The organism is Pseudomonas sp. B33.4, assembly GCF_034555375.1.
GTDB lineage: Bacteria > Pseudomonadota > Gammaproteobacteria > Pseudomonadales > Pseudomonadaceae > Aquipseudomonas.
In genome coordinates this window covers 459,288-516,958 of the sequence record NZ_CP140706.1, presented here as the reverse complement: position 1 = coordinate 516,958, position 57,671 = coordinate 459,288, and the positions used below count along the sequence as shown (strand labels likewise).

The window sequence follows — 57,671 nt, the reverse complement described above, 5'->3', positions numbered from 1 at the left end:
CTGGGCGGTTTCGTACCTCAGCGCCGCGCACAAAGCTTCAGCGTGCCGACGCCGGATCTGGACACTCTCAAGGCGATCCTTGACGGCTCCGGCGACCGTGAAATTTCCACCACCATGGCCTTCGTGCGGATCCTCGCGCAACTGGTCAAGGACAAGGAAATCGGCCCGCGCATCGTTCCGATCATCCCGGACGAAGCCCGTACCTTCGGTATGGAAGGCATGTTCCGTCAGCTCGGCATCTACTCGTCCGTCGGCCAGCTCTACGAGCCAGTCGATAAAGACCAGGTGATGTTCTACAAGGAAGACCAGAAAGGTCAGATCCTTGAAGAAGGCATCAACGAAGCAGGCGCCATGAGTTCCTTCATTGCCGCCGGTACTTCGTACTCCAGCCACAACCAGCCGATGCTGCCGTTCTACATCTTCTACTCGATGTTCGGCTTCCAGCGTATTGGCGACCTGGCCTGGGCTGCCGGCGACAGCCGTACCCGTGGCTTCCTGATCGGCGGCACCGCCGGCCGTACCACCCTGAACGGTGAAGGCCTGCAACACGAAGACGGTCACAGCCACCTGCTGGCCGCGACCATCCCGAACTGCCGCACCTACGATCCAACCTACGGCTACGAGCTGGCGGTGATCATTCAGGACGGCATGAAGAAGATGACCGAAGAGCAACAGGACATCTTCTACTACATCACCGTGATGAACGAGTCGTACCAGCAGCCAGCCATGCCGGCCGGTGCCGAAGAAGGCATCAAGAAAGGCATGTACCTGCTCGAAGAAGACACCCGCGATGCGGCGCACCACGTCCAGCTGATGGGCTCCGGCACCATCCTGCGTGAAGTCCGTGAAGCGGCGAAGATTCTGCGTGAAGAGTTCAACGTGGGCGCTGACGTCTGGAGCGTTACCAGCTTCAACGAACTGCGTCGCGACGGCCTCGCTGTAGAGCGCAGCAACCGTCTGAAGCCGGGCCAGAAGCCTAAGCTGAGCTACGTCGAAGAGTGCCTGAACGGCCGTAAGGGTCCGGTCATTGCCTCTACCGACTACATGAAACTGTTCGCCGAGCAGATCCGTCAGTGGGTACCGTCCAAGGAATTCAAAGTCCTCGGCACCGACGGTTTCGGCCGCAGCGACAGCCGCAAGAAACTGCGTCATTTCTTCGAAGTCGACCGTCATTTCGTGGTGTTGGCAGCCCTGGAAGCACTGGCTGACCGTGGTGATATCGAACCTAAGGTTGTGGCTGAGGCCATCGTCAAGTTCGGCATCGACCCGGAAAAACGCAACCCACTGGACTGCTGAGGAGACATTTTGTGAGCGAACTCATTCGCGTACCTGACATCGGCAGCGGTGAAGGTGAAGTAATTGAACTGTTTGTGAAGGTCGGCGACCGTATCGAAGCCGACCAGAGCATCCTGACTCTGGAATCGGACAAGGCCAGCATGGAAGTGCCGGCCCCGAAAGCCGGCGTCATCAAGAGCCTGAAAGTGAAGCTGGGCGATCGTCTGAAAGAAGGCGACGAACTGCTTGAGCTGGAAGTCGAGGGCGCCGCTGAAGCGGCCCCTGCTCCTGCTGCTGCACCGGCTGCAAAAGCTGAAGCCAAACCGGCTGCCGCTCCTGCTGCAGCCGCGCCTGCCGCTGCCCCTGCTGCCGCTTCGGTTCAGCAAGTGCACGTGCCGGATATCGGCTCATCGGGCAAGGCGCAGATCATCGAGATTCAGGTCAAGGTCGGCGACACCGTCGAAGCTGATCAATCGCTGATCACTCTGGAATCCGACAAGGCGAGCATGGAAATCCCGTCGCCTGCCGCTGGCGTGGTCAAGGCCATCAGCGTCAAGCTCAACGATGAAGTCGGCACTGGCGACCTGATTCTGGATCTGGAAGTGGCGGGTGCTGCGGCCCCTGCGGCTGCCGCACCAGCTCAGGCTGCCGCGCCAGCAGCACCGGTTGCCGACAGCGTTCAGGACATCCACGTTCCGGACATCGGTTCGGCTGGCAAAGCCAAGATCATCGAAGTGTTGGTCAAGGCTGGCGACAGCGTTGAAGCCGACCAGTCGCTGATCACTCTGGAATCCGACAAGGCGAGCATGGAAATCCCATCGCCTGCCGCTGGCGTGGTGGAAAGCGTTTCCATCAAGCTGGATGACGAAGTCGGTACCGGCGACCTGATCCTGAAGCTGAAAGTCAAAGGCGCAGCGCCTGCTGCCGCCCCGGCTCCAGCCGCCGCTGCTGCTCCAAGCGCTCCGGCACCTGCCGCTGCTGCTCCGGCTGCCGCTGCACCTGCTGCCGCTCCAGCCGCCGCACCGGCCAAGCCGGGCGCGAAAGTTCACGCCGGCCCAGCCGTGCGTCAACTGGCTCGTGAGTTCGGCGTCGAGCTGAACGCTGTCGGCGCCAGCGGCCCGCACGGTCGTATCCTCAAAGAAGACGTGCAGGTTTACGTCAAAGCGATGATGCAGAAGGCCAAGGAAGCACCGGCCGCTGCTGCTGGCGCAACCGGTGGTGCGGGTATCCCGCCGATTCCGGTCGTCGACTTCAGCCGTTTCGGCGAAATCGAAGAAGTGCCAATGACTCGCCTGATGCAGATCGGCGCGTCGAGCCTGCACCGCAGCTGGCTGAACATCCCGCACGTGACTCAGTTCGATTCGGCTGATATCACCGAGCTGGAAGCCTTCCGCGTCGCGCAGAAAGCCGTTGCAGAGAAGGCTGGCGTCAAGCTGACCATCCTGCCGCTGCTGCTCAAGTCGTGCGCGCACATGCTCAAGGAGCTGCCGGACTTCAACAGTTCGCTGGCACCAAGCGGCAAGGCGATCATTCGCAAGAAGTACGTCAACATCGGTTTCGCCGTCGACACCCCGGATGGCCTGCTGGTACCGGTCATCAAGAACGTCGACCAGAAGAGCCTGTTGCAACTGGCAGCCGAAGCCGCTGCGCTGGCCGCCAAAGCCCGCGACAAGAAGCTCACCGCTGACGACATGCAAGGCGCCTGCTTCACCATTTCCAGCCTCGGCCACATTGGCGGCACCGGCTTCACGCCGATCGTCAACGCGCCGGAAGTGGCGATCCTCGGTGTTTCCAAGGCAACCATCCAGCCAGTCTGGGACGGCAAAGCCTTCCAGCCGAAGCTGATGCTGCCGCTGTCGCTGTCCTACGATCACCGCGTGATCAACGGCGCTGCTGCCGCACGCTTCACCCAGCGTCTGGGCAGCCTGCTGGCGGACATTCGCACGATCCTGCTGTAACTCGATCGGCCCTCCGGCAACGGAGGGCCGATTGCTGCACCCTTTCGAGCGCCACACGCTCGTACCTCAACCCCGTCAGTTTGGCGGGGCTTTTTTTTGCCTGAAGAACGTCCCTTCTCGTCTTTTTCCCACAAGCCTTGCTGATTTCGGCCACAACCCTGGTCGACTTGGCCCCGATCTTTTTTATTCGATACGCAACTAACCTAGGCGCAACGAATTTAACTAAGCAAAGTTAAAAATCTTCAATATTTATTCAAATTCATTCGAATGGATTCGACATGTTAAAACCAACTATCGGCCCGATTGTCGGCCACATTACAACTAATCAAGTACGCATATTCATGCGCGGCGACCGACAGAACAATGCATTGGTATTTGCCGGCGTACGTTATCGCGCCGCCGGTGCACATCAGTGGTCAAAAGGTAACTTTGCACGCCTGAACGAACAGCGCGATATGTCGCATGTGTTCGCAATCAACAACTTTAGTAGCGACACCGAGTATGAATATCAAGCCGGCTGGTTCAGTCCGATGAGTCCCGTACATACCCCGGACAGCGTCGCCGAACTACCGCTGCAATGGCCGCGCGAGATTTATCGCCTGCGCACCCGCTCCAGCAAAGCCTTGCAACCCAGAGCCTATATTGTCGGTTCCTGCCGCTACCTGCGCATGACCGCCGGTGTCGCCTCTCTGCCACAACTGGGCGACCGCATCTTTGCATCCATCAACCAAGTGATCGAAGGCATACAACCGCCGATCAGCGCGGTAATGATGACCGGCGACCAGATTTATGTGGACGACTTGAATCTGATCGCACCGGATCGTGAATACAAAGATATCCTCAGCAAGTACCACGCGGCGTTTTCCCAGCCGAATATTCAACGCCTGATGTCTGGCATTTCGACTTACATGATTCTCGACGATCACGAAATCGAAGATAACTGGCCCGCCAATGCCAGCAAGTCCGACGGAGATTTATATCGCAACGCCATGGCCGCTTATGAGCTGTATCAGGCCAGTCACAGCCCGGTACATCCGCTGACAACTAACGGCGAAGTAGACCACTCGACACTGGAACATTACTGGTATCAATTCAGCGACGGCGATATCGAATGGTTTGTCACCGACAGTCGCACCCGCCGCAACTTGTCAGCCGATGATCGACGCATCCTCGACGAGGCGCAGGAGCAGGCTCTGCTCAAATGGCTGAGCAACAGCACCGCGCGGGTCAAGTTCGTGGTCACCAGTGTGATGTTCTATCCGGATCGCAAGCTCCATGGCGATGACGCCTGGAAAGCCTTTCCGGAGCAGCGTCTGCGCCTGCTGGAAACCATCCGCTCCCGCCGTATCAAGAATGTCGTGTTCATCTCCGGGGACGTGCATGGCTCGCTGACTGCTCGCCTGAGTCACAGCGAGGACCCGGACTTCGAAGTCCACACCGTGGTGTCCTCGCCGTTGTGCAACAGCAAACTGCTGCCGTATGCCAAAGCGTCGACGTTCATCCTGGATCAGCCGTTGGTGCGCACGGCGGCGGGCGATTATCGGCATGAACTGACCAGCACAGTGGTGAGTGAGGACAATTTCGCTCATCTGGTGGTCGAGGCCGGACAGATTCAGGTCAATTACCACGACCGCGATGGCAAACGCATGCAATCGATCAGCATTCCTCTGCGTTGAGTTTCCAGGCAAAGGACACCGTTGCGGGGCACGAACCGCTCTGGAACGGCATTCTTTCTATTCAACAGGATTACTTTTCAGCACACGCTGGAGAAATGTTCAGCGCAGCCGACACATTCTTATAGCACTTGGCCTTCATGTCTCTTGTCAGTCGGTGCCGCAATGATGCAACCTTGCCGCAGGCAACAGTAAAGAGGGCGAGAGCCCGGCGCGTTCAGCATATTTCCAAGCGAGTTCCCTTCATGAAGAGCCAACCCGATGCCGCCAGCCGTATGGCGGCCGAGGTAGTGACGCAGTTGCCTGTGCCCTCGCGGCTCGGCATGCTGCGTTTCGAGCGCTTGAATGAAGCCAGCTGGGCCATGCTGTTCCTCGATCCCAACTGTGAACGCCAGTTCGGCCAGCCGGCTGTCGAGCTTTGCGCGCTGGTCGGCTCCCCCTACGCCAGCCTGATGGAACCGGAAGCGCGTTATCAGTTGCACGACGCGATCCAGCAACAGCTGACCGCCAGCCCGCATTATCTGGTGCGTTACACCCTGCATACCGCGGCCGGTGCGCTGAGCATTCTGGAACTGGGCGAAGCCTACAAACAACACAACCGTCATCTGCTGCGCGGCTATCTGCTGGCGGTCGATCACGTCTTCGACGAAGCGCCGCCACTGCCCTCCGTTGACCTCGAAACCCAGAACTCCCGCCTGCAGATCGCCCTGGAACTCAACCAGCGCGCCCAGCAGGAACAACTGCAGCATCTGGAGCGCGTACGCGCCCAACAGGACCTGATTCTGCTGCTCGCGCGCCAGCGCTACAGCACGCACAACTCGCTGCAGGAAGCCGCCGAACTGATCACCCGCTGTGCCTGCGATATCTATGAGATCGACTGCGCCAGCCTGTGGAACCTCGAAGGCCAGCAACTGGTGCCGATCTCCGCGTATCACCGCGCGACCCAGGAATACATTCTCCCGGACGTGATCGATATCAGTAGCTTCCCCGATTACATGGAAGCTCTGCACGGCAGCCGCGCCATCGACGCGCACAATGCGATGCGCGACCCGCGCACCCGTGAAATGGCCGAAGCCCTGCGCCCGCGCGACGTTAACGCGATGCTCGACGCCAGTATTCGCGTCGATGGCCAGGTGGTCGGCGTGCTGTGCCTGGAGCAGACCGGCGTCACCCGCGCCTGGCAGTCCGACGAAATCGCCTTTGCCGGTGAGCTCGCCGACCAGTTCGCGCAAGTCATCAACAACCACAACCGCCGCACCGCCACCAGCGCCCTGCACCTGTTCCAGCGTGCGGTCGAGCAAAGCGCCAACGCCTTCTTGCTGGTCAACTGCGACGGCGTGGTCGAGTACGTCAACCCGAGTTTCACCGCGATCACCCAGTACACCACCGAGGAAGTCCACGGCCAGCGCCTGTCCGAGCTGCCGGCGCTGGAAAACCTCAGCGAACTGTTGTTCGACGCGCCCTCGGCGCTGGCCAAGAGCAACAGCTGGCAGGGCGAATTCAAGAGCCGGCGCAAGAACCTCGAACCGTACTGGGGCCAGTTGTCGATCTCCAAGGTCTACGGCGACAACCGTGAGCTGACGCACTACATCGGCATCTACGAAGACATCACCCAGACCAAACTGGCGCAGCAGCGCATCGAACGTCTGGCCTACACCGACAACCTGACCAACCTCGGCAATCGCCCGGCGTTTATCCGCAATCTGGACGAACGCTTCGCCCGCGATAGCGATACGCCGATCAGCCTCTTGCTGGTGGACATCGACAACTTCAAGCGGATCAACGACAGCCTCGGTCACCAGACTGGCGACAAACTGCTGATCAGCCTCGCTCGACGTTTGCGCAACAGCCTGAGCCCGAGCGGCAGCCTGGCGCGATTCGCCAGTAACGAGTTCGCGGTATTGCTCGACGACACCGACCTTGCCGCCGGCCAGCAGATCGCCAACCAATTGTTGGCGACGCTGGATAAACCGATGTTCGTCGACAACCAGTTGATCAGCGTCACCGGCTCGGTCGGCCTGGCCTGCGCGCCGCTGCACGGCCGCGACCCGCAAACGCTGATGCGTAACGCCGGTCTGGCGCTGCACAAGGCCAAGGCCAACGGCAAACATCAGGTGCAAGTCTTCACCGAGGCGCTGAACGCTGAGGCCAGTTACAAACTGTTCGTCGAGAACAACCTGCGCCGCGCCCTGACCCAAAACGAGCTGGACGTGTTCTACCAGCCCAAGCTGTGCCTGCGCAGCGGTCGTCTGCTGGGCATGGAAGCCCTGTTGCGCTGGAACCACCCGGAACGCGGCATGATCCGCCCGGACCAGTTCATCAGCGTCGCCGAAGAAACCGGCCTGATCATTCCGATCGGCAAGTGGATTGCGCGTCAGGCTTGCCGCATGAGCAAAGCGCTGACCGCTGCCGGCATGGGCAATCTGCAAGTGGCGATCAACCTCTCGCCGAAGCAGTTCTCCGACCCGGATCTGGTCGCCTCCATCGCCAACATCCTCAAGGAAGAAGCGCTGCCGGCCAATCTGCTCGAACTGGAGCTGACCGAAGGCCTGCTGCTGGAAGCCACCGAAGACACGCACTTGCAGCTCGACCAGCTCAAGCGCCTGGGCCTGACGCTGGCCATGGATGACTTCGGCACCGGTTATTCGTCGCTGAGTTATTTGAAGAAATTCCCGATCGACATCATCAAGATCGATCGCAGCTTCATCCATGAAATCCCCGACAACCAGGACGACATGGAAATCACCTCAGCGGTGATCGCCATGGCCCACAACCTGAAACTCAAGGTCGTGGCGGAAGGCATCGAGACTGCCGAACAACTGGCGTTTCTGCGTCGGCACCGTTGCGACGTCGGCCAGGGCTACCTGTTCGACCGGCCGATCCCGGGCAGCGAACTGATCCAGGCGCTCAAGCGCTACCCGCGTGGACCGCTCTGCCTCTGATCACCACAGGCTGTTGCTCTGGAAGACACTCCCCTGTGGGAGCGAGCCTGCTCGCGAAGACGGAGTGTCAGTCGACATCAACATTGCCTGACCCACCGCTTTCGCGAGCAAGCTCGCCCCCCACATTTGAATAGTGCGAATTCCGGCATCATTGGGCACACTGGCGGTCTGACTTTTTACATCCAACCTGACTGAGAGGAACGATCATGGTTCTGCGCTCGGAAATTCTGGTGAACAAAAACGTGCTCCCGACTAAAGAACAAGCTCTGCCCGGCCGCGAAACCGCGATGACCCTGCCTGAAAAGCACTTCGTTTTCGAAGAAACCCCGCTGCTTGGCCCGTTTTTCCAGGACGTCGACTTTGCGATTTTCGGTCTGGGTTGCTTCTGGGGCGCCGAGCGTCGTTTCTGGCAGCGTGAAGGCGTGGTCAGCACCGTCGTCGGTTATGCCGGCGGCTTCACACCGAACCCGACCTACGAAGAAGTCTGCTCGGGCCTGACCGGTCACGCCGAAGTGGTGCTGGTGGTGTATGACAAGGCCAAAGTCAGCTACGAAGAGCTGCTCGCGATGTTCTGGGAACTGCACAACCCGACGCAGGGCATGCGCCAAGGTAACGACATCGGCACGCAGTACCGCTCGGTGATCTACGCGACTTCGCCTGAGCATCTGAATGCGGCGCTGAAAAGCAAAGCGACCTATCAGGCCGAGCTGTCGAAAGCGGGTCTGGGGGAAATCAGCACCGAAATCGAACAGGCGCCGACCGTGTACTTCGCCGAGGCATATCACCAGCAGTATCTGGCGAAGAATCCTGAGGGTTACTGCGGGATTGGCGGCACCGGCGTGTGCATGCCACCGAGTCTGGCAGGCAATTAAATCCTGAAAGCAAAAGATCGCAGCCTGCGGCAGCTCCTACAGGAGATCAGTGATCGTCCGCACATTGGTGGACGCCGCCGAACCGTGTAGGAGCTGCCGCTGGCTGCGATCTTTTGATCTTGCCGTTGATCAGCTCTCGGCAATCAGCCAATCCATCTGCCACCCGCCCTGGGTCTGCCCAAGCTTCTTCGACAACCACGGCAGCAGCTCACGCAATTCTTCCTCCAGCCCCCACGGCGGATTGGCAATCGCCATGCCCGAACCGTTCAGGCTGTTCGGCGTATCCAGCGGATGCACCAGCAACTCAACCCGCAGCAACTTCGGCGCACCGGTCCCGGCCAGATCCTGATAGAACCGACGCAACGCGCGCTGATCCTTCACCGGATACCAGATCGCCGCCACGGTTTGGCGCATGCGGCCAATCGCCTCTTTCAACGACGCCGCGCAACGCTGCATCTCGTCGAGTTGCTCGAACGGCGGGTCAATCAACATCACCGCGCGTTTTTCCTGAACCGGCAACATCGCCCGCGCGACGTGCCAGCCTTCGCCGAGATGAACCTTGACCCGACGATCGCCGGCCATGTTGTCTTTCAACAGCACGCCGTCTTCCGGGTGCTTCTCATTGAGCATCACCCGATCCTGCGGCCGGGTCAGACGCCGCGCCAGCTCCGGCGAACCCGGGTAGTAGCGCAACTGACCGTCCGGGTTCATCTCGTGCAGCACCTTCATGTAGTCGGCGGTCAGCGCCGGCAGATCCGGCTGATCCCACAAGCGCGCGATGCCTTCCAGGTACTCACCGGTACGGTTGGCCTGATCGCCCTGCAAGTCATACAGACCGATGCCGGCGTGCGTGTCGAGATAGGCAAACGGCTGCTCCTTGCGCGACATCAGGGCGATGAGGCGGGTCAAGGTCAGGTGTTTGAACACATCGGCGTGATTGCCGGCATGGAAGGCGTGACGATAATTCATGGCTGCTCCTGCGAAGGGCGCAAAGTTTACCTTTTACCGCGCGGCAAGTCAGGGGTTGGCGGCTGAGCGGACAAATGCCTGCCCTCACCCTAGCCCTCTCCCCGAGGGAGAGGGGACTGACGGTGGTGATCTTGCGAGTGACATCGACCTGAAAGATCAGCGTGATCTCAGGCTTGGCCAAGCGAAGATCCCCACTGAAGTCGCAAGTCGGCGCACATCACCCAGACAGCTCGGTCAGTCCCCCGAAAGAACACCACCATCCAGGCTTGGCCAAGCCAAGTTCACCACTGAAGTCGCAAGTCGGCGTACATCACCCAGACAACTCGGTCAGGCTCCCGAGAGAACACCACCATCCAGGCTTAGCCAAGCCAAGCTCACCACTGAAGTCGCAAGTCGGCGTACATCACCCAGACAACTCGGTCAGTCCCCCAAAAGAACACCACCATCCAGGCTTGACCAAGCGAAGTTCACCGCTGAAGTCGCAGGTCGGCGTACATCACCCAGACAACTCGGTCAGTCTCCCAAAAGAACACCACCATCCAGGCTTGACCAAGCGAAGTTCACCGCTGAAGTCGCAGGTCGGCGTACATCACCCAGACAACTCGATCAGTCCCCCAAAAGAACACCACCATCCAGGCTTGACCAAGCGAAGTTCACCACTGAAGTCGCAGGTCGGCGTACATCACCCAGACAACTCGGTCGGTCCCCTCTCCCTCTGGGAGAGGGCTAGGGTGAGGGGCTTTGCTTTTATGGCATTACACTGGCAAAACACAAGCGACAGGAAGTCAAAAACTCATGCGATACCTGATCATCTGCTTACTCAGCCTGCTTGGCCCATGCCTCGCCCTTGCCGACGAAACCCACATTGCACAGGCACGCCAGTCACTAAAAAACTACGGTCTGAGCCACTGCATCCTAGAGCCATTCAAGGAACGCTCCGCGCTGGAAAAAGACATCGCACTGTCCGCCAATGCCTATTCGTTGATGGGTAAAGGCATGCATTCCATCCTGCAAAATGAAGACACACTGCAAGTGCTGCACGATCCTTATAAAGAAACCCGAAACTACGTATTAACGGCTTACGAGCAGACACCTTCAAACAGCAAATACTCGAATGAAAAAGTAGTGTTTATCGCGTGCCTGAAGGTCTACAACTCCGAGGCGTTCAACCGCTTTATAAACACTCAGGACGCGTACATTTCCGACTAACGTGCTGATATCCACCAACGTCAAAAGAGCGCAGCCTTCGGCAGCACCTACAGGATGAACGCCAGTTCCTTTGAGCTACCGCAGGCTGCGATCCTTTGATCTTTTTCAGGCAGGCATGCTGCGCAGGCGCTTGCCGATGACATCAAGCACATCACAGCCGTCGCGCAAGGGGATCACGCAGAGCTGGGCGAAGTCGCTGAGGATGACGGAGTCGCATTCGACCGAGCCGCGCATGCACATGTTTTCCAGCACCTGGATCACGGCGCGCAGGCGATGGTTGGCGGCATCCATAAGGATGTCGAGGGGCACGTGGGTGTCGATGAACAGGGTCGGCATGTCGCTGCAATTGCCGGTAAGTGCCATGAAGCGGTTGTCGGGATGGGGGACGATTTTTTCGTAGGGTGGATCGGGTTTAAGCATAGTCATATCAGTTTTACCTCAATAGGTTTAGAGAGGCTGCCAAGTGACCTTCCTACGGGTATAGGTGGCAGCCGTACGCGAGAGTAGGAAACTGAGAAACCCACCAAACTCAGTCACGCCGAAGCGTTCCCGCGCACAGCTGCCGCAAACGATGCTACGGACACGTATTAAGTGCCGCAATCAAACGACAGCGCTGGTGCGCGGTGAATTTCACAGGGGTCCTACGCCCTGCCACCGCTCTCGCAGTGACAACGAAAAGACTATCCCTGCAACCCACCGCCCACCAGTTCATGAAAACCGCCGCAACTCGAAGGAATCGTCCGAGACCTTCGCCCCGAAAACTCACCCTGACTCTGCCAGCAAAAACGCCAGCAACGCCGATTGCGACGATTCTTCCGACAGTGAAACCTGAAAAAACTGCCTCACCTTGCAACTCAAAACCAGTTCGGGAAAGGCCTCGAAAAGTGTCGGATGTTCTTCGCTCAACCACTGCAACGCATTGGCTGTTTGCACGTCCTGACCCTGCTGCGCCAGCACCGATTCCGGCACCTGCCACCACGGAAAGGACCGCCCTGATACCTGCGCCCTACCACCAATTCCCAACGACTGACCATTGATCAAACAACGCCCGATCAGCGGAAACAGTTGTGCCGCATCCACCTCATCGGCCTGAAGAATCGGCAACAGAAACCGCCCGTCCCAAAAACGAAAAAACACCGTTTTGCCGCCCGGCATCAGCACTTGGGTGAGGCTGCGAAAATGCGCCACCACCTCTTCAAGGCTCGCCGAAGACACCGCCAGCCAACCCCAATCCCGCGACTCGGTAGTGGCGACCCAATGCAGAAACTCACTGTCGGTGGCGACCATTCCCACGTAAGGCATCACTGCCTCCCACTCGGCATAGATCGTCTCGGCCCAGATCGGACTCGCCATGTCTGGCCAGGCCTCAAGCGGTTTCGCCGCACTGGCATTACTGAACACCGCGAACAATTGCTCGGACGCTTTCAACGGCGCCCCCGCCAACCAATCGGCAGGCAAAAGAAAATCAGGCTGCACAGAGACCGTCCTTGCAACGCTCGCACTCTTCGCAGAATGGCGCGTCACCCTTGAAGCTCATGATTTGTGCAGCCGTCAGCATGGCAGCCGGCGCGGCGGCGAGTTTCTCCGGCAATCCCGGTACAACCGGCGCGGCACTCATCGCCGCCATCGGCGCGCCGCCCACGACAATCGGCACGCTGCTGAAAATCCCGCCCGGGCCGATGTTGATCCACTGCCCGCCGGCCTGAATCGTCGCACTCGCGCCACCGTCGATGACCACTTGCTGACCGGCGCTGACGTGGAACTGCCCACTGGCGCTGATCGCCTGATTGCTCACGCGAATATGCCGGTCGCCGATCACGCTCAGATGGTCGTCCTGCTTCACTTCGGTCTGGCGCTGGCCGTGGGTGATGCGCTGTTCATCAGCCTTCAACTCATGCCGCGCGGTGCCGGTGACGACGATGCTGCGCTGGTTATCAACCTGCACCTGTTGATCGTGCAACACATGCTGCGTCCAGTTACGCTGGGCGCGCAGATAGATTTCCTCAGCGCCTTTCTTATCCTCGATGCGCAGTTCGTTGTAGCCGCCACCGCCGGGGCTACTCTGACTGCGGAAAATGCTGCGGGTCTTGTCCGCCGGCAAATCCAGCGGAATCGGCGTCGCGGCGTTGGGCAGGCAGCCCACGACCAAGGGTTTGTCGGCGTCGGCATCAATGAAGCCGACCAGCACTTCCATGCCGACTCGCGGAATCAGCACGCTGCCGTAACGGTCGTGAGCCCAATTAGTAGCAACGCGCAGCCAGCAACTGGAATGCTCATTCAATTCACCGTCGCGATCCCAGGCCAGTTGCACCTTGACCCGGCCATACTCGTCGCAATGGATTTCGGTGTCTTTCGGCCCGGTCACGACCGCCGGTTGATAGCCGAGCATGCGCGGTTTTTCCGGCCCCAGCGTCGGGCGGAAGAACACGTCCCACGGCGTGGCGAGAAAGGTATTACGGTAACCCTGGAATGCTTCCCCATCACTGGTCACCGATTCCTCCAGCACTTGCGGCTGACGACCATGATGCTCAACGGCGGTCAGCAGCCACAGGTCATTCCAGTCGTGGCGCGGATGCTCGATCAGTTGCAGGAAATGTCCGCAAACCAATGCAGATTCGTCGCTGATGCCCTCGGCCTGACGGTAATCGGCGACATGCCGCTCAAGTGCCCGCTGGGCGAGATGCTTGCCGGTTTCCCGATCATTGAATTGGCCAGGGAAGTGATAGTCCTCCAGCACCGGGCGTTGCTCGCCGTCGACACGACTTTGCAGGTGCAGGCGTGGTTTTTCAAAGTTGTAGTCGCGCCGGGTGACCACGCTGGTGCGGGTTTCCACGCGAACATTGAAACGCTGAATCGCCGGGGCGCCGGCAGACATGCCACTGCCCGGCAGATAAAGGGTCGGCGTGGCCAGTTTGGGAAACACCGTCTGGTCATCACCGAACACCAGTACGTGCGCGTCGGGGCTGTGTTGAAAGTGGTAATGAATACCGACTTCGGCACACAGGCGCTGGATGAACGCCAGATCGCTTTCGGCGTACTGCACGCAATACTCACGAATCGGGTATTCGCTGCCTAACCGAAACTCGAACGCATCACGAAGGATCGCGTGATCCTTAAGCACCTGCGCAATAATTTGCGGCACGCTCTGATGCTGGAAAATCCGCTGATTGATGCGGTGCCCCAGATACGTCAGACGCGGGACGAGGCTCAGGTGATAGCGCGTCAGACGTTTCCCGGAATCGCCCTGCCCGACCTGATAAATCTGACCGTGAACGCCGGAACCCTGAGCATCAAAACGCAGAAACGCCTGACAGTGCAGCAGGCTCTCGAGATCCAGATCCGCCCGTTCACTGACCAGTTCCAGCTCGAAACGAAAGGGTTGGCTGATGGCTTCCTTGCCCGTGAACTCAAGGACTTTGAGGTCATGCCGGGCGCCTTCGAGGGTCAACGTGAAACGCGGTTGATTGGCAGGCGCGAACATCCGATGTCTCTCTGCAGAATGAAGGGCGGGCGATTCTGCATGAGGGGCAAGGGGTGATGAATGGGTGACGGGAAAATCAGATTTGCCCTACTTTCATTGACGAAAAACCCTGCAAAAAGCGCCGCCTTCAACTACAGACAAATCCCTCAAAACCACCACCGAACCTTGTAGGAGTGAGCCTGCTCGCGATAGCGGTCTGACATTCAGCATTGATGTCGACTGACACACCGCTATCGCGAGCAGGCTCACTCCTACAGGGGAGCGCGGTGAATCAGAGAAATCACAGGCACAAAAAAACGGCCCGTCTCCTGTAGAAAACGGGCCGTTTTCGGATGAGCCTCAGCTCAGAACAATCACTTGTTCAGGTGGAAATCTTTTTCCGCCGCTTCGAAGCGCTGCACCATGCCAGTGGTCGGCGAACCGAGCTTGCTGACGATGAAAATGGCCAGGCTGGCGAAGATGAAGCCCGGGATGATTTCGTACAGACCCATCACCTCGAAATGCTTCCACACCACCACGGTGATCGCGCCGACCAGAATACCGGCCAGTGCGCCATCGCGGGTCATGTCTTTCCAGATGACCGAAATCAGCACAACCGGACCGAACGCAGCACCGAAACCGGCCCAGGCGTAGGACACCAGGCCCAGTACGCGGTTTTCCGGGTTGGCGGCCAGGCCGATCGCGATCAGTGCAACCAACAGCACCATGGCGCGGCCGACCCAGACCAGCTCAACCTGAGAAGCGGATTTACGCAGGAAGGTTTTGTAGAAGTCTTCGGTCAAGGCGCTCGAGCACACCAGCAACTGGCAGCTCAGGGTGCTCATCACAGCAGCCAGGATGGCCGACAGCAGTACACCGGCAATCCAAGGGTTGAAGAGGATTTTCGCCAGTTCGATGAACACGCGCTCGTGGTTCTCGGTCACGGGACCGGCAACTTCCGGGTGTGCCGAGAAATAAGCGATACCAAAGAAGCCCACGGCCACGGTGCCGCCCAGGCACAGGATCATCCAGGTCATGGAAATGCGACGCGCCTTGGCGATCGATTTCACCGAATCCGCCGCCATGAAACGCGCGAGGATGTGCGGCTGACCGAAGTAACCCAGACCCCAGCCCATCAGCGAGATGATGCCGATGAAGGTGGTGCCTTTGAGCATGTCAAAGTTGCTTGGATCATTGGCTTCGATGGCGAGGAACGTGGTGTCGACGCCACCGGTGGCCAGCAGAACGATGATCGGCGTCAGGATCAGCGCGAAAATCATCAGCGTGGCTTGTACGGTGTCAGTCCAGCTCACGGCGAGGAAACCGCCGACGAAGGTGTAGGCAATCGTCGCCGCAGCACCGGCCCACAGCGCTGTCTCGTAGGACATGCCGAAGGTGCTTTCAAACAGACGGGCGCCAGCGACGATGCCGGAAGCGCAATAAATGGTGAAGAACACCAGAATCACGATCGCCGAAATAATGCGCAGCAAGCCGCTTTTATCTTCGAAACGGCTGGAGAAGTAGTCCGGCAGGGTCAGGGCATCACCGTTGTGCTCGGTCTGCACACGCAGACGGCCGGCAACGAACAGCCAGTTCAGGTAGGCACCGATGACCAGACCGATGGCGATCCAGCTTTCGGACAGACCGGACATGTAAATGGCGCCCGGCAGGCCCATCAACAACCAGCCGCTCATGTCGGAAGCGCCGGCAGACAGCGCGGTGACGACGCTACCGAGGCTGCGACCACCGAGAATATAGTCAGAAAGGTTGTTGGTGGAGCGATAGGCCATGAAGCCGATCAGCACCATTGCTGCGATGTAGATCACGAACGTGATCAGTGTTGGATTGCTTACGCTCATTAAGTTACGCCCTGGCTTTGTTTTTATGTAGCAGCGGTGATGAACCGCGCGCAAACGATGACGTTTGGCAGACGATTCGGGATCCCGCGCATTTAGGACTGATGTTTCCCCAGGAAAGCCACCAGCCGATGCACCGGGTTATCCCAGTTGCACCTAGGGCGCGAATGCTATGCAACAAAGTAAAAAAGGTGCAACCAGTTTCGCGAGAATTAGTTGCACCTAGTCGGATATTCCGAGAAACAGGCTGTTTTTGCTCCCTTTTAGCGCAGTCAAGGCGCGTTGCTAGAAGCAAAAGCACCAAGCAAGTGCGGCACTTTCGTACCAGAAAATAATTCCTGACGAGCTGCCTATTATTCCGACAAAAAAAGGGTTGCACCCGGTTGCACCTCTTTCAGCGCACGGCTAATCTTGCCGCCAGCTGATGCCACGCAACTGTGGCAACCATGAGGATAAAAATATGGCTACCACCACCCTTGGGGTCAAACTCGATGACCCGACCCGCGAGCGCCTGAAGGCGGCCGCGACCTCGATTGATCGCACACCGCACTGGCTGATCAAGCAGGCAATTTTCAATTACCTGGAAAAACTCGAGGGTGGTGCAACCCTGACCGAGCTGAACGGTTTGACCGCCAAGGACGCCGATGAGGCGGGCGAAGTCCACACCGACCACGCGCACCAGTGCTTCCTCGAATTCGCCGAAAGCATCCTGCCGCAATCTGTCCTGCGCGCCTCGATCACCGCCGCTTACCGTCGCCCTGAGCCGGAAGTCGTGCCGATGCTGATCGAGCAGGCTCGCCTGCCGGTAGCCATGGCTGAAGCCACCAATAAGCTCGCCGCCTCCATCGCGGAAAAACTGCGTAACCAGAAAAGTGCCGGCGGCCGTGCAGGCATTGTTCAGGGTCTGCTGCAGGAATTTTCCCTGTCTTCCCAGGAAGGCGTAGCCCTGATGTGCCTGGCCGAAGCGCTGCTGCGTATCCCGGACAAGGGCACTCGCGATGCACTGATCCGCGACAAGATCAGCACCGGTAACTGGCACCCGCATTTGGGCAACAGCCCGTCGCTGTTCGTCAACGCGGCCACATGGGGCCTGCTGCTGACCGGCAAGCTTGTGTCCACCCACAACGAAGCTGGCCTGACTTCGTCCTTGAGCCGCATCATCGGCAAGAGCGGCGAGCCGATGATCCGCAAGGGCGTCGACATGGCCATGCGCCTGATGGGCGAACAGTTCGTTACCGGCGAAACCATCGCCGAAGCACTGGCCAACGCGAGCAAGTTCGAAGCCAAGGGCTTCCGTTATTCCTACGACATGCTCGGTGAAGCGGCACTGACCGAACACGACGCGCAGAAGTATCTGGCGTCGTACGAACAAGCCATTCACTCGATCGGCAAAGCGTCCCACGGTCGTGGGATTTACGAAGGTCCGGGCATTTCCATCAAGCTGTCGGCACTGCACCCGCGTTACAGCCGTGCGCAGTACGAGCGTGTGATGGACGAGCTGTACCCGCGCCTGCTGTCGCTGACCCTGCTGGCCAAGCAATACGACATCGGCCTGAACATCGACGCCGAAGAAGCCGACCGCCTCGAACTGTCGCTGGATCTGCTTGAACGCCTGTGCTTCGAGCCGCAACTGACCGGCTGGAACGGCATCGGTTTCGTCATCCAGGCTTACCAGAAGCGTTGCCCGTACGTGATCGACTACGTGATTGATCTGGCCCGTCGCAGCCGTCATCGCCTGATGATCCGTCTGGTGAAAGGCGCGTACTGGGACAGCGAAATCAAGCGCGCCCAAGTCGAAGGCCTGGAAGGCTATCCGGTCTATACCCGCAAGGTGTACACCGACGTTTCCTACATCGCTTGCGCACGCAAACTGCTGTCGGTGCCGGAAGTCATCTACCCGCAGTTCGCCACGCACAACGCCCACACCCTGTCGGCCATTTACCACATTGCCGGTCAGAACTATTACCCGGGCCAGTACGAATTCCAGTGCCTGCACGGCATGGGCGAACCGCTCTACGAGCAGGTTGTCGGTAAAGTTTCCGAAGGCAAGCTGAACCGACCGTGCCGCGTGTACGCACCGGTCGGTACTCACGAAACCCTGCTGGCGTATCTGGTTCGTCGTCTGCTGGAAAACGGTGCGAACACCTCGTTCGTCAACCGCATCGCCGACCAGTCGATTTCGATTCAGGAACTGGTAGCCGATCCGGTAGCGCAGATCGAGCAGATGGCGACCGTGGAAGGTGGTTTCGGCCTGCCGCACCCGCGCATTCCGCTGCCGCGTGATCTGTACGGTGCTGAGCGCGCCAACTCCAGCGGCATCGACATGGCCAACGAACATCGTCTGGCTTCGCTGTCCTGCGCCCTGCTCGCCACTGCGCACACCGACTGGAAAGCCGCGCCGATGCTCGGTTGCGCATCGAGCAACGAGACCCCTGCACCAGTGCTGAACCCGTCGGATCACCGCGATGTAGTCGGTCATGTTCAGGAAGCTACCGTCGAAGACGTCGACAACGCGATTCAATGCGCACTGAACGCTGCACCGATCTGGCAGGCCACCCCGCCGGCCGAACGTGCGGCGATTCTGGAACGTGCCGCTGACTTGATGGAAGGCGAGATCCAGCCGCTGATGGGCCTGTTGGCTCGCGAAGCCGGCAAGACCTTCGCCAACGCCATCGCCGAAGTCCGCGAAGCCGTCGACTTCCTGCGCTACTACGCCGTGCAGGCACGCAACGATTTCAGCAACGACGCCCACCGCCCATTGGGTCCAGTGGTGTGCATCAGCCCGTGGAACTTCCCGCTGGCGATCTTCAGCGGTCAAGTCGCTGCGGCACTGGCCGCCGGTAACCCGGTATTGGCCAAACCGGCCGAACAAACTCCGCTGGTCGCCGCTCAGGCCGTGCGCTTGCTGCTCGAAGCCGGGATCCCGGAAGGCGTGCTGCAATTGCTGCCGGGTCGCGGTGAAACCGTTGGCGCCGGTCTGGTAGGCGATGAGCGCGTCAAAGGCGTGATGTTCACCGGTTCCACCGAAGTCGCGCGCCTGCTGCAACGCAACATCGCTGGCCGTCTCGACAACCAGGGTCGTCCGATTCCACTGATCGCCGAAACCGGTGGCCAGAACGCGATGATCGTCGACTCCTCGGCTCTGACTGAACAAGTCGTCATCGATGTAGTTTCGTCGGCCTTCGACAGCGCCGGTCAGCGTTGCTCGGCACTGCGGGTACTGTGCCTGCAGGAAGATTCCGCCGATCGCGTCATCGAAATGCTCAAAGGTGCCATGGCGGAAAGCCGTCTCGGCAACCCGGAGCGCCTGTCCGTGGACATCGGCCCGGTGATCGACGCCGAAGCCAAGGCTGGCATCGACAAGCACATCCAGGGCATGCGCGACAAAGGTCGCAACGTCTACCAAGTGGCGATTGCCGACACCGAAGAAGTCAAACGCGGCACCTTCGTCATGCCGACCCTGATTGAGCTGGAAAGCTTCGACGAGCTGCAACGCGAGATCTTCGGCCCGGTATTGCACGTGGTGCGCTACAAGCGCAAAGAGATCGATCAACTGATCGGCCAGATCAACGCTTCCGGCTACGGCCTGACGCTGGGCGTGCACACCCGGATCGACGAGACCATCGCCAAGGTGATCGACAACGTCAACGCCGGTAACGTCTACGTTAACCGCAACATCGTCGGTGCCGTGGTCGGCGTGCAGCCATTCGGTGGCGAAGGCCTGTCGGGTACTGGCCCGAAAGCCGGTGGCCCGCTGTACCTGTACCGCTTGCTGTCGACGCGGCCTACCGACGCCATCGAACAATCCTTCGCTCGCGGTGATGCTGTTGTCGCCCCGGACGTTCGCCTGCGCGATGCCATGAGCAAACCGTTGAACGCGCTGAAAGCCTGGGCTGAAAGCAACAAGTACGCCGACCTGAGCACTCTGTGCGTGCAGTACGCTGCGCAATCGCAGAGCGGCATTACCCGTACGCTGGCCGGCCCGACCGGTGAGAAGAACAGCTACGCGATCCTGCCGCGTGAGCACGTGCTGTGCCTGGCGGAGGTTGAAGGTGATCTGCTGACGCAACTGGCCGCGGTATTGGCCGTAGGCGGTTCGGCAGTATGGCCGGAGTCCGACATCAGCAAGGCCTTGTTCGCACGCCTGCCGAAGGAGATTCAGGCGCGGATCAAGCTGGTTGCTGACTGGAACAAGGATGAGGTGGTGTTCGATGCGGTTCTGCATCACGGCCATTCCGACCAGTTGCGCGGCGTTTGCCAGCAGATTGCCAAGCGTGCCGGCGCGATTGTTGGGGTTCAGGGCTTGTCCCAGGGCGAGACCAATATTGCACTGGAGCGTCTGGTGATCGAGCGGGCGTTGAGCGTTAACACCGCTGCGGCGGGTGGTAATGCCAGCTTGATGACGATCGGCTAAACCGCTGCAAGCCCAGGCGACCGCAATGGTCGCCTGGAATGTAAACCCCTGTAGGAGTGAGCCTGCTCGCGATAGCGGTCTGTCAGTTAGAATAAATGTGTCTGACAGACCGCTATCGCGAGCAGGCTCACTCCTACATTTGATTAGTGTCGCCCTCACCTCTGCATCACTCTCATCAATCATCCTATCCAGCCTCTATTCCCCCGCCTTAGACTCGGCCCAACCCCAATTTCAGGTAGGCCGCCATGTCCGAGACGCTGCTCAGTTCCCGCAATCTGGCTTTTGAGCTGTATGAAGTCCTCGATGCCGAGGGCCTGACCCGGCGTGAGCGCTTTGCCGAGCACAACCGCGAAACCTTCGACGCTGCCATCGGCACCGCGCGCAACATCGCCGAGAAGTACTTCGCCCCGCACAACCGCAAGGGCGACGAGAACGAGCCGCGCTATGAAGACGGTAAGGCGATTCTGATTCCGGAAGTGAAACCGGCGGTGGATGCCTTTCTTGAGGCCGGATTCCTCAACGCTGCGAGAAGTTTCGACGCCGGCGGCATGCAACTGCCTACATTGCTGTCGCAAGCCTGCTTCGCCCATTTCCAGTCAGCCAATGCGGCGTCGACGTCCTACCCGTTCTTGACCATGGGCGCGGCGAATCTGATTGAAAGCTTTGGCACGGACGAGCAGAAACAACGCTTCCTGCAACCGATGATCGACGGACGCTTCTTCGGCACCATGGCCCTGACCGAACCCCATGCCGGTTCGTCCCTGTCGGATATTCGTACGCGCGCCGAACCGGCGTCCGACGGCACTTATCGCCTCAAGGGCAACAAGATCTTCATTTCCGGCGGCGATCACCCGCTCTCGGAAAACATCGTGCACATGGTTCTGGCCAAACTGCCGGACGCACCGCCGGGGGTGAAAGGTATTTCGCTGTTCATCGTGCCGAAGTTTCTGGTCAACGATGACGGTAGCCTCGGTCAGCGCAACGACGTGCTACTCGCCGGTCTGTTTCACAAGATGGGCTGGCGCGGCACCACCTCCACGGCGCTGAACTTCGGCGATAACGGCGAGTGCGTCGGTTATCTGGTGGGCAAACCGCATCACGGTTTGAGCTATATGTTCCAGATGATGAACGAGGCGCGGATCGGTGTAGGCATGGGCGCGGTGATGCTCGGTTATGCCGGTTATCTGTATTCGCTGGAGTACGCCCGCGAGCGACCGCAGGGCCGCGTGCCGGACAGCAAAGATCCGACCACGGCACCGGTGGCGATCATTCAGCACGCGGATGTCAGACGCATGCTGTTGACGCAGAAGTCCTACGTCGAAGGGGCCTTTGACCTCGGTTTGTATGCCGCTCGGTTATTTGATGACACCACGACACTTGAGTCCGAAACCGAGCGCAAACAGGCCCATGAGTTGCTGGATTTGCTGACGCCGATCGTCAAATCCTGGCCGTCGGAGTTCTGCCTGAAGGCCAACGAACTGGCGATCCAGATTCTCGGCGGTCATGGCTACACCCGCGAATACCCGGTGGAGCAGTATTACCGCGACAACCGCTTGAATCCGATTCACGAAGGCACCCACGGCATTCAGTCGCTGGACTTGCTCGGTCGCAAACTGGCGCAGAACGCTGGCGCTGGTCTGAAGCAATTGATTCGGTTGATAGCCACCACCGCTGAACGCGCTACAGCGTACGAATCGCTGAGCGCACTGCGTGAGCCACTGGAGAAGCTGGTGGCGCGCCTGCAAACGGTGACCATCGGTTTGTTGACCGATCTGGCACAGGGCAAGGTCAACAGCAGCCTGGCGAATTCGGCGTTGTACCTGAAGGTGTTCGGCCACACGGTGATTGGCTGGCGCTGGCTGGAGCAGGCGATTCGTGCCGAGGAAGGGCTGGCCAAAGGGAATGCAGCGGATGCCGACTTCTATAAGGGCAAGTTGCAGGCCGCGCGGTACTTTCTGACGTGGGAAGTGCCGGGTTGCCACCATGAATTGGCGTTGCTGGAGGCGCGGGATGATACGTGTCTGGCGATGCAGGATGCGTGGTTCTGAAACGCCACCCTCACCCCAGCCCTCTCCCGGAGGGAGAGGGGGCCGACCGGGGGATATTTAAGAAATACACCGACCTGAAAGGGCCTTGCCGAATCCATAATCGACACGGTCTTTCAAATCGGCGCATGACGCAAGACACCTCGGCCAGTCCCCTCTCCCTACGGGCGGTCCGACGTTTCGGGAGGGTTAGGGTGAGGGGCTTTACAGGCTCAGCACTCAGCTCAGCTTGAACCCACCCATCTGCCGCGCCAGATCATCCGCCAGTTTCTGCAGCATCTGACAATCCTCACGACAGGCCCGAACCTCCCCCGCCGTCGCCCGCGCCAGATCAGAAATCCCCTGCACGTTACGGTTGATCTCTTCCGTCACCGCCGACTGCTCTTCGGTCGCCGTCGCGACCTGATGGTTCATGTCACTGATGCGCTCGACCTGCCCGGTAATTGCCGTCAGCGACGCTCCGGTGCGCTGGCTCGACTCAACCCCGGTGCCGGTTGCAGCTTGCCCCGTGCGCATCGACGACACGGCGTTTTCCGCACCTTGCTTGAGGCTGCCAATCATCTGTTGGATTTCGTCGGTGGAGGCCTGCGTCCTGCGCGCCAAAGTGCGCACTTCATCAGCAACAACCGCAAAGCCACGCCCCATATCCCCGGCTCGGGCTGCCTCGATGGCGGCATTGAGCGCCAACAGGTTGGTCTGCTCGGACACCCCGCGAATCACCGCAAGTACCGAATCAATCGACGCCACTTGGTGCGCCAGCTCACCCACCGCTCCCGCCGCTAAACCAATCTCATCGGACATGCTTTCAATGTGCCGAATCGAGCCGCCGACCACTTCTCGCGCCTGCATCGCCTCATCCCGCGCGGTTTGCGAGGCCAGCGCCGCATTACCGGCGTTCTGCGCGATTTCCTGCACGGTCAGGCCCATCTCGTGAACGGCAGTGGCGACCATGTCAGTCATTTCCTGCTGACGACCCGAGCGCTCTGCGGTGTTCTCCACCACTTTCGCCACTTGCCCCACAGCAGTGCGTAAACGCTCGCTGGTGGTCAGCACTTCGCCGATCATCCCGCGCTGACTGTCGAGGAAGCGGTTGAAGCCACGTGCAAGGTCGCCCAGCTCATCGGCGCGGCTGGAATCTAACCTGTGGGTCAAATCTCCACCGCCGCTACCAATCGCTACCAGCGCCGCTGTTACCTGACGAATCGGCCGCACCAGCCCTTGTGCCAGCCACACCACCAGCGCCAGGCACACGAGGGCCACGGCAAGGCCGATACCGCCACTCATCCACATGGCTTTGCGCGCCTCGGCGTAAATCTGCGATTGCGGCACTTCTGCCACCAGAGTCCAGCCCAAATCGCGCAACGGCAGGCTGAAGGCGAGGAAGTCTTCGCCATCCCTTTTGAAGCTGCTGCTGATCGCCGTTTTTTGGCCCATGACGGACTGCGCCGCATTGGCGCCAATCTGCTCGCTCAAGGTGCGTTTGCCGCTGAACTGCGCTTCGGGATGCACCTGGATCAAACCGTCGGAACGCACCAGATAGACCTTGCCGCGCTCACCAAAGCTGAAATTGTGGATCAACTCCGACAGCTCTTTCATGCTCAGCCCGAGTCCGGCCACGCCGACCACTTTGCCGGCCTGCTCGACCTTCAAATCGATGAACAGCGCCAGTTCTCCGGTGGCGCCGTCGTTGTCGATATTGAGGGTGCGCGGCTGATTGCTGTCGAGGAAGGAATAGAACCACGCGTCAGCCGGTTTGGAACGGCTGAGGGTGCGATCCAGGCCTTTTTCGGTGATGTAGTGATTGGATTCGGTGCCGATAATCAAAGCGGTAAAGGCCTTATGTTCGGCGCGGATGCCTTCCAGATACTGCGCGAAGCCCGCCGTTTTGCTGCTGTCTTCGCCAGTAGCGAGCCAGTCGCGGACCATCGTGTTGCTGGCAATATCCTTGGCCGCCGTCAGCGGCTGGACGAGGATGCGTTCGATATCGTTGCGCGTCGCTTCAATGCTTGACGGCAGCGCTTGCTCGACCAGATAGCTCTGGGCGAGCCGGTTAACCACCAGGGTATAAATGCCAACCACGATCAGGATACTGACCAGCAGGGCGGTGCCCATACTGAGAATCAGCTGCCATTGAATACTGCGTCGCCACAACTGCATGGAGCACCCCCAAAGAATAAGAGGCAGAAACACTGCAACTGTCGCGCCAAATGTATACAAAAAATCTAAATATTGTTCCGCAACCCATGCTCGAGATTAATAAAATTCACGGAAAAGCGGTCGTGTCTACTGTCAGGGTTGTCAGGTGTAAGGAATCCATCAAAGCCGTACTCTTCGTTGGCGAAACCCAAAAAAACGAGGAATCGGAAATGAGCAGACAACGCACTATTGAAAGTATTCAGGGCACTCAAAGTATTGAAGGCTCTACTCTGGATGAAATGCTGAAATCCGTCAGGGTAGGTCAGACGATAAAAAAAACATTCAACGACAGGCAAACCACCGTCCTGAAAAAATCATTCGAGGAATCAGTCAGCGGGTGGTTTATCGAAATAGAGGTCGACGCAACTCCGTCCAAGTGGCGAAGTGAAACGGCACTCAACCAAGATGACATGGCTCGGTACATTGAAAAGGGGGATTTTCTTACCCATCCCGACTTCCCCGATGAACCTTTCAAGGTGGAAGAAAAGGATGTAGCGAACCGGGATGGCCGCTATTACTTCAGGATTACGTCAATCAGCGCACCATGAACGCTCATCCCGCTCTAGAGCGCTCCTCACAAATGGAGCGCTCCTGAGAAGAGGCTAGGGTCCACCCCAGAGACTTCAACCCTGATTGATGGTCTTGGCAATAGTGTCGACCGTGGCGCTGACTTGCTCTTGGTAACGGTCGAGCTCTTCCTGATGTTGCTTCTTCATTTCGATCTGCTGCGAGCACAGATTCATCGCCGCCAGCACCAGCAAGCGGTCACCGATCAGTGTCGGGTATTTGCGCTTGGTGTCATCCAGCGCTGCCTTGAGCATCATGGCCGCGTCCAGCAGGGTCTGTTCTTCCCCGGCCGGTGCCTTGATCGAATAGTCCTCCCCAAGAATGGAGACGACTTTTACCCCTGCTGTGTGGTGGTTCATGCGCTGACAGGACCTGCGTTGACGCGATCAACCAGGGCTTGAATGCGTGCAGCGGTGGCGCCGTGCTTTTCTTCCTGCTCCATCAGGTTCAGTTGCAGGCTTTCGTTTTCATCCTTGGCCTGGGCCAGTTCCGTGGACAGGGTCTGGTTGGTTTGCGCGAGTGTCTGGTTCTGTTGCACCAGGTCGCTGACGAGCTGTTCCAATTGGCTGAGGGATGCTTCCAACATTTTGATCTTCCAAGCGTTTTTCAAAGGGCGCGTACGATAAAGAAAAGTCACCACGGATGCCAGGGTTAAACCGGCGCAAAGCCTTGATTTTCCTGGTGGCGGACCGTTCCTGCGAGTTTTAAAGACTGTGATCTGCCGATCTGGTTCCTGCACTTCGTCGCCCGAGCCCTTCTGCGACAAATACGCACAGTGCCTCAAGACTTTAGTCGCATGACCGATAAGTCATCCATATCGCAGTCTCAGCCCGCATGGAAGCGGCCCTCTCTTGGTATCCGCCCATGTCCCTCCGCAATATGAATATCGCCCCACGGGCGTTTACCGGTTTCGCTTTGATCGGCGGCCTGATGCTGATTCTCGGCGTGTTCGCCCTGAACCAGATGAGCAAAATCCGCGGCGCCGCCGAGGACATCTCGTCCAGCAGCGTGCCGAGCATCAAGAACCTCGACGAATTCACCCAGCTGACCCTGCGCCTGCGCGTGCTGTCGTACCGCTTGCTGGTCAACCGCGAGCCCGACGTGCAGCAGAAAACCGTTGAGTTGCTGGACATGCGTAACCAGCAGATTCGCGCAGCTCAAACCGCCTACGAGCCACTGATCGGCAGCCCTGAGGAACGTGCGGCATACGACCAGTACGTGCAGCTGCTCGGCCAGTATCGCCAGATCGAAGACCGCATGAAGAGCCTGTCGCGCAATAATCAGGTGGATGAGCTGCGCAACCTGCTCAACACCGAGCTGCTCAACAACTCCGAAGCGATGAACACCGTGCTCAACCGTCTGATGCAAATCAATGGCGAGCAAATCAGCGAGACCAATCAGCAAGCGGCCGATCAGTATTCTTCGGCGTTCGACCTGGTGGTGACGCTGTTGGTGATCGCCACCGGCCTGACGCTGCTGTTCGCCTGGTTGCTGACCACCAGCATCACCCGCCCGATCGCCAAGGCCCTGGATGCGGCAGAAACCATCGCCGAGGGCAACCTGACCCAGCCGATCCACGTCGATGGCAGTGACGAAGCCGGTCGCCTGCTGGCAGCGATGGCGAAGATGCAATCGAAACTGCGCGACACCTTGCAGCGCATTTCCGGTTCCGCCACTCAGCTGGCTTCGGCGGCTGAAGAACTGAACAGCGTCACCGACGAAAGCGCGCGCGGCCTGACCCAGCAGAACAATGAAATCGAACAGGCGGCCACTGCGGTCAACGAGATGACCAGCGCCGTGGAAGAAGTTGCACGCAACGCCGTGAGCACCTCGGAAGCCTCGAAGAACGCCACCACTTCGGCGGGCGATGGTCGTGATCTGGTGCAGGAAACCGTCAGCGCCATCGAACGCATGAGCGCCGATGTGCAGAGCACTGCGTCGTTGATCGGTGATCTGGCCAATGAATCCCGCGACATTGGCAAAGTGCTGGATGTGATTCGTGGTCTGGCCGATCAGACCAACCTGCTGGCACTGAACGCAGCGATTGAAGCGGCGCGGGCCGGTGAAGCAGGTCGCGGTTTTGCTGTGGTGGCGGATGAAGTACGTGCCTTGGCGCACCGCACTCAGCAGTCGACCAGCGAAATCGAGCGGATGATCGGCAGCATTCAGAGTGGCACCGAACACGCCGTGGACTCGATGCGCAACAGCACCGAGCGCGCCGAGTCGACCTTGAACATCGCCCGTGGTGCCGGCATGTCGCTGGACACCATCAACACCGCCATCGTCGAGATCAACGAGCGCAACCTGGTGATCGCCAGCGCCGCCGAAGAACAGGCGCAAGTGGCGCGGGAAGTGGATCGTAATCTGGTGAATATTCGTGATTTGTCGGTGCAATCGGCGACCGGGGCGAATCAGACGAGTGCGGCGAGCAATGAGCTGTCGCGGTTGGCGCTGGACCTGAACAACATGGTTGGGCGGTTCAGCCTTTAACTTAGTAGATCAAGATCAAAAGCACCCTCACCCCAGCCCTCTCCCAGAGGGAGAGGGGGAAAGGGAGCAGATTTTCGTGTTTTTCAAAACCTGAGTTCGACTCAGAATTTTCAGGTCGATGTACCTCGCACCAACACCGCGATCAGTCCCCTCTCCCCCTGGGAGAGGGCTAGGGTGAGGGCTGCAATCTTCAGCCGAACCAAAATCCCGAACACGCCAGCGTAAAAACCTTTTTGACAGCATCACATTTCAACAGGTTAGAATCGCTGGCACGCAGACTGCATGGTCAGTTTGTGCCCGTCTTTACGCTTCTGGAGTACTGCCTTTGAATGCGACGACCATCAACAGCCTGTTCTTGATCGGCGCGTTGCTGGTAGGCGCAAGCATTCTTGTCAGTTCGCTGTCTTCCCGTCTCGGCATCCCGATTCTGGTCATTATTCTTGCGGTCGGCATGGCCGCCGGGGTCGATGGCGGCGGGATCATTTTCGATAACTACCCGACGGCCTATCTGGTCGGCAACCTCGCGCTGGCGGTGATCCTCCTCGACGGCGGCTTGCGCACGCGGGTGTCGAGTTTCCGCGTGGCGTTATGGCCGGCACTGTCGCTGGCCACGGTTGGGGTATTGATCACCACCGGGCTGACCGGCATGGCCGCTGCCTGGCTGTTCGACCTTAATCTGATTCAAGGTCTGTTGATCGGCGCCATCGTTGGCTCAACCGACGCCGCAGCAGTGTTCTCGCTGCTCGGCGGCAAAGGTCTGAACGAACGGGTCACCGCCAGTCTGGAAATCGAATCCGGCAGCAACGACCCGATGGCGGTGTTTCTCACCGTGACCCTGATCGATATGCTCGCCAGCGGCCAGACCGGACTGCACTGGAGCCTGTTGACCCACCTGATCCGCGAGTTCGGCATTGGTGGCGTGATCGGTCTCGGCGGTGGCTGGCTGATGCTGCAACTGGTCAATCGCATAAACCTTGCTGCCGGGCTGTATCCGATTCTGGTGATTGCCGGCGGTCTGGTGGTGTTCGCGTTGACCAACGCCTTGCATGGCAGCGGTTTCCTCGCGGTTTATCTGTGCGGTCTGGTCATCGGCAACCGCCCTGTGCGCAGTCGTCACGGCATTCTGCATATGCTCGATGGCATGGCCTGGCTGGCACAGATCGGCATGTTCCTGGTCTTGGGGCTGCTCGTGACGCCGCACGACTTGCTGCCGATCGCCTTGCCCGCCCTGGGTCTGGCACTGTGGATGATTCTGTTTGCGCGGCCGTTGTCGGTGATGGTCGGTCTGCTGCCGTTCAAAGCCTTCCATGGCCGCGAGAAAGCCTTTATTTCCTGGGTTGGTTTGCGCGGTGCGGTACCGATCATTCTCGCGGTTTTCCCGCTGATGGCCGGGCTGCCGAATGCGCAGCTGTACTTCAACCTCGCGTTTTTCATCGTGCTGGTGTCACTGCTGGTGCAGGGCACGAGCCTGCCGTGGGTAGCCAAGCTGTTGAAAGTGACGGTACCGCCAGAGCCCGCGCCGATTTCCCGGGCGGCGCTGGAAGTCCATGTCACCAGCGAGTGGGAGCTGTTTGTTTACAAGCTCGGCGCGGAGAAATGGTGCATCGGTTCGCCCCTGCGCGAGCTGAAAATGCCCGAAGGCACGCGTATCGCCGCCCTGTTTCGTGGCCAGCAACTGCTCCATCCGTCGGGTAGTACGGTGCTGGAAGTCGATGATTTACTGTGTGTTATCGGCCATGAACACAACCTTGGCGCCCTCGGAAAACTGTTCAGCCAGGCGCCGCAACGGGGTCTCGATCTGCGTTTCTTCGGCGACTTCGTGCTCGAAGGAGACGCCCAGCTTAAAGCGGTTGCGGCGCTCTACGGGTTGCCGGCCGAGGGCATCGATCCAGACATGACCCTGGGCGCCTTCATCGCCCACAAAGTCGGTGGTGCTCCCATCGTCGGTGACCAGGTGGAGTGGAACAACACCCACTGGACGGTTGCGGTCATGGACGGGAACAAGATCGGCAAAGTGGGCGTCAGATTCCCCGAAGGAAGTCGCCCGGGTCCCGGGCTCTTCCTCTAAACTGCGTCCACTCTCACTTGCTTGACCGGTCTCTATGCCTACCCTGCGCTCCTTTTTCGCCGCGGCCCTGCTGGGCCTGAGTCTTACTGTCGGCCCACTGTACGCCGCCGAACCACCGTCCAGCGACGCCGTGCAGGCCAGCCTCGACAAACTGGCCGACAGCAAACTGCCGGATGCTGACAAGAAGACCCTGCAGACCGTCCTGCAGAACACGCTCAATCAGCTAAACAATCAGCGTGATTACGAGCAGAAGCTGATCGATCTCAAGCAGCAACTGGCGACCGCGCCCAAGCAGACCATTGAAAGCACCCGCGAACTGACCCGCCTCAAGGCTACGGCCGTGGTGCCGGTGGCGCAGCGCTTCCCCAAAGAGTCGATCCAGCAGTTGGAGCAGATCCTCACCGATCGCTCGACCCAGCAAAGTGATCTGCAAAAAGCGCTGGCCGACGCCAACAGTCTGATCATCACCGCGCAGACCCGCCCGGAGCGCGCGCAAGCGGAAATTTCCGCCAGCCAGACGCGCATCCAGCAGATCAACAACATCCTCAAGTCCGGCAAGGACGCGGGTAAAACCGTCACCGCCGAGCAACGCGACCAGTTGAACGCCGAACTGGCGGCGCTGAATGCGCTGATTCCCCTGCGTCGTCAGGAGCTGGCCGGCAACAGCCAGTTGCAGGATCTGGGCAACGCCCAGCATGACTTGCTCTCGGAGAAGTCCGAGCGCCTCGACCGCGAGATCCAGGAACTGCAAACCCTGATCAACCAGAAACGTCTGGCGCAATCGCAGGAAACCGTAACGCAGCAATCGATCGAAGCGCAGAAGGCCGGGAGCAGCAGTCTGCTGGCCATCGAAAGCACGGCGAACCTCAAGCTCTCCGACTACCTGCTCAAAAGCACTGACCGCCTCAACGAAGTCACCCAGCAGAATCTGCAGACCAAACAACAGCTCGACAGCCTGACCCAAAGCGATTCAGCGCTGGACGAGCAGATCAGCGTGCTCAAGGGCAGCCTGCTGCTGTCGAAGATTCTCTATAAGCAGAAACAAGCCCTGCCGCGGCTCAAGGTCGACCGCGATCTGGCGGATCAGATCGCCGACATTCGCCTGTGGCAATTCGACGTCAGCCAGCAGCGTGAGCAGCTGAGTAATCCGGCCGCCTATGTCGACAACCTGCTGGCCACTCAGCCGCCGGAGCAGGTCACCCCGCAATTGCGCAAAAACCTGCTGGAGCTGGCCAACACCCGCGCCGACCTGCTGGAGCGGCTGAATCGCGAACTGAGCGCCATGCTCAACGAGTCGATCACCCTGCAGCTCAACCAGAAACAACTGCTGAGCACCGCGCAAGGTCTGCGTGCGACGCTCGATGAGCAGATGTTCTGGATTCCCAGCAACAAGCCGCTGGATCTGGAATGGATGCGCGCGGTGCCGGAGCGCCTGAAACGCCAGGTCGACACCCTGCCGTGGGCCTCCAGCCTCAGCGAGCTGACCGACGGCCTGACCCAACGGCCGTTGCTGTTCCTGCCGCTGGCACTGCTGATCGGTGCACTGCTGTGGCGGCGCAAGAATCTGTACGCACGGCTGAACAAGGTTCACCAGGACATCGGCCACTTCAAACGTGACAGCCAGTGGCACACGCCGCAGGCGATCCTGATCAATATTCTGCTGGCAATGCCGGTCGCATTGGGTCTGGCGCTGTGCGGTCTGGCGTTGCAGATCGACGCTCGCGGGCAGAACACCAACATGGGCGCAGCACTGCTGCAAATGGGTCAGGCGTGGCTGGTGTTCTACACCGCTTACCGGATTCTCGCGCCGGGTGGTGTGGCGGAATTGCACTTCCGCTGGGAAAAACCGCAGGTCGAATTCCTCCAAGGCTGGATCCGCCGACTGGGTCTGGTGGTCATGGCGCTGGTGACCATTGTTGCCGTCGCCGAATTGCAACCGGCGGCATTGGCCGACGACGTGCTCGGCATGCCGGTGGTACTGACCTGCTACGCCCTGATGGCGTGGCTGCTCAGTCGCTTGCTGATCAGCAGCCCGGCCCACGAGAACACCTCACTGTTCCGCAAAGCCGTCGGGGTGATGTTCACCCTGCTGCCGATCGCGTTGTTCGTCGCCGTGTGCTTTGGCTACTACTACACCGCACTGAAACTCAGCGACCGCCTGATCAACACCCTGTACCTGCTGATGTTCTGGCTGGTGATCGAAGCGACGTTCGTCCGTGGCCTGAGCGTCGCCGCGCGACGTCTGGCCTATCAGCGCGCCCTGGCCAAACGGCAGGCGGCGAAAGAGGCCGGCGACGGCGAAGCGGTGATCGAAGAGCCGACGCTGGACATCGAAAAGGTCAACGAACAGTCCCTGCGCCTGATCCGCCTGGCCCTGCTCGGCGGCTTCATCGCCGCGCTGTACTGGGTCTGGTCGGACCTGATTTCGGTCTTCTCGTACCTCGACAACATCACGCTCTACGAATACACCAGCGGCACCGGCGCCAACATGAGCATGGTGCCAATCAGCATCGGCGACATGCTTGGTGCACTGATCATCATCGGCATCACCTTCGCCCTCGCGCGCAACTTGCCGGGCCTGCTCGAAGTGTTCGTGCTGTCCAAGCTCAACCTCGCTCAGGGCAGTGCCTACGCGACCACCACGTTGCTGTCTTACGTGATTGCCGGTGTCGGTTTCGTCTCGACCCTGTCGACCCTCGGCGTCAGTTGGGACAAGTTGCAATGGCTGGTGGCGGCGCTGTCGGTCGGCCTCGGTTTCGGTATGCAGGAGATTTTTGCGAACTTCATTTCCGGCATCATGATTCTGTTCGAACGCCCGGTGCGGATCGGTGACACCATCACCATCGGCAACCTGTCGGGCACGGTGAGCAAGATCCGCATCCGCGCCACGACCATCACCGACTTCGACCGCAAGGACATCATTGTCCCGAACAAGACCTTCATCACCGGGCAACTGATCAACTGGTCGCTGACCGACACCATCACCCGCGTCACGCTGAAGCTCGGCGTCGACTACGGCTCGGATCTGGATCTGGTCAAGGAACTGCTGCTCAAGGCTGCCCGGGAAAACCCGCGCGTGCTCAAAGAACCCGAGCCGCACGTGTACTTCCTCAACTTCGGCGAAAGCACCCTCGACCACGAGTTGCGCATGCACGTGCGCGATCTCGGCGACCGTAACCCGGTGCTCGATGAAGTCAACCGTTTCATCAACCGCGAGTTCAAGAAGCAGCACATCAACATCTCGTTCCGCCAGATGGAGGTGTACCTGAAGAACCTCCACGGTCAGGAATACAAGATGGTGCCGATCGAGCCGGAAACCAAAACCATCGTGCCGGTCGCCGACGATCAGAAACCGCTGCAAGAGCCGCCGCCGGCCAAACTCGACTAACCGGTCTATTCCCAGCAGAATGCTCGGACATTCTGCTGGAGCCGGCCCTTGAAAGCCCTCGACGAACTGACCTTCGACAATCGCTTCGCCCGCCTGGGCGACGCATTCTCCGCCCACGTGCTACCCGAGCCGATCGACAATCCGCGTCTGGTCGTGGCGAGCCCGGCGGCGCTGGCCTTGCTGGATCTCGACCCGGCGACCGCCGAAACCAACGAATTTGCCGAACTGTTTGGCGGCCACAAGCTGTGGACCGATGCCGAGCCGCGGGCGATGGTCTATTCCGGGCATCAGTTCGGCGGCTACACGCCGCAACTCGGCGATGGCCGTGGCTTGTTGTTGGGCGAGGTGTACAACGCGGCCGGCGAGCATTGGGACCTGCATTTGAAGGGCGCCGGGCAGACGCCGTTTTCGCGCATGGGCGATGGTCGGGCGGTACTCCGTTCGTCGATCCGCGAGTTCCTGGCGTCCGAAGCGCTGTACGCACTGAACATTCCGTCCTCGCGTGCAGCCTGCGTGATCGGCTCCGACACCCCGGTCTGGCGCGAAAAGCAGGAACGCGCGGCGATGGTCCTGCGTCTGGCGCCGAGTCATATCCGCTTTGGCCACTTCGAATATTTTTACTACACCAAGCGTCCAGAACAGCAGAAGCAACTCGGCGAGCACGTGCTGGCGATGCACTTCCCTGAGTGCCTGGAGCAACCGGAACCGTATCTGGCGATGTTCCGCGAGATCGTCGAGCGCAACGCCGAACTGATCGCCAAGTGGCAGGCCTATGGCTTCTGTCACGGCGTAATGAACACCGACAACATGTCGATCCTCGGCATCACCTTCGACTTCGGCCCGTTTGCTTTCCTCGATGACTTCGACGCCAATTTCATCTGCAACCATTCGGATGATCAGGGTCGCTACTCGTTCAGCAATCAGGTGCCGGTTGGCCAGTGGAACCTCAGTGCATTGGCTCAAGCGTTGACACCGTTCATCAGCGTCGAAGCCCTGCGCGAAACCCTTGGCTTGTACCTGCCGCTGTTTCAGGCGCACTACCTCGACCTGATGCGCCGCCGCTTGGGTTTCACCACAGCCGAAGACGATGACCAGAAGCTGCTGGAAGACCTGTTGCAACTGATGCAGAACAGCGGCGTCGACTACACGCTGTTCTTCCGCCGACTCGGTGAAGAGTCAGCCGAACAGGCCGTCGCCCGGTTGCGTGATGACTTCGTCGACATCAAGGGTTTTGATGCCTGGGGTGAACGCTACGTCGCCCGGGTTGCCCGCGATGGCGATGCTGATCAAACGCAGCGCCAAGCGCGGATGCATGCGGTCAATCCGCTGTACATCCTGCGCAATTACCTGGCGCAAAAAGCCATCGATGCGGCTGAGCAAGGGGATTACTCAGAAGTACGCCGGCTGCACGCGGTGCTGAGCACACCGTTTGAAGAGCAGCCGGGGATGGACGGTTATGCCGAGCGGCCGCCGGAGTGGGGCAAGCATTTGGAGATCAGTTGTTCGTCTTGAACCAGCATCAGGTAAACACATCGATTGGCACATTGAAGCGCTCTGCCAACCAACGAATCTGGCGCAAGTTAAGCTTGCGCTTGCCGTTCAAAATCTCCGAAACAACCGACTGAGTACCAACACCCGGCAAGTCGCTCTGAGTCAGGCCGTGCTCACGCATCATGTAACCGAGAACCTCTTCGCCACTTGCCTGGGCCATGGGGTGATGGGTGTGATCCCATGCTTCGATCCAGTCACCGATGATGTCGACCAAGCTCATCAACGGGTGCGACTCATCATCGCCGGTAATATCCAGCAGTTCGTCGATTGCCAATACCAAAGCATCGTAGTCGTCTTCGTTTTCTGGCAACTGCAGAAAACGAGTTAAGAGACCCGGACTTTGGTCCGCACCGGAATCAAGGCAAACACTTTCAAAGCCAACAGAGTCCCCAGTGAGCGAACAACTCGTCCGGGCATTTAAGGTTTTTAGATATTCAGAGCCCTTCAAAAGCTCCGAGAGTGGAAGGCGTTTGACTGTCTTGGCGGTCATAGGAATGGTATTTCGCTCAGGTCTGCACAAGATGACCGATTAGATAAAATACAGATAGTCAGCCTCCGCGCAGACGTGCGTAGGCCCTTTCCTCAACTGAGGAAGGTAAAGACCTACAGATCAATTCCTTGATAATCGCGACTTTGCCTCCAGATCAGTCTCATAGACTTCCTGCCTGAGAACCCATCATGTCCGAACCACTCCTCATCCCCTGCCCCTCCTGCAACGGCCTCAACCGCATCCCCGCCGAGCGCCTGGCGGACCAGCCCAAGTGCGGACGCTGCAAATCCGCCGTGCTGTTGAGCAAACCGTTCGAACTCAAGCAAGATGATTACGCCAGCCAGATCAAAGGCGATCTGCCGCTGTTGGTGGATGTCTGGGCGGAGTGGTGTGGGCCGTGCAAGTCATTTGCGCCGGTATTCGAGCAGGCGGCAGCGCAGTTGGCAGGCAAGTGCCGTTTGGCCAAGCTTGATAGCGAGGCGAATCAGCAGTTGTCGGCGCAGTTGGGGATTCGCTCGATTCCGAGCCTGATTCTGTTCAAGAACGGTCGGGAAGTGGCGCGGCAGAGTGGCGCGTTTCCGTTGCCGCAGTTGATGGCGTGGCTGCGTAGCCAAGGGATCTGACACACCGCCAAACAATGTAGGAGTGAGCCTGCTCGCGATAGCGTCCTGTCAGCCAACACTTGAGTGACTGAAAGGAAGCTATCGCGAGCAGGCTCACTCCTACAGGGGATCTGCGTAGCTCAAGAGATCAGTGATCTTCGAGCAGATTGTGCAGTTCGACGAACTGCTGGGTCAGCTTGTGTCGCGGGTCGAGGTGGATCAGCGGCATGCTGGCCTGGTGCGATTCGCGCATGCGCACCGAACTGGTCAGGTACACCGGCAATACCGGTAAACCTTCAGCGATCAGCTCATCAAGAATCTGCTGTGGCAGGCTCGCCCGGGCCTGAAACTGATTGACCACGATGCCTTCGACTTCCAGGCCTTCATTGTGGTCATCCTTTAACTCTTCGATTTCAGCAATCAGCCCATACAGGGCCTGGCGCGAGAAACTGTCGCAATCAAAAGGAATCAGCACGCGATCAGCGGCAATCAACGCCGATACCGCATAGAAATTCAGTGCTGGCGGCGTATCGAGGTAAATGCGGTCGTAATCCTCGGACAACTCATCGAGCAACTTACGCAGTTTGTTGATCTTGTGCTTGGCCTCAAGCTTGGGCTGCAAGTCGGCCAGCTCGGCCGTCGCGGTGATGATGTGCAGGTTGTCGAACGGGGTTTCGTAAATGTCCGCCTGATTCTTCTTCGAGAACGGCCCCGAGGACAGTGTCTGCTTGAAGAAGTCGGCAATACCCATCGGGATGTCGTTGCCGGTGAGCCCGGTCAGATACTGAGTGGAGTTGGCCTGGGCATCGAGATCCACCAACAGCGTGCGATAACCCTCGCTGGCGCTGACCGCCGCCAGATTGCAGGCAATGCTGGATTTGCCTACGCCACCTTTCTGATTGAACACCACGCGCCGCATGACCAAACCTCCGTGTATCAAAGAATGACCGAGTGTAGATGCGCGCGACCTCGCTTCGCTACCTTCATGGACATGGACTACAGAGTCAGGCGCAAATATCTGCGGGCAGACAGTGCGATAACCGCCATCGATCGGCGAGAAACCCGACAGACAAGCCGCTGTCGATCTGGATAATGGCCAAATGACAGCTTTCTGGCGAACCACTCGGTACATTTCGTTGCGCAAAATGTAACCAGCATTTGCTACACACTCGTCGCACCGGGATAATGCGCGCCACTCGGCGCCCAGCGCCACGCCAAGCCTGCTGCGGCCTTGGCCACTAAACGCGTCAACGAAAGCCCGCAGGGGCGGGATGAATGTCCGTGATCAACTTCAACATCGCCCAATGGCGCGCGTGGGCCCCTGGCCTCGACAGCGTGGACGCCTGGCAGGCCTGGAGCCGACAACCGGTCGTGCTCCAGAGCAGTGATGCCGCGCCCGATGTGTCGTTTTTGCCGGCCATGCAGCGCCGCCGTCTCAGTCGACTGGCGCGCATGGCGTTCAGCGTTGGCTGGCCCTTGGCCGACGGGCGCGAGAATCTGCCGCTGGTGTTTGTCTCGCGACACGGCGAAACCCCACGTACTTACGAGATTCTCAGTGATCTGGCCAGCGAACAGCCGCTGTCGCCGACCCAGTTCAGTCTCTCGGTGCACAACGCGATCATCGGCCTGTGGTCGATCATGCGCGGCGAGACCAGCGAAATGACTGCCCTCGCCGCTGCCGGCGACGGCCTCGAACACGGCATGCTCGAAGCCGCTGCCCTGCTCAATGAGGGCGCCCCGGCGGTGCTGCTGGTGATCACCGAAGAACAACCGCCCGAAGCTTATTCCGCGTGGATCGACGACGTGCCGTTCCCGTACGCGCTGGGTCTTTTGCTCACCCCCGGTACCGACTGGCGGCTGACCCTGAACAGCACCACAGAAACACGGTCAAAAGCGCACTGGCCTCACGCGCTCAATCTGCTGCGAACCCTGCTCGGCCAGCAACCCCATTGCCAACATGCCTGGAAAAATCGTGTATGGACCTGGCAACGCAACCCGTGACCGAGAAAAACCGCAACGCCTACTACTGGCGCCTGCTGGCCACCGCCGCAAGCTTCGCCCTGTTCGGGCTTGGCGGGTTGTGCCTGCGCGTGCTGGTGTTTCCGCTGCTGGGCTGCCTGCCCGGTGACGCCCTTGCGCATCGCCATCGCGCGCGGCAGACCGTCAGCCGGCTGTTCTGGTTTTTCGTGCGGTTCATGGCCCGCACCGGCGTGTTGACCTACGACATCCAGGGCGCTGAACGCCTGGGCCGACCGGGGCAGATGATCATCGCCAACCACCCGTCGCTGATCGATGTGGTGTTTCTGATCGGCCTGGTGCGCCAGGCCAATTGCGTGGTGAAGAAAAGCCTGTGGGAAAACCCCTTCACGCGTGGCCCATTGCGCAGCACCGAGTACATCAGCAACGACGGCAGCATGGACATGCTCGATGCCGCCGCGCAGTCCCTGCAAAACGGCCAGACCCTGATCATTTTTCCCGAAGGCACCCGCACCCAGCCGGGCCAGGCGCCGGCCTTTCATCGGGGTGCTGCGGCAATTGCCTTGCGCGGTGCGAAAATCCTCACACCGGTGATCATCAAGGTCAGCCCGACCACATTGACCAAAGCCGAACCCTGGTATCGGATTCCCAGCCGCCGGGTGCACTTCAGTTTTCGCGTCGGGGCCGATATAGACCCACAAGCCTTCGCCGCGCAGGGGCCCGCACCGCAGGCCTCGCGCAAGCTCAACGATTATTTGCACAACTACTTCATTAAGGAGCTCGCCGAAGATGAGCGATCTGAATCGTGACATCAAACTGCTGATCATCGATGCCCTCGGGCTCGAAGACATCAGCGTCGACGACATCGGCGACGAGCAGACGCTGTTCGGCGAAGGCCTCGGTCTGGATTCCGTCGACGCGCTGGAACTGGGCCTGGCCATCCAGAAGAAATACGGCATCAAGATCGACGCCGACGCCAAAGACACCCGTAACCATTTCACCAACGTGGCCAGCCTTGCGGCGTTCGTCACGGCAAAACAGGCAGCTTGAGACCGGACCATGCAAACTCGTGACGATATTTTCAACACCCTGCGCGATGCCTTGGTCGAGCTGTTCGAACTGGATCCGGCCCGTGTGAGCCTGGACTCCAATCTGTATCAGGATCTGGAAATCGACAGCATCGACGCGGTCGACCTGATCGATCACATCAAGCGTCAGACCGGCAAGAAAATCGCTGCCGAAGAATTCAAATCGGTGCGCACTGTCGGCGACGTCGTCGAGGCGGTCTACCGTCTGGTTCAACCGGCCGCATGAGCCGATTGATCGGCCTCGGGCTGCTGCTGGCCGGTCTGCTGTACCCCTTTGCGGTGTATTTCGGCATGGAGCACTTTGCTCCATGGCAGTTCGGCCTGCTGCTGGGCAGCCTGTGGCTGGCGCGAGCGCTGACCGGCGAACGCAAGCCCGGCGGCCTGTGGATGGCCTGCGTGGCCATCGTGTTTTGCCTGCTGCTGGCGCTGTTCGACAGCCCGCTGTTGCTGCGCTGGTATCCGGTGCTGATCAGCGGCTTCATGCTGGTGCTGTTCGGCTTGAGCCTGAAATACGGTCCGCCGATGGTCGAGCGAATGGCGCGCCTGCGTGAGCCAGAGCTGCCGGATATCGCGATTCGTTACACACGCAAGGTCACCGTGGCCTGGAGCGTGTTTTTCTTCTGCAACGGTTTGTGCGCCGCCCTCCTGACCCTGTGGGCGCCGCTGAATTGGTGGATGTTGTACACCGGCCTGATCTCCTATGGATTGATCGGCCTGATGTTTGCCATTGAATGGCTGATACGACAACGGGTAAGAGGCCGTACATGAACTGGATAAAACTTGAGCAGCTGTTGCTCAAGCCTGTGCCGGCACGAGCGATCTGCGCTGCGCCGGCACTCGATCACGCGCAATTGTGCGAACAGGCCCTGAGCGTTGCCGCCGGCCTGCAAGCGCAAGGCGTGAAACGCCTGGCTGTGCATCTGGAAGATGCCGCCGAACTGGCCATCGCTCTGCTGGGCGCATGGCGCGCTGGCGTCAGCGTTCTGCTGCCTTCGGATCTGCAACCACAAACCCGCCAGCGCTGGTCGGCTGAAGTCGATCTGTGGCTGACCGATCAAGGCGATGACACGCAACTGAACGACGTTCAGCAACCGCCGCTGCCCGGCGCCGAACTGGACCTCGACCAGTGCCGTCTGAGCCTGTGCACGTCCGGCTCCAGCGGCGAGCCCAAGCGCATCGACAAATCCCTGCGCCAACTGGCCAACGAAGTCCTAGCGCTGGAGCAACTGTGGGGCGCAGATCTCGGTGAGGCCTGCATCATCGGCAGCGTCGCCACCCAGCATATCTACGGTTTGCTGTTTCGCGTGCTATGGCCGCTGTGCGCCGGGCGCCCGTTTGTGCGCAAACAACTGGCGTTTCCCGAGGACTTGCAGCGTGCCAGCCGCGAGTATCCGGCCTTTGCCTGGGTCGCCAGCCCGGCGTTGCTCAAGCGTATGGGCGACAACCTCGACTGGCCGGCCCTCAGTGCCGTGCGCCGGGTGTTTTCGTCAGGCGGCGCGTTGCCGCTTGAAGCCGCGCAGAGCCTGCAGCAACGCTTGCAGCAATGGCCGACGGAAATCCTCGGCAGCTCGGAAACCGGCGGCATTGCCTGGCGTCAGGGCGACCAACTGTGGCAACCGTTCGCCGATGTCGAACTGAGCCAGGACAGCGACGGCGCCCTGCTGGTTGCCTCACCTTACCTGCCTGTCGGACACATCGAGCACACCGCTGACGCCGCGCGTATCGCTGCCGATGGACGCTTCGAACTGCTCGGAAGGCTGGACCGGATCGTCAAACTCGAAGAAAAACGCATCTCGCTGCCCATGCTCGAACAAGCCTTGGTTACCCACGAATGGGTTGCCGAAGCGCGCCTGGGCGTGGTCCAGGAAAATCGCGCCTCCCTGGGTGCTCTGCTGGTACTCAGCGATTCGGGGCTGTTTGCCTTGCGTGAACACGGCCGTCGCAGCCTGACCGAAACCCTGCGCCAGCATTTGCGCCAGCACTGTGAAGCCCTGGCACTGCCTCGGCGCTGGCGGCTGATGCGGCAATTGCCGTTGAACAGTCAGGGGAAACTGCCGCAGGCCGAGGTCGAAGCGTTGCTGATTGCCCCGCGCCCGAAAGCGCCGCAAGTGCTGTCGCAGGTCGAGACCGAAGGTGAATGGAGTCTGCAACTGAGCGTGCCACCGGATCTGGCTTATTTCAGTGGGCACTTTCCCAAAGCGCCAGTATTGCCGGGTGTGGTGCAGGTGGAATGGGCGCTCAATCTTGGGCGGCAGTTGCTGAATCTGAGCGGCCCGTTTGCCGGGATGGAAGTGCTGAAGTTCCAGCAACTGGTGCGGCCGGGGGATGAAATCCAGCTGCATCTGCGCTTTGATCCGGAGCGCAGCAAGTTGTATTTCGCTTATCGCAATGACACGGCGACCTGTTCCAGTGGGCGGATTCTTTTGGGTATCGAGCATGAGTGATCTTGGTGAGTGCTGCGCACTCAATCGCGAGCAGGCTCGCTCCTACAGGGATCGTCGTTATGCATAATCCTTGTGCAGTGATCCCGGTTTATAACCACGAAACCGCGATCGGCACCGTGGTCGACGCCCTGCTCGCCCAAGGCCTGCCGTGCATTCTGGTGGACGACGCCAGCACGCCATCCTGCGCCAGGGTTCTCGACGCATTGGCCGAGCGCGACAACGTGCATCTGGTGCGTCTCACCGCCAATCAGGGTAAGGGCGGTGCAGTGATGACCGGTTTGCGCGAGTCCGCGCTGCTGGGTTTCAGCCATGCACTGCAGGTCGATGCCGACGGTCAGCACGACTTGCACGATGTCGCCCGTTTCGTCGAGGAATCCCGCGCCCATCCTGAAGCGATGATCTGCGGTTATCCGCTGTTCGATGAGAGTGTGCCGAAAGGCCGTTTGTACGCGCGCTATCTGACCCACGTGATGGTCTGGATCAACACGCTGTCGCTACAGATCCGCGATTCGATGTGCGGTTTCCGCGTCTATCCACTGGCGCCGACGCTGGCGGTGATCGACTCGGCGAAAGTCGGCAAACGCATGGATTTCGACTCGGACATTCTCGTGCGCCTGTCGTGGCGCAATCAGCCGATGCGCTGGCTGCAAACCAGCGTGCACTACCCGCTGGACGGCGTGTCACACTTCCGCCTGTTCCACGACAACGCGCTGATTTCGAGCATGCACACGCGGCTGTTCTTCGGCATGTTGCTGCGCTTTCCACTGATCCTTTGGCGACGGTGGCGAGCATGACTGACGAAGTCGACAAGAAGCACTGGGCCGACCGCGAAGAGCGCGGCAGTTTCCTGCTGATGAAATTCACCGCGTTCGCCGCCAAGGTGTTGGGCCGGCGCCTGCTCAGCCCGTTGCTGTACGGCATCGTGCTGTATTTTTTCCTGTTCGGTCGCACCGCACGGCGCAGTGCCTGGCAATACCAGCAGCGCTTGGCCGACTGGAATCAGCGCGAGGATTTGCGCCCGACGCATTGGCGGGTGTTCGGCCAGTTCATGGCCTTCGCCGACTCCATGCTCGACAAGCTCGATGTATGGAACGGCAAGATTCGCATCGAGCAGATCGAAATCATCGACCCGGCGCTGCTGCGCAATCAGTTGCGTGGCAGTCGCGGGCAACTGCTGGTCGGCGCGCACTTGGGCAATCTGGAAGTCTGCCGTGCACTGGCGGAGATCGGTGAAAAGGTCACCATGAACGTGCTGGTGCACACCAAACACGCCGAGCAATTCAATCGCCTGCTCGGTGAAGCCGGGGCGACCAATCTGCGCCTGATTCAGGTCAGCGAACTGGACCCGGTGATCATGCTGCAACTGCACGAACGCCTGGAGCGCGGCGAGTGGCTGGCGATTGCCGGCGATCGCGTGCCGCTGCACGGCGGGCGCAGTGTCACCGTGGACTTTCTCGGCCACCCGGCGCCATTCCCGCAAGGCCCGTGGTTGCTCGCCGGTTTGCTCAAATGCCCGGTCAATCTGTTGATATGCCTCAAGCAACCGGACGGCCACTATCGCCTGACCCTCGAACCCTTCGCCGACGCCGTGCTGTGGAAGCGCAGCGAGCGCGAGCAGGTCATTCATCAGTGGGCCACCCGCTATGCGCAGCGCCTGAGTCACTATTGCCTCGAAGCGCCGCAACAATGGTTCAACTTTTACCCTTTCTGGAAGACCGATGACGACGCCAACCCATGAGCCGGTAACCTTCGGCGAACGCCCTTTGCGCATCGAAGACGTGCTGGCCCTGGCCAACCGTCAGGCGCCCGTGCAGTTGCAGAGCGACGCCGACTATCGCGAGCGCATTGCCAAAGGCGCGCGGTTTCTCGATTCGCTGCTGGACAAGGAAGGCGTGATCTACGGCGTCACCACCGGTTACGGCGATTCCTGCGTGGTCGCGGTGCCGCTGCATCACGTCGAAGCGTTGCCGCGTCACCTCTACACCTTCCACGGTTGCGGCCTCGGCAAACTGCTCGACGCGCAAGCCACTCGCGCGGTGCTGGCAGCGCGTTTGCAGTCGTTGTGCCACGGCGTGTCCGGGGTGCGTGTGGAATTGCTCGAGCGTCTGCACGCATTTCTCGAATACGACATCCTGCCGCTGATTCCTGAAGAAGGTTCGGTCGGCGCCAGCGGCGATCTGACGCCGCTGTCTTACGTTGCCGCGACCTTGTCCGGCGAGCGTGAAGTGATGTTTCGTGGCGAACGCCGTCAGTCTGCCGATGTGCACCGCGAACTCGGCTGGACACCGCTGGTGCTGCGCCCGAAAGAAGCGCTGGCACTGATGAACGGCACCGCGGTGATGACCGGCCTCGCCTGCCTCGCTTTCGCTCGCGCTGATTACCTGCTGCAACTGGCCACACGCATCACCGCGCTCAACGTGGTGGCGCTGCAAGGTAACCCGGAGCACTTCGACGAACGCCTGTTCGCCGCCAAACCGCACCCGGGGCAAATGCAGGTTGCCGCGTGGCTGCGCAAGGATCTGGCGATTGATGCGCCGACCGCCCCGCTGCATCGCTTGCAGGATCGCTACTCGCTGCGCTGCGCCCCGCACGTGCTCGGCGTGCTGGCCGACAGCCTGAACTGGCTGCGTTCGTTCATCGAAACCGAGCTGAACAGCGCTAACGACAACCCGATCATCGACGCCGAAGCCGAGCGCGTTTTGCACGGCGGGCACTTCTACGGCGGGCATATTGCGTTCGCCATGGACAGCCTGAAAAACCTGGTGGCCAACGTTGCTGACCTGCTGGATCGGCAACTCGCCTTGTTGGTCGACGAGCGTTACAACCACGGTCTGCCGAGCAATCTCTCCGGCGCGCCGGCGGATCGCGCGATGATCAACCATGGCTTTAAAGCCGTGCAGATCGGCACCAGCGCCTGGACCGCCGAAGCGTTGAAAAACACCATGCCGGCCAGCGTGTTCTCGCGCTCCACCGAATGCCACAACCAGGACAAAGTCAGCATGGGCACCATCGCCGCCCGCGATGCGATCCGTGTGCTGGAGCTGACCGAACAGGTCGCCGCCGCGACCCTGCTCGCCGCCAACCAAGGCGTGTGGCTGCGCGCCCAGGCCGAAGACGCCCGACCGCTGCCGCCGTCGCTGGCAGCGATGCACGCAGAGTTGGCCAAGGATTTCCCGCCGGTCATCGAAGACCGCGCACTGGAAGGCGAATTGCGCCTGTGCCTGCAACGCATCGCCGCGCAACACTGGAGGCTGCATGCGTAGCGCCGGAGTGCTTCACGCCGACACCGAGATCCTCGTGCCGTTCTTCGACATCGACACCATGCACGTCGTCTGGCACGGCCATTACGTCAAATACCTCGAAGTCGCCCGTTGTGCGCTGCTGGACATGATCGGCCACAACTACACGCAGATGGCCGAGTCCGGCTTCGCCTGGCCGATCATCGACCTGCAACTGCGCTATGTGCGCGGCGCGGTGTTTGGTCAGCGCCTGAATGTACGCGCCAGTCTGGTCGAGTGGGAAAACCGGCTGAAGATCAATTACCTGATCTCCGACCTGCACAGCGGTGAACGCCTGACCCGCGCCAGCTCGGTGCAGGTCGCCGTTGAAGTCAGCAGCCGCGAGATGCAACTGGCTTCGCCGAAGGTCTTCACCGATGCCGTGGAAAGGATGCTGCGATGAATGTTTTGGTTAAAAGCCTGAGCGTATTGGCGCTGCTGACGATGTCAGCGCTGGCCAACGCCTTCGACCTGCAACAGCTCAGCGCACAACTGGCGAAACCGGACGTGATCCACGGTCAGTTCGTCCAGGAAAAACACCTGCGCGCCCTGCCGCAGCCGCTGCTCAGCAAGGGCAATTTCGTCCTGGCGAAAAACCACGGCCTGCTCTGGCTGCTGAAAACCCCGCTGCAGCAGGACTACCGCATCAGCGCCAAAGGCATCGCCCGGCGTGACGACAACGGCTGGCAACTGCTGCCAAACAAGAGCGCCGGCGCCGAGCAGAACCGCTTGTTCCTTGCCGTTTTACAAGGTGACAGCAGTGGCCTGCAACGGGATTTCGAACTGGCCCTGAGCGGCGATGCACAACAGTGGAAACTCACCCTGACCCCGCGCTCGCTGCTGCTCAAGCAAGTGTTCAACCAGATCAATATCGACGGTGGCGCGCTGGTGCAAACCATCGAACTGCTGGAAACCCAGGGCGACAGCACCGTGCTGCGCATGCAGAACAGCAGCACCGGGCAACCGTTGAGCGACGCGGAGCAACATGACTTTGCCGAGTGAACGCAGGCTGCCCTGGCTATTTCTGATCCTCCTGCTGGCCGTCGTCGCGCTGGCCGGCTGGCAGTGGCGCGACGGTGCGCCGCTGTCGGCGAATTTGATGGAGCTGGTACCCGGCACCCACCCTGACGCCCTCGAACTGCGCGCCGAACAACGCATGCAAGAGCCGCTCAATCGCGAAATGCTGGTGCTGGTCGGCCATGCCGATCGCCAGCAAGCGGTGACTATGGCGCAGACGCTGGGCGAGCAATGGCAGGCCAGCGGGTTGTTCGAGAAAGTGCAGTGGAACCTGCAAGCGGATCTACCGGCCCTGCGCACGCAACTGCTGCAAGGGCGGCTGGCGATGCTCTCGGCGGATGACCGGCAACTGCTGATCGAACACCCCGACGCGTTTATTCAGCAACGCGTACAAGCCCTGTTCGACCCTTTCAGCGGTTTCAGTCTGGTGCCGAGCCAGGATGACTGGCTGGGCCTGACCGGGCGCATCCAGAACAGCCAGCCGCAACACGGTTCGGTACAACTGGACATCGGCAGCGGCGCGCTGATTGCCGATGCCGACGGCAAGAGCTGGGTGCTGCTGCGGGCGCGCACCACCGGCAATGCGTTCGACATGAACTTGCCGCTGCAAGTTGCCGCACTGCTGCAACACAGCCGCGAGCAGGCCGCGAAATCCGACGTGCAACTACTGGCTGCCAGCGGTTTGCTGTACGCGGCCAACGGTCAGCAACAAGCCACTCGCGAAATGACCTGGGTCGGCGGCGGTGCCACCGTCGGCATTCTGCTGTTGCTGCTGTTGGCGTTTCGCCGCTGGCGCGTGTTGCTGGCGTTCGTGCCGGTGCTGGTTGGCATGTTGTTCGGTGCGGTGGCGTGTGTGGCGTTATTCGGTCACATGCATGTGATGACGCTGGTGCTCGGTTCCAGTCTGATCGGCGTGGCGGTGGATTATCCGCTGCACTATCTGTCGAAGAGCTGGAGCCTGAAGCCGTGGCGCAGTTGGCCGGCGTTGCGCCTGACCTTGTCGGGGCTGACGCTGAGTCTGATCACCAGCGCCATCGGTTATCTGGCGCTGGCGTGGACGCCGTTTCCGGCTCTGACGCAAATCGCGGTGTTCTCCGCCGCCGGGTTGCTCGGCGCGTATTTGTCGGCGGTGTGCCTATTGCCGGCGTTGCTGAAAAATGTCGAACTGCGCCCCGCACAATGGCCGCTGCATCTGGCCGAGCGCATGGTCAACCTGCGCGAGAAACTTCTTGAGCGCGTGCGCACACCGGTGTTGCTGGCGCTGCTGATCGCGTTCTGCGTGGGCGGTCTGGTGCAGCTGCAAAGCAAGAATGACATCCGCCAATGGGTCGGCGCACCGCAACATCTGACCGACGAAGCGCAGGCCATCGCGCGCATCACCGGCTATCAGCCGACCAGCCAGTTTTTCCTCGTTCGTGCTGAAAACCAGCAGCAATTGCTCGAGCGTCAGGCCGCGCTGAGCGAACGTCTGCAGCAACTGGTCAACCTCGACAAGCTACAAGGCTATCTGGCCCTCGATCAACTGGTCAGCCCGCCGAACCAGCAAGAGCAAGTGCGCCAGGCGCTGAACAAACTGCCGCAATACTGGCAGCCACTGCTCGACCTCGGCGTGCCGCTCGCCGCGTTGCAAAGTGAGCTGCAACAACTACAGACCGTGCCCGCCGAAGACATCGACGCGGCATTGGCCGGCCCGCTCGGCGAGCCGTATCGCACGCTCTGGCTCGGCCCCACCGAAGACGGCGTGGCGGCAATGACCAGTCTGCAAGGCCTGAACAACCCGGCGCTGCTGCGCGTACAAGCGCTGGATTTGCCGGGGGTGATGCTGGTCGATCGTCTCGGTGAATTGAACGAGGTTTTCGCCGCGACGCAGATCAGCGCCGCTGAACTGAAACTCGCTTCCTGCGCGTTGATCGTGCTGGTGCTGATGTTGCCGTTCGGTCTCGGCGGTGCGCTGCGCATCGTCGCCCTGCCGTTGCTCGCCGCGCTGTGCAGCCTCGCCAGTCTGGGCTGGCTCGGTCAACCGCTGACGCTGTTCAGCCTGTTCGGCCTGCTGTTGGTGACGGCGATCAGCGTCGATTACGCGATTCTCATGCGTGAACAGGTTGGCGGTGCGGCGGTGAGTCTGCTCGGCACCTTGCTCGCGGCTGTGACGACGTGGTTGTCGTTTGGGTTGCTGGCAGTGTCCAGCACACCGGCGGTGAGCAACTTCGGCCTGTCGGTGAGCCTCGGTCTGGCCTTCAGCTTCATGCTCGCACCGTGGGCCGGGCGCCACGAGCATGCCGCCACAGTCGCGGAGCCGGCAGCGTGATGGTCGTCGCCTTCTGGCTCATGGCGCTGGCGTTGTTTGCCGTGGCCACCCGCGTCGGCCGCCGCTTTGGCCTGATCCCGATTGTCAGCCAATTGCTGCTGGCAAGCTTCGGCCTGCCGCTGCTGATGTATTTCTGGATCGAACCGGGCTGGCAGCTCAGCGGTGCCGAACTGATCGCGCCAGACTGGCTGAAAAACCTCTATAGCCTGAGTTTTGCCCTGCTGCTCGGGCACATTCTCAGTGACGTGATCGATCTGAAACTCGATCGGCAGAGTGTGAAAATCGCCGTGCCGAGTTTTGTCGTGCCGTTCGCCTGTGGCCTTGCCGCCGCGTATTGGCTACTGCCGGCGCAACCGTGGCTCAACTCGCTGGCCGTGGGTCTGGTCTTCGCGATTACCGCGATCCCGGTGCTGTACCTGTATCTGCGCCACATCGATTATCCGCCGGCCGCCACTCGCCGCCTGGTGCAGACCGCGATCCTCATTGACCTGACCTGCTGGACGTTATTCGGCCTCGCCCAGGGCAGTCTGCATCTGAGCAGTCTGCTGCTGCCGCTGGTTCTCGCCTGTGTGCCGTTGCTATTAAATCTGTTGCGTGTGCGCCGCCCGCTGACCTACAGCCTCGGTTTCTTTGCGCTGCTGGTAATGGCCGAGCACTACAAACTCAACGCGCTGATTTTCGGCATCGGCTACCTGCTGTGCATGGCTGTATTGAAAGTGCCGCTGGTGCTGCCGCTGCCGGCGCGCTGGATGAGCCGTTTGCAGACGTGGCTGGCGATTCCGCTGATCCTCACGTTCGGCATCGTGCAGATCGACGTGCACAGCGCCCTCGCCAGCCTCGGCGCGCTGCAATGGGCGGCGCTGCTGCTGTTGCCGATTGCCAGTAAACTGCTCGGCAACTGGCTCGGCCTCGGCTGGGCCGGCGCCTCGTTCGAAGGCGCCAGCCGCTGGCGTGAAAGCGTGCTGCTGAACATTCGTGGCCTCAGCGAAATCGTCTTTCTCAATCTGCTCTTGCAACAACAACTCATCACCCCGGCACTGTACTTCGCGCTGATGTTGATGGGCCTGATCGCGACGCTGTTACCGGCCCTGATCGGCCTGCATCGCGCACCTTTGAATCTGCAACATTCTTTGCCCCGGAGCTCGCGTGCCAATCGTTGAAATGGAATCCCGTCAGGTCGTGATCATCGGCGCCGGCCCGTCCGGCGCCATCGCCGCCGCGCTGCTCAAGCGCAAGGGCCACGATGTGCTGGTGATCGAGCGTCAGCATTTTCCGCGCTTTTCCATCGGTGAAAGCCTGCTCAGCCATTGCCTGGATTTCGTCGAAGAGGCTGGCATGCTCGACGCCGTCAACGCCGCCGGCTTCCAGCGCAAGACCGGCGCTGCATTCGCCTGGGGCGAGCGTTACAGCGCCTTCGATTTCAGCGACACCTTCACCGATGGCAAGCCGACCACGTTCCAGGTGCAACGCGCCGACTTCGACAAACTGCTGGCCGATCAAGCGGCATTGCAAGGCGTTGAAATCCGCTACGGCGATGCCATCGTCAGCGTCGATTTCGACCGAACAAAACCGCGCCTCGACGTGCGCCGCGAAGACGGTAGCGAATACCGCATTGAAGCGGATTTCGTGTTGGATGCCAGCGGCTACGGCCGCGTGCTGTCGCGACTGCTGGACCTGGAAGCACCGTCGAATTTCCCGGTGCGTCAGGCGGTGTTCACCCACGTCGAAGATCACATTGACAACCCGGCGTTCGACCGCGAAAAGATCCTTGTCACCACCCATCCGGAACATCGCGATATCTGGTTCTGGACGATCCCGTTCAGCAACGGCCGCTGCTCGGTGGGTGTGGTCGCAGCGCAAGAACATTTCAACGGCCGCGACAGCGATCTGGATGCCTGCCTGCGCGGTTTCATCGCCGAAACCCCGAGCCTTGCCGGCGTACTCGACAATGCTGTGTGGGACACCCCGGCGCGCACGCTCGGCGGTTACGCCGCCAATGTGAAAACCCTGCACGGCCCAGGCTTTGCCTTGCTCGGCAACGCGGCAGAATTTCTTGACCCGGTGTTCTCCTCCGGCGTGACCATCGCCATGCGTTCGGCGAGCATGGCCGCCGCCGTGCTGCACCGTCAGTTGCAGGGCGAAACCGTCAACTGGCAAAGCGAATTCGCCGACCCACTCAAGCGCGGCGTCGACACCTTCCGCTGCTACGTCGAGGGCTGGTACGCCGGGACCTTTCAGGACGTGATTTTCTATGAAGACAGCCAGGCCGACATCCGCCGGATGATCTGCTCGATCCTCGCCGGTTACGCCTGGGACGAACGCAACCCGTTCGTCAGCGAAGCGCGCCGCCGTTTGAAGATGATTTCCGAACTCTGTGCAAAGGACGCCACATGAACTACTTGAGCGACAGCTACGTCGAGGAAACCCGTTTCGGTTTCTGGTTCCTGCGCAGCCACACCTGGCAGCACCATGTCTTGCGCGTGGCGATCAATGACCTGCACGGACTGTTCAGTGACGCTCTGCCGGAAAGTCCGGTGCTGCTGGACGCCGGTTGCGGACAGGGCAAGTCATTCGGCCATCTGCGCCAGACCTTTGCGCCACAGCGTTTGATCGGCGTTGATGCCGATCCGCACAGCCTTGAATTGAGCGGCGCAGAAGCGGCGCGTCTGGGCCTCGACGTGGAACTGATCGGCAGTGATTGCGCGACGCTCAATGTGGCGGACGCCAGCGTTGATCTGTTGTTCTGTCACCAGACTTTTCATCATCTGGTCGAGCAGGAAAAGGCGCTGGCCGAGTTTTATCGCGTACTCAAGCCCGGCGGTTATCTGCTGTTCGCCGAGTCCACCGAGGCTTACATTGATACGTGGGTGATTCGCTGGCTGTTCCGCCATCCAATGCATGTGCAGAAGAGTGCGGCGCAGTATCTGCAGATGATTCGTGGCCAGGGTTTCGAGTTTGGCGAACGCAATGTGTCCTACCCGTATCTGTGGTGGAGCCGGTCGAAGGATTTTGGTTTGCTGGAGCGGTTTGGCTTACTCAAACCCAAGCCGTTCGGGCAGCGCGAAGAGACGTTGGTGAATGTCGTTGCGCGCAAGCCTCTGGCAGAGGTTTCCTGATGTACACAAATCCTTGTAGGAGTGAGCCTGCTCGCGATAGCGGTGGGTCAGCCAACCTGTATTTTGAATGTCCGACCGCTATCGCGAGCAGGCTCACTCCTACAGTGTCCGCGGTGTGGCGACTTTTCGTGGTCGGCGTGATGCTTCTGTTGAGTGCCTGCGCCAGCCAGGCGCCGCTCCCGGCGGGCAACCCGACTTTGCCATTGCCGCTGCAACTGCACATCGAACGCCAGCAAGCCGAACAACGTCAGGACTGGCTGCTGGTGATCCAGCGCGAAGGCCCGGGCATCCGCTGGTCGATGATGGATCCGCTGGGCATCCCTCAGGCGCGCCAGCAATTGATCGACGGGCACTGGCAAGCCGATGGTCTGCTGCCGCCGAACCCGGAAGCACGGGAATTGTTTGCTGCGCTGTTGTTCGCCCTGACCCCGTCCGGTGAGCTGCTGCGCAATTACCCCGCCGCGCAACAACAGGGTCAGCAACGCACTCTGCCGGCGCGGTGGGACATTCGTTATGCACAACCGTTGAGCTTCGAATTGAACCTGCCTCAAGGCCCGCACTACCGCGTTTCTCCGCTGGGTGAACCGACGCCATGACCGCTTACCTGAATGCCCTCGGCGTGATCTGTGCGCTGGGCCGCGACAAGTCCGAAGTCGCACGCAACCTGTTTGCCGGCGACTGCTCGGGCATGCGCCGCGAATCCGGCTGGGTGCCGGAGCGTGAGTTGCCCGTCGCCGCCGTCCAAGGCGAACTGGCGCCGATCCCGCCCGAACTCGCCGATCAGCGCAGCCGCAATAACCAGCTGTTGCTGGAGGCGGCGTTGCAGATTCGCGATGACATCGATCAAGCCATCCGGACCTTTGGCCGCGAGCGCATCGGCGTGGTGCTTGGCACCAGCACTTCGGGCATCGACGAGGCCAGCCGTGGTCTGGCGCACTACATCCGCGAGCAACAGTTTCCGGCGGAGTACGATTACCGCCAGCAGGAACTCGGCGCCCCGGCCAATTTCCTCGCCGACTGGCTGCAACTGAGCGGCCCGGCGTATGTGATCTCCACGGCGTGCACCTCCAGCGCTCGGGCGCTGATGAGCGCTCAGCGTTTGCTCGATCTGGGCCTGTGCGACGCGGTGCTGTGCGGTGGCGTCGACAGCCTGTGCAAACTGACCCTCAACGGTTTCTCGTCACTGGAAGCAATGTCCGACGAACGCTGCAATCCGTTCTCGGCCAACCGCAGCGGTATCAACATCGGCGAAGCGGCGGTGCTGTTCATGATGAGCAAACAACAGGGCGAAGGCCCGGCCATTGCCCTGCTCGGCGCCGGCGCCAGTTCCGACGCGCATCACATTTCCGCCCCTGAGCCGACGGGGCGCGGCGCCCTGCAAGCGATGCAGAAAGCCTTGAACCGCGCGCACCTGCAAGCGACACAGATCAACTACCTGAACCTGCACGGCACCGCCACCCAGCACAACGACGCCATGGAAAGTCTGGCGGTCGCCGAACTGTTCCCCGCAAGCGTGGCCTGCTCGTCGACCAAACCGTTGACTGGCCACACCCTCGGCGCAGCCGGTGCACTGGAAGCCGCGTTCTGCTGGTTGAGCCTGAGCGCCGACAACCCCGACCACGCCTTGCCGCCACACGTCTGGGACGGTCAGGCCGATCCCGCGCTGCCGCCACTCAAATGGGTGACCGCAAGCGAGCGCCTGACGTCCATTGCACCCCGCTACCTGATGAGCAACTCGTTTGCCTTCGGCGGCAACAACGTCAGCCTGATTATCGGAGACGCCCCATGACTGACTGGCCGCTCGCCGAACTGCTGCCCCATGCCGGCGACATGATTCTGATCGACAGCATCCTCAGCTTTGACGAGGAGCAGATTTTCACCCGCCTTACGGTCAAGCCAGATGGCCTGTTCAATCTGCCCGACGGCAGCCTGCCGGCGTGGGTCGGCATTGAGCTGATGGCGCAAAGTGTTGCCGCGTTTGCCGGTTGCCACGCGCGGCAGAAAGGTAATCCGGTTGAGCTGGGCTTTCTGCTCGGCACACGCAAGTTCGAGTGCAACGTCGAAGCGTTTGCCGCCGGTAGCGATCTGACCATTCATGGTCTGCGCTCGCTGGAAGACGACAACGGCATGGGCGTGTTCGAATGTCATATCCACGGAGCCGGCATCCATGCCAGCGCACGGCTGAACGTGTTCCGCCCGCCCGAAGCCACTCAATATCTGCAACAGACACAGGAGTCGAACGATGACTGAATCCGTACTGGTCACCGGCTCCAGCCGAGGCATCGGCCGCGCCATTGCCTTGCGCCTCGCGCAGGCCGGGCATGACATCGTCCTGCATTGCCGCAGCGGCGTGACCGAAGCGCAAGGCGTTCAGGCGGAAATCGAAGTCTTGGGGCGCAAGGCACGCGTTCTGCAATTCGATGTTGCCGACCGGGAAACCTGCAAAACCATTCTTGAAGCAGACGTTGAAAGCCACGGCGCCTATTACGGCGTAGTGCTGAACGCCGGGCTGACCCGCGACGGTGCCTTTCCGGCGCTGAGCGACGACGATTGGGACGTGGTGTTACGCACCAACCTCGACGGCTTCTACAACGTTCTGCACCCGGTGATGATGCCGATGATCCGCCGCCGTGCCGCGGGTCGCATTGTCTGTATCACCTCGGTGTCGGGGCTGATCGGCAACCGAGGCCAAGTCAACTACAGCGCCTCCAAGGCCGGCGTGATCGGCGCTGCAAAGGCGTTGGCGATCGAGCTGGGCAAGCGCAAAATCACGGTTAACTGTGTTGCCCCGGGCCTGATCGACACGGCGATGCTCGATGAAAACGTGCCGGTGGAAGAACTGATGAAAATGATCCCCGCACAACGCATGGGCACCCCGGAAGAGGTCGCCAGTGCGGTGAATTTCCTGATGTCGGCGGAAGCCTCGTACATCACCCGCCAGGTCCTGGCGGTCAACGGAGGCCTGTGCTGATGAAGCGCGTCGTCGTCACCGGCATGGCCGGCATCACTTCGCTGGGCAGCGACTGGGAAACCATCGCCAGCAACTTTGCGGCCAATCGCAGCGGCATCCGCCGGATGGACGAGTGGGATCGTTTCAGCGAACTCAATACGCGCCTGGCCGGGCCGATCGATGACTTTGCAGTGCCCGCGCACTGGACCCGCAAGCAATTGCGCAGCATGGGTCGGGTGTCGCGTCTCGCGGTGGGCGCGGCAGAACAGGCACTCACCGACGCTGGACTGCTCGGTGATCCTTCGATCAAGGACGGGCGCATGGGTGTGGCCTGCGGCTCGTCCACCGGCAGCACCGACGAGATCAAAGCGTTCGGCAACATGCTGCTCAACTCGGTGGCCGAAGGCCTCAACGCCAACTCCTACGTGCGGATGATGCCGCACACCACCGCCGCCAACATCAGCATCTTCTTTGGCCTGACCGGGCGACTGATCCCGACGTCCAGCGCCTGCACCAGCGGCAGCCAGGGCATCGGTTACGCCTACGAGGCGATCAAGTTCGGGCGCCTGCCCCTGATGCTCGCCGGCGGCGCCGAAGAACTGTGCCCGACCGAAGCCATGGTCTTCGACGCGCTCTACGCCACCAGCCTGAAAAACGAGGCGCCACAGACCAGTCCACGCCCGTACGACAAGGGCCGCGATGGCCTGGTGATCGGTGAAGGTGGCGGCATGTTGGTGCTTGAGGAGCTGGAACACGCCCTCGCTCGCGGCGCACACATCCACGCCGAGATCGTCGGTTTCGGCAGCAACGCCGACGGCCAGCACACCACACGCCCGGAACAAGTGACCATGCGCCGTGCCATGGAACTGGCGCTGGAAGACGCCGGCCTGACGCCGGAGGCCATCGGTTATGTAAATGGCCACGGCACCGCTACAGAACAGGGCGACATTGCCGAAACACTGGCAACCAGCAGTTTGTTTGGCGAACGCATGCCGATCAGCTCGCAGAAGAGTTTCCTCGGCCATACCCTCGGCGCCTGCGGCGCGCTGGAGTCGTGGTTCAGCATCGAGATGATGAACCGCGACCTGTACGTGCACACGTTCAACCTCGACGAGGTCGATCCGCACTGCGGCAAACTCGATTACCTGCGCGGTGAATTCCGCCAGATGCATCACGACTACGTGATGAACAACAATTTCGCTTTTGGTGGCGTCAACACCTCGTTGATTTTCCGCCGCTGGCACTGACCGCTACACGTTTGGAGTGAAGGGAATGACTCAGTTTCACCGCATCGCCGCTCTGTTGGCACTGGCTTTTGTGCTCGGCGGTTGCACCAGTAAACCGGTTTACAACGCCAAGGAAGAGTTCTCGCCCAACCTCGGTTTCACCCAGCAACAGATGAGCCGCGCCATCGTCACTGCACTGAACGATCGCCAGTGGGTCGTGCAATCGGTGCGTCCGGGCATGATCAAAGCGGCGATCACCGTGCGCGGTCGCCATCACGCCGAAGTCGATATTCCGTTCACCCCGACCTCGTTCGAAATCGACTACCGCAGCAGCTACGGCCTCGACGCCAAGGACGGCAAGATCCACGGCAACTACAACCGCTGGGTCAACCGCCTGCGCGACAACGTACTCAAAGAACTGTCGATCAACCCGGACATCGAAGCCGTCAACAACCTCGGCATCATCAAACAGGGCGCTGACGAGCCGACTTACCTGAGCTTCCGTGAAGGCGTCAAACGCGCCACCGACGCCGGCCTGCTCGACGGCAGCGTGAAGTTCTATCTGGCCGGCGAAACCCTGCCCAAGCAAGTGCGAAAACTCGACACCGTGAGCAGCAGCCGCAAAACCAACGGCTCGAACAAGTCCGACGAAGACGCCTGCTTCTGGGCCCTGCAATCGGCCTTGGCCACCCTGCAGAACGCTGCGAAGAAAGCTGACGCCAATGCGGTGATCAACATCGCCAGCGTCGACCAGCGCGACCTGTACAAAGACACCGAAAAATTCCAGTGCCGTGCCGGGCTGGTGGTGTCGAGCGTGGCGCTGCGCGGGGATTTGGCGCACGTGGATTGATGGGATTGTAGAAACGACAAAGGGCGCCATTCGGCGCCCTTTCACAAACAGGTTGGCTTGTCATCGCCGACTACCTGTCTGGCTCTGCGATGGCTGGTCACCCAGGATCCTCAGAGTCTCACAAGCCCCTTGCGGGAACATTTTGGGGCGTTGCCCAACATCCTGAGGCGGGCACGGGCAATCGTCCCGTGCACTTTGGCGATGAATCGAAGATCTCCCCCTGCTTCATCCAGGCAAATCTCAAGATAGGTCACCAAGTCCTCTTCAGTTTTCAAATAATCGATAGAGTCCCAGTTCGTGAATTTTTCGATCATGTTTTTTCTTGATGATTTCTGGCGTTAAGAAAATTAGCGTCCTTAGGTTATTCACACAAGGCACTCACTTCTGAAGTTTTCGTAGGGAATGCACTGACCTTGTGTAGTCCAGATCGCAATCACCTTAAATCCGCGATAACGCGAGGATAAATTTTCTCGCCACAAGGGCACCATTCGGCGCCCTGCTCGTTTCAGCATCTACACTCGTCCTGACAGGCCGTCGCACCGCGCCTGATGGAACGGCGAGCCTATCAGCCCTGCACTCGCGGTTCTCTTTCACCGTCAAGGAGATGACCATGCAAGTGAAAGCCCTGATCGCCGCTGCGCTTTTCGCGCTACTGCCCAGCGCCAGCCACGCCACCAACCTGATGTACATGCCCTTCGAAACCGTGCTGTCGGACGCGATTCGCGCCGGGCGGCTGGATGGCAGTGTGAAGTTCTATCTGCTCGGCAATGGGCCGCAGGGCACGCAGCAGTTACTGCGCCGAGGGGTGGTCAGTGATTTGAAGACCAATGGCTTCAACAAGAGTGACCACAACTCCTGCGAGTGGGTGTTGCAGTCGAATCTGATCAAGTTGCAGGCCGATGCCAAGCGGGTCGGGGCGAATGCGGTGGTCAATATCGTCAGTTACTACGACCAGCATGTGCGCAAGGATTTGAATACCTATGAGTGCCGGGCGGGGATCTTTGTCACGCGGGTGGCGTTGAAGGGGGATTTGGTGCGGTTGCCCTGAAAGATTGGGCGTTCGGGCTTAAGTCTTCGCGAGCAGGCTCGCTCCCACCTTGGAATGCGTTCCCCTGTGGGAGCGAGCCTGCTCGCGATTTGATTGCGCAGCAATCACGCCTTTGAAGGTTCGACCTTGCGCGTGAGCAGTTCGACAAACGCCTTGGCCATCGGCGACTTCTGATCCTTGCGCTGCACCAGCCACACCGCCGACACCGCTTCCGGATCGAGCAACGGGCGATAGACCACGCCGTCGATGCGCATCCGCTGATAGGACGCCGGCAGCACCGAAACCCCCAGCCCCGCTGCGACCAGACCGATGATGGTCATCGCCTCCCCCGCCTCTTGGGCGAA

Annotated in this window: 48 protein-coding genes and 1 pseudogene (2 of these 49 cut by a window edge); 37 read left to right on the top strand and 12 right to left on the bottom strand. The window is 60.2% G+C overall.

The window, feature by feature from the left end; all coding sequences use genetic code 11:
• The 5 genes from aceE to msrA form a co-directional block, all read left to right on the top strand.
• A protein-coding gene (aceE, locus tag U6037_RS02265; protein ID WP_007915682.1) for a pyruvate dehydrogenase (acetyl-transferring), homodimeric type crosses the window boundary here: on the top strand, nt 1-1,296 show its 3' portion. It extends 1,350 nt beyond the left edge of the window; the window shows 1,296 of its 2,646 coding nt (coding positions 1,351-2,646); its start codon lies off the left edge, out of view; its stop codon occupies nt 1,294-1,296.
• 11 nt (nt 1,297-1,307) lie between these two features.
• Entirely contained in the window at nt 1,308-3,233 is a 1,926-nt protein-coding gene (aceF, locus tag U6037_RS02260) for a dihydrolipoyllysine-residue acetyltransferase (protein ID WP_322845660.1), read from the top strand.
• A 278-nt stretch (nt 3,234-3,511) separates the two neighbouring features.
• Nucleotides 3,512-4,909, top strand: coding sequence for an alkaline phosphatase D family protein (locus tag U6037_RS02255; protein WP_322845659.1), 1,398 nt, complete (start codon nt 3,512-3,514; stop codon nt 4,907-4,909).
• Nucleotides 4,910-5,151: 242 nt separating this feature from the next.
• Nucleotides 5,152-7,848, top strand: a complete 2,697-nt coding sequence (locus U6037_RS02250) for a putative bifunctional diguanylate cyclase/phosphodiesterase (protein ID WP_322845658.1) — start codon at nt 5,152-5,154, stop codon at nt 7,846-7,848.
• A gap of 206 nt (nt 7,849-8,054) precedes the next feature.
• Nucleotides 8,055-8,720 (top strand): peptide-methionine (S)-S-oxide reductase MsrA, encoded by a 666-nt coding sequence (msrA, locus tag U6037_RS02245; RefSeq protein ID WP_322845657.1) that lies wholly within the window; start codon nt 8,055-8,057, stop codon nt 8,718-8,720.
• Nucleotides 8,721-8,849: 129 nt separating this feature from the next.
• Here the strand turns inward: msrA and U6037_RS02240 are convergent, their stop codons facing one another.
• Complete coding sequence (locus U6037_RS02240; protein ID WP_007915674.1) at nt 8,850-9,689, bottom strand: 23S rRNA (adenine(2030)-N(6))-methyltransferase RlmJ; 840 nt, start codon at nt 9,687-9,689, stop codon at nt 8,850-8,852.
• 795 nt (nt 9,690-10,484) lie between these two features.
• On the opposite strand from U6037_RS02240, the gene U6037_RS02235 reads away from it, so the two are divergent.
• Nucleotides 10,485-10,898 (top strand): hypothetical protein, encoded by a 414-nt coding sequence (locus U6037_RS02235; protein ID WP_322845656.1) that lies wholly within the window; start codon nt 10,485-10,487, stop codon nt 10,896-10,898.
• 105 nt (nt 10,899-11,003) lie between these two features.
• Here U6037_RS02235 and U6037_RS02230 read toward each other — a convergent pair whose 3' ends face one another.
• The 4 genes from U6037_RS02230 to putP all read right to left on the bottom strand — a co-directional run bounded on the left by U6037_RS02230 (nt 11,004) and on the right by putP (nt 16,217).
• On the bottom strand, nt 11,004-11,324 hold the full coding sequence (locus U6037_RS02230; protein WP_322845655.1) for a hypothetical protein: 321 nt from the start codon (nt 11,322-11,324) through the stop codon (nt 11,004-11,006).
• Between the two features lie 336 nt (nt 11,325-11,660).
• Nucleotides 11,661-12,374: a DUF4123 domain-containing protein gene (locus tag U6037_RS02225; protein ID WP_322845654.1), complete on the bottom strand. Its 714-nt coding sequence runs from the start codon at nt 12,372-12,374 to the stop codon at nt 11,661-11,663.
• Nucleotides 12,364-14,379 carry a type VI secretion system tip protein VgrG gene (locus U6037_RS02220; protein WP_322845653.1) on the bottom strand — a complete coding sequence of 672 codons (2,016 nt, stop codon included), beginning with the start codon at nt 14,377-14,379 and terminating at the stop codon, nt 12,364-12,366. Before U6037_RS02220 ends, U6037_RS02225 begins: the two co-directional genes overlap by 11 nt.
• Before the next feature lie 353 nt (nt 14,380-14,732).
• Nucleotides 14,733-16,217 carry a sodium/proline symporter PutP gene (gene putP / locus U6037_RS02215; protein WP_322845652.1) on the bottom strand — a complete coding sequence of 495 codons (1,485 nt, stop codon included), beginning with the start codon at nt 16,215-16,217 and terminating at the stop codon, nt 14,733-14,735.
• A gap of 457 nt (nt 16,218-16,674) precedes the next feature.
• Here putP and putA point away from each other — a divergent pair, with 457 nt between their 5' ends.
• Together putA and U6037_RS02205 are read left to right on the top strand one after the other, a co-directional pair.
• A complete protein-coding gene (gene putA / locus U6037_RS02210; RefSeq protein WP_322845651.1) occupies nt 16,675-20,628 on the top strand; it encodes a trifunctional transcriptional regulator/proline dehydrogenase/L-glutamate gamma-semialdehyde dehydrogenase in 3,954 nt (1,317 codons plus the stop codon).
• A gap of 245 nt (nt 20,629-20,873) precedes the next feature.
• Nucleotides 20,874-22,676: an acyl-CoA dehydrogenase gene (locus U6037_RS02205; protein WP_322845650.1), complete on the top strand. Its 1,803-nt coding sequence runs from the start codon at nt 20,874-20,876 to the stop codon at nt 22,674-22,676.
• Between the two features lie 216 nt (nt 22,677-22,892).
• Here the strand turns inward: U6037_RS02205 and U6037_RS02200 are convergent, their stop codons facing one another.
• The gene (locus U6037_RS02200) at nt 22,893-24,830 is read right to left on the bottom strand and encodes a methyl-accepting chemotaxis protein (protein ID WP_322845649.1); all 1,938 of its coding nucleotides are present in this window, start codon (nt 24,828-24,830) and stop codon (nt 22,893-22,895) included.
• Nucleotides 24,831-25,039: 209 nt separating this feature from the next.
• Here U6037_RS02200 and U6037_RS02195 point away from each other — a divergent pair, with 209 nt between their 5' ends.
• Complete coding sequence (locus U6037_RS02195) at nt 25,040-25,417, top strand: hypothetical protein (RefSeq protein WP_322845648.1); 378 nt, start codon at nt 25,040-25,042, stop codon at nt 25,415-25,417.
• Between the two features lie 75 nt (nt 25,418-25,492).
• Here the strand turns inward: U6037_RS02195 and U6037_RS02190 are convergent, their stop codons facing one another.
• Both U6037_RS02190 and U6037_RS02185 read right to left on the bottom strand, forming a co-directional pair.
• On the bottom strand, nt 25,493-25,795 hold the full coding sequence (locus tag U6037_RS02190; protein WP_016987569.1) for a cell division protein ZapA: 303 nt from the start codon (nt 25,793-25,795) through the stop codon (nt 25,493-25,495).
• Nucleotides 25,792-26,022, bottom strand: a complete 231-nt coding sequence (locus U6037_RS02185; RefSeq protein ID WP_007909525.1) for a hypothetical protein — start codon at nt 26,020-26,022, stop codon at nt 25,792-25,794. Before U6037_RS02185 ends, U6037_RS02190 begins: the two co-directional genes overlap by 4 nt.
• 248 nt (nt 26,023-26,270) lie before the next feature.
• Here U6037_RS02185 and U6037_RS29375 point away from each other — a divergent pair.
• The 5 genes and pseudogenes from U6037_RS29375 to selO all read left to right on the top strand — a co-directional run.
• Nucleotides 26,271-27,023, top strand: a pseudogene (locus tag U6037_RS29375) (MCP four helix bundle domain-containing protein); the annotation flags it as partial.
• Between the two features lie 30 nt (nt 27,024-27,053).
• On the top strand, nt 27,054-27,926 hold the full coding sequence (locus U6037_RS29370) for a methyl-accepting chemotaxis protein (RefSeq protein ID WP_371042268.1): 873 nt from the start codon (nt 27,054-27,056) through the stop codon (nt 27,924-27,926).
• Between the two features lie 325 nt (nt 27,927-28,251).
• The gene (locus tag U6037_RS02175) at nt 28,252-29,994 is read left to right on the top strand and encodes a potassium/proton antiporter (RefSeq protein WP_007909521.1); all 1,743 of its coding nucleotides are present in this window, start codon (nt 28,252-28,254) and stop codon (nt 29,992-29,994) included.
• A 34-nt stretch (nt 29,995-30,028) separates the two neighbouring features.
• Nucleotides 30,029-33,382, top strand: coding sequence for a mechanosensitive channel MscK (mscK, locus tag U6037_RS02170; RefSeq protein WP_322845646.1), 3,354 nt, complete (start codon nt 30,029-30,031; stop codon nt 33,380-33,382).
• Between the two features lie 48 nt (nt 33,383-33,430).
• Entirely contained in the window at nt 33,431-34,894 is a 1,464-nt protein-coding gene (gene selO / locus U6037_RS02165) for a protein adenylyltransferase SelO (RefSeq protein ID WP_322845645.1), read from the top strand.
• 7 nt (nt 34,895-34,901) lie between these two features.
• Here the strand turns inward: selO and U6037_RS02160 are convergent, their stop codons facing one another.
• On the bottom strand, nt 34,902-35,249 hold the full coding sequence (locus tag U6037_RS02160) for a helix-turn-helix domain-containing protein (RefSeq protein WP_322847274.1): 348 nt from the start codon (nt 35,247-35,249) through the stop codon (nt 34,902-34,904).
• A 362-nt stretch (nt 35,250-35,611) separates the two neighbouring features.
• Here U6037_RS02160 and trxC point away from each other — a divergent pair, with 362 nt between their 5' ends.
• Nucleotides 35,612-36,046, top strand: coding sequence for a thioredoxin TrxC (trxC, locus tag U6037_RS02155; RefSeq protein WP_322845644.1), 435 nt, complete (start codon nt 35,612-35,614; stop codon nt 36,044-36,046).
• Between the two features lie 127 nt (nt 36,047-36,173).
• On the opposite strand, the gene U6037_RS02150 is transcribed toward trxC, so the two are convergent.
• Entirely contained in the window at nt 36,174-36,944 is a 771-nt protein-coding gene (locus U6037_RS02150; protein WP_038360142.1) for a ParA family protein, read from the bottom strand.
• A 356-nt stretch (nt 36,945-37,300) separates the two neighbouring features.
• Between U6037_RS02150 and U6037_RS02145 the strand changes: the two genes are divergently transcribed.
• From U6037_RS02145 to U6037_RS02045, 21 genes are all read left to right on the top strand, one after another.
• On the top strand, nt 37,301-38,026 hold the full coding sequence (locus U6037_RS02145; RefSeq protein WP_242209598.1) for a beta-ketoacyl synthase chain length factor: 726 nt from the start codon (nt 37,301-37,303) through the stop codon (nt 38,024-38,026).
• On the top strand, nt 38,002-38,811 hold the full coding sequence (locus tag U6037_RS02140; RefSeq protein WP_322845643.1) for a lysophospholipid acyltransferase family protein: 810 nt from the start codon (nt 38,002-38,004) through the stop codon (nt 38,809-38,811). The genes U6037_RS02145 and U6037_RS02140 overlap by 25 nt, the downstream gene beginning before the upstream one ends.
• Nucleotides 38,792-39,052, top strand: a complete 261-nt coding sequence (locus tag U6037_RS02135) for a phosphopantetheine-binding protein (RefSeq protein ID WP_016983882.1) — start codon at nt 38,792-38,794, stop codon at nt 39,050-39,052. The genes U6037_RS02140 and U6037_RS02135 overlap by 20 nt, the downstream gene beginning before the upstream one ends.
• A gap of 9 nt (nt 39,053-39,061) precedes the next feature.
• Nucleotides 39,062-39,316, top strand: a complete 255-nt coding sequence (locus U6037_RS02130; RefSeq protein ID WP_064388843.1) for an acyl carrier protein — start codon at nt 39,062-39,064, stop codon at nt 39,314-39,316.
• Nucleotides 39,313-39,858, top strand: coding sequence for a hypothetical protein (locus U6037_RS02125; RefSeq protein ID WP_322845642.1), 546 nt, complete (start codon nt 39,313-39,315; stop codon nt 39,856-39,858). Before U6037_RS02130 ends, U6037_RS02125 begins: the two co-directional genes overlap by 4 nt.
• Nucleotides 39,855-41,534, top strand: coding sequence for an AMP-binding protein (locus U6037_RS02120; protein ID WP_322845641.1), 1,680 nt, complete (start codon nt 39,855-39,857; stop codon nt 41,532-41,534). Before U6037_RS02125 ends, U6037_RS02120 begins: the two co-directional genes overlap by 4 nt.
• 59 nt (nt 41,535-41,593) lie before the next feature.
• A complete protein-coding gene (locus tag U6037_RS02115; RefSeq protein ID WP_322845640.1) occupies nt 41,594-42,328 on the top strand; it encodes a glycosyltransferase family 2 protein in 735 nt (244 codons plus the stop codon).
• Entirely contained in the window at nt 42,325-43,272 is a 948-nt protein-coding gene (locus U6037_RS02110; protein ID WP_322845639.1) for a glycosyl transferase, read from the top strand. The genes U6037_RS02115 and U6037_RS02110 overlap by 4 nt, the downstream gene beginning before the upstream one ends.
• A complete protein-coding gene (locus U6037_RS02105; protein WP_180698671.1) occupies nt 43,253-44,797 on the top strand; it encodes an HAL/PAL/TAL family ammonia-lyase in 1,545 nt (514 codons plus the stop codon). The genes U6037_RS02110 and U6037_RS02105 overlap by 20 nt, the downstream gene beginning before the upstream one ends.
• Complete coding sequence (locus U6037_RS02100) at nt 44,790-45,215, top strand: acyl-CoA thioesterase (RefSeq protein WP_322845638.1); 426 nt, start codon at nt 44,790-44,792, stop codon at nt 45,213-45,215. The genes U6037_RS02105 and U6037_RS02100 overlap by 8 nt, the downstream gene beginning before the upstream one ends.
• Nucleotides 45,212-45,814, top strand: a complete 603-nt coding sequence (locus U6037_RS02095; RefSeq protein ID WP_322845637.1) for an outer membrane lipoprotein carrier protein LolA — start codon at nt 45,212-45,214, stop codon at nt 45,812-45,814. Before U6037_RS02100 ends, U6037_RS02095 begins: the two co-directional genes overlap by 4 nt.
• Nucleotides 45,798-48,137: an MMPL family transporter gene (locus tag U6037_RS02090; protein WP_322845636.1), complete on the top strand. Its 2,340-nt coding sequence runs from the start codon at nt 45,798-45,800 to the stop codon at nt 48,135-48,137. The genes U6037_RS02095 and U6037_RS02090 overlap by 17 nt, the downstream gene beginning before the upstream one ends.
• On the top strand, nt 48,134-49,297 hold the full coding sequence (locus tag U6037_RS02085; RefSeq protein WP_322845635.1) for a sodium:proton antiporter: 1,164 nt from the start codon (nt 48,134-48,136) through the stop codon (nt 49,295-49,297). The genes U6037_RS02090 and U6037_RS02085 overlap by 4 nt, the downstream gene beginning before the upstream one ends.
• Nucleotides 49,284-50,531: an NAD(P)/FAD-dependent oxidoreductase gene (locus U6037_RS02080; protein WP_322845634.1), complete on the top strand. Its 1,248-nt coding sequence runs from the start codon at nt 49,284-49,286 to the stop codon at nt 50,529-50,531. Before U6037_RS02085 ends, U6037_RS02080 begins: the two co-directional genes overlap by 14 nt.
• Complete coding sequence (locus U6037_RS02075; protein ID WP_322845633.1) at nt 50,528-51,253, top strand: class I SAM-dependent methyltransferase; 726 nt, start codon at nt 50,528-50,530, stop codon at nt 51,251-51,253. The genes U6037_RS02080 and U6037_RS02075 overlap by 4 nt, the downstream gene beginning before the upstream one ends.
• Nucleotides 51,254-51,393: 140 nt before the next feature.
• Nucleotides 51,394-51,849 (top strand): hypothetical protein, encoded by a 456-nt coding sequence (locus U6037_RS02070; RefSeq protein ID WP_416221697.1) that lies wholly within the window; start codon nt 51,394-51,396, stop codon nt 51,847-51,849.
• Nucleotides 51,846-53,042 carry a beta-ketoacyl-[acyl-carrier-protein] synthase family protein gene (locus U6037_RS02065; RefSeq protein WP_322845631.1) on the top strand — a complete coding sequence of 399 codons (1,197 nt, stop codon included), beginning with the start codon at nt 51,846-51,848 and terminating at the stop codon, nt 53,040-53,042. The genes U6037_RS02070 and U6037_RS02065 overlap by 4 nt, the downstream gene beginning before the upstream one ends.
• Nucleotides 53,039-53,503, top strand: coding sequence for a hotdog family protein (locus tag U6037_RS02060; protein WP_322845630.1), 465 nt, complete (start codon nt 53,039-53,041; stop codon nt 53,501-53,503). The genes U6037_RS02065 and U6037_RS02060 overlap by 4 nt, the downstream gene beginning before the upstream one ends.
• On the top strand, nt 53,496-54,224 hold the full coding sequence (fabG, locus tag U6037_RS02055; RefSeq protein ID WP_322845629.1) for a 3-oxoacyl-ACP reductase FabG: 729 nt from the start codon (nt 53,496-53,498) through the stop codon (nt 54,222-54,224). The genes U6037_RS02060 and fabG overlap by 8 nt, the downstream gene beginning before the upstream one ends.
• On the top strand, nt 54,224-55,450 hold the full coding sequence (locus U6037_RS02050; protein WP_322845628.1) for a beta-ketoacyl-ACP synthase: 1,227 nt from the start codon (nt 54,224-54,226) through the stop codon (nt 55,448-55,450). Before fabG ends, U6037_RS02050 begins: the two co-directional genes overlap by 1 nt.
• Nucleotides 55,451-55,475: 25 nt before the next feature.
• Nucleotides 55,476-56,279 carry a hypothetical protein gene (locus U6037_RS02045; protein ID WP_038360091.1) on the top strand — a complete coding sequence of 268 codons (804 nt, stop codon included), beginning with the start codon at nt 55,476-55,478 and terminating at the stop codon, nt 56,277-56,279.
• Between the two features lie 110 nt (nt 56,280-56,389).
• Here the strand turns inward: U6037_RS02045 and U6037_RS02040 are convergent, their stop codons facing one another.
• Complete coding sequence (locus U6037_RS02040; RefSeq protein ID WP_093430087.1) at nt 56,390-56,593, bottom strand: DNA-binding protein; 204 nt, start codon at nt 56,591-56,593, stop codon at nt 56,390-56,392.
• A 296-nt stretch (nt 56,594-56,889) separates the two neighbouring features.
• Here U6037_RS02040 and U6037_RS02035 point away from each other — a divergent pair, with 296 nt between their 5' ends.
• Nucleotides 56,890-57,327: an excinuclease gene (locus U6037_RS02035; RefSeq protein WP_095120715.1), complete on the top strand. Its 438-nt coding sequence runs from the start codon at nt 56,890-56,892 to the stop codon at nt 57,325-57,327.
• Nucleotides 57,328-57,431: 104 nt separating this feature from the next.
• Here U6037_RS02035 and U6037_RS02030 read toward each other — a convergent pair whose 3' ends face one another.
• On the bottom strand, nt 57,432-57,671 hold the end of the coding sequence (locus U6037_RS02030; RefSeq protein ID WP_322845627.1) for a LysR family transcriptional regulator. The gene runs 663 nt beyond the window's last position; 240 of the gene's 903 nt are visible here — the last part of the coding sequence; its start codon lies beyond the right edge, outside the window; it ends in the stop codon at nt 57,432-57,434.

Coding starts and splice junctions, on each gene's coding strand:
- U6037_RS02255 (WP_322845659.1), top strand. CDS start 3,512: ATGTTAAAACCAACTATCGGCCCGATTGTCGGCCACATTACAACTAAT.
- U6037_RS02250 (WP_322845658.1), top strand. CDS start 5,152: ATGAAGAGCCAACCCGATGCCGCCAGCCGTATGGCGGCCGAGGTAGTG.
- msrA (WP_322845657.1), top strand. CDS start 8,055: ATGGTTCTGCGCTCGGAAATTCTGGTGAACAAAAACGTGCTCCCGACT.
- U6037_RS02240 (WP_007915674.1), bottom strand. CDS start 9,689: ATGAATTATCGTCACGCCTTCCATGCCGGCAATCACGCCGATGTGTTC.
- U6037_RS02235 (WP_322845656.1), top strand. CDS start 10,485: ATGCGATACCTGATCATCTGCTTACTCAGCCTGCTTGGCCCATGCCTC.
- U6037_RS02230 (WP_322845655.1), bottom strand. CDS start 11,324: ATGACTATGCTTAAACCCGATCCACCCTACGAAAAAATCGTCCCCCAT.
- U6037_RS02220 (WP_322845653.1), bottom strand. CDS start 14,379: ATGTTCGCGCCTGCCAATCAACCGCGTTTCACGTTGACCCTCGAAGGC.
- putP (WP_322845652.1), bottom strand. CDS start 16,217: ATGAGCGTAAGCAATCCAACACTGATCACGTTCGTGATCTACATCGCA.
- putA (WP_322845651.1), top strand. CDS start 16,675: ATGGCTACCACCACCCTTGGGGTCAAACTCGATGACCCGACCCGCGAG.
- U6037_RS02205 (WP_322845650.1), top strand. CDS start 20,874: ATGTCCGAGACGCTGCTCAGTTCCCGCAATCTGGCTTTTGAGCTGTAT.
- U6037_RS02200 (WP_322845649.1), bottom strand. CDS start 24,830: ATGCAGTTGTGGCGACGCAGTATTCAATGGCAGCTGATTCTCAGTATG.
- U6037_RS02195 (WP_322845648.1), top strand. CDS start 25,040: ATGAGCAGACAACGCACTATTGAAAGTATTCAGGGCACTCAAAGTATT.
- U6037_RS02190 (WP_016987569.1), bottom strand. CDS start 25,795: ATGAACCACCACACAGCAGGGGTAAAAGTCGTCTCCATTCTTGGGGAG.
- U6037_RS02185 (WP_007909525.1), bottom strand. CDS start 26,022: ATGTTGGAAGCATCCCTCAGCCAATTGGAACAGCTCGTCAGCGACCTG.
- U6037_RS29370 (WP_371042268.1), top strand. CDS start 27,054: ATGGCGAAGATGCAATCGAAACTGCGCGACACCTTGCAGCGCATTTCC.
- mscK (WP_322845646.1), top strand. CDS start 30,029: ATGCCTACCCTGCGCTCCTTTTTCGCCGCGGCCCTGCTGGGCCTGAGT.
- trxC (WP_322845644.1), top strand. CDS start 35,612: ATGTCCGAACCACTCCTCATCCCCTGCCCCTCCTGCAACGGCCTCAAC.
- U6037_RS02150 (WP_038360142.1), bottom strand. CDS start 36,944: ATGCGGCGCGTGGTGTTCAATCAGAAAGGTGGCGTAGGCAAATCCAGC.
- U6037_RS02145 (WP_242209598.1), top strand. CDS start 37,301: ATGTCCGTGATCAACTTCAACATCGCCCAATGGCGCGCGTGGGCCCCT.
- U6037_RS02140 (WP_322845643.1), top strand. CDS start 38,002: ATGGACCTGGCAACGCAACCCGTGACCGAGAAAAACCGCAACGCCTAC.
- U6037_RS02135 (WP_016983882.1), top strand. CDS start 38,792: ATGAGCGATCTGAATCGTGACATCAAACTGCTGATCATCGATGCCCTC.
- U6037_RS02130 (WP_064388843.1), top strand. CDS start 39,062: ATGCAAACTCGTGACGATATTTTCAACACCCTGCGCGATGCCTTGGTC.
- U6037_RS02125 (WP_322845642.1), top strand. CDS start 39,313: ATGAGCCGATTGATCGGCCTCGGGCTGCTGCTGGCCGGTCTGCTGTAC.
- U6037_RS02120 (WP_322845641.1), top strand. CDS start 39,855: ATGAACTGGATAAAACTTGAGCAGCTGTTGCTCAAGCCTGTGCCGGCA.
- U6037_RS02115 (WP_322845640.1), top strand. CDS start 41,594: ATGCATAATCCTTGTGCAGTGATCCCGGTTTATAACCACGAAACCGCG.
- U6037_RS02110 (WP_322845639.1), top strand. CDS start 42,325: ATGACTGACGAAGTCGACAAGAAGCACTGGGCCGACCGCGAAGAGCGC.
- U6037_RS02105 (WP_180698671.1), top strand. CDS start 43,253: ATGACGACGCCAACCCATGAGCCGGTAACCTTCGGCGAACGCCCTTTG.
- U6037_RS02100 (WP_322845638.1), top strand. CDS start 44,790: ATGCGTAGCGCCGGAGTGCTTCACGCCGACACCGAGATCCTCGTGCCG.
- U6037_RS02095 (WP_322845637.1), top strand. CDS start 45,212: ATGAATGTTTTGGTTAAAAGCCTGAGCGTATTGGCGCTGCTGACGATG.
- U6037_RS02090 (WP_322845636.1), top strand. CDS start 45,798: ATGACTTTGCCGAGTGAACGCAGGCTGCCCTGGCTATTTCTGATCCTC.
- U6037_RS02075 (WP_322845633.1), top strand. CDS start 50,528: ATGAACTACTTGAGCGACAGCTACGTCGAGGAAACCCGTTTCGGTTTC.
- U6037_RS02070 (WP_416221697.1), top strand. CDS start 51,394: ATGCTTCTGTTGAGTGCCTGCGCCAGCCAGGCGCCGCTCCCGGCGGGC.
- U6037_RS02065 (WP_322845631.1), top strand. CDS start 51,846: ATGACCGCTTACCTGAATGCCCTCGGCGTGATCTGTGCGCTGGGCCGC.
- U6037_RS02060 (WP_322845630.1), top strand. CDS start 53,039: ATGACTGACTGGCCGCTCGCCGAACTGCTGCCCCATGCCGGCGACATG.
- fabG (WP_322845629.1), top strand. CDS start 53,496: ATGACTGAATCCGTACTGGTCACCGGCTCCAGCCGAGGCATCGGCCGC.
- U6037_RS02050 (WP_322845628.1), top strand. CDS start 54,224: ATGAAGCGCGTCGTCGTCACCGGCATGGCCGGCATCACTTCGCTGGGC.
- U6037_RS02045 (WP_038360091.1), top strand. CDS start 55,476: ATGACTCAGTTTCACCGCATCGCCGCTCTGTTGGCACTGGCTTTTGTG.
- U6037_RS02040 (WP_093430087.1), bottom strand. CDS start 56,593: ATGATCGAAAAATTCACGAACTGGGACTCTATCGATTATTTGAAAACT.
- U6037_RS02035 (WP_095120715.1), top strand. CDS start 56,890: ATGCAAGTGAAAGCCCTGATCGCCGCTGCGCTTTTCGCGCTACTGCCC.